General features: G+C 42.8%; 56 protein-coding genes and 1 pseudogene (2 of these 57 cut by a window edge). 48 read left to right on the top strand and 9 right to left on the bottom strand.

Annotated elements, in window-relative coordinates:
- The 9 genes from MOF34_RS05835 to MOF34_RS05795 form a co-directional block, all read left to right on the top strand.
- A protein-coding gene (locus MOF34_RS05835; protein ID WP_019715899.1) for a sugar transferase crosses the window boundary here: on the top strand, window positions 1–81 show its 3' end. The gene continues 579 nt to the left of window position 1, outside the view; the window shows 81 of its 660 coding nt (coding positions 580–660); its start codon lies beyond the left edge, outside the window; the stop codon is at window positions 79–81.
- A gap of 55 nt (window positions 82–136) precedes the next feature.
- Window positions 137–1,588 carry a teichuronic acid biosynthesis protein TuaB gene (gene tuaB / locus MOF34_RS05830; protein ID WP_268399181.1) on the top strand — a complete coding sequence of 484 codons (1,452 nt, stop codon included), beginning with the start codon at window positions 137–139 and terminating at the stop codon, window positions 1,586–1,588.
- On the top strand, window positions 1,585–2,754 hold the full coding sequence (gene tuaC, locus MOF34_RS05825) for a teichuronic acid biosynthesis protein TuaC (RefSeq protein ID WP_268399085.1): 1,170 nt from the start codon (window positions 1,585–1,587) through the stop codon (window positions 2,752–2,754). The genes tuaB and tuaC overlap by 4 nt, the downstream gene beginning before the upstream one ends.
- Window positions 2,755–2,815: 61 nt before the next feature.
- Window positions 2,816–4,201, top strand: coding sequence for a UDP-glucose 6-dehydrogenase TuaD (gene tuaD / locus MOF34_RS05820; protein ID WP_268399083.1), 1,386 nt, complete (start codon window positions 2,816–2,818; stop codon window positions 4,199–4,201).
- Window positions 4,202–4,285: 84 nt separating this feature from the next.
- On the top strand, window positions 4,286–5,752 hold the full coding sequence (gene tuaE, locus MOF34_RS05815; RefSeq protein ID WP_268399081.1) for a teichuronic acid biosynthesis protein TuaE: 1,467 nt from the start codon (window positions 4,286–4,288) through the stop codon (window positions 5,750–5,752).
- A 28-nt stretch (window positions 5,753–5,780) separates the two neighbouring features.
- On the top strand, window positions 5,781–6,461 hold the full coding sequence (tuaF, locus tag MOF34_RS05810; RefSeq protein WP_268399080.1) for a teichuronic acid biosynthesis protein TuaF: 681 nt from the start codon (window positions 5,781–5,783) through the stop codon (window positions 6,459–6,461).
- Window positions 6,462–6,484: 23 nt separating this feature from the next.
- Entirely contained in the window at window positions 6,485–7,243 is a 759-nt protein-coding gene (gene tuaG, locus MOF34_RS05805) for a teichuronic acid biosynthesis protein TuaG (RefSeq protein ID WP_268399079.1), read from the top strand.
- A 28-nt stretch (window positions 7,244–7,271) separates the two neighbouring features.
- A complete protein-coding gene (gene tuaH, locus MOF34_RS05800; protein WP_268399179.1) occupies window positions 7,272–8,465 on the top strand; it encodes a teichuronic acid biosynthesis protein TuaH in 1,194 nt (397 codons plus the stop codon).
- Between the two features lie 144 nt (window positions 8,466–8,609).
- Window positions 8,610–9,686 (top strand): MraY family glycosyltransferase, encoded by a 1,077-nt coding sequence (locus MOF34_RS05795; protein ID WP_019715891.1) that lies wholly within the window; start codon window positions 8,610–8,612, stop codon window positions 9,684–9,686.
- A 76-nt stretch (window positions 9,687–9,762) separates the two neighbouring features.
- On the opposite strand, the gene MOF34_RS05790 is transcribed toward MOF34_RS05795, so the two are convergent.
- The gene (locus MOF34_RS05790; protein ID WP_019715890.1) at window positions 9,763–10,887 is read right to left on the bottom strand and encodes an LCP family protein; all 1,125 of its coding nucleotides are present in this window, start codon (window positions 10,885–10,887) and stop codon (window positions 9,763–9,765) included.
- Window positions 10,887–11,540: a YigZ family protein gene (locus MOF34_RS05785; protein WP_268399077.1), complete on the bottom strand. Its 654-nt coding sequence runs from the start codon at window positions 11,538–11,540 to the stop codon at window positions 10,887–10,889. Before MOF34_RS05785 ends, MOF34_RS05790 begins: the two co-directional genes overlap by 1 nt.
- A gap of 215 nt (window positions 11,541–11,755) precedes the next feature.
- Between MOF34_RS05785 and degS the strand changes: the two genes are divergently transcribed.
- The 30 genes from degS (at window position 11,756) to minJ (ending at window position 38,013) form a co-directional block, all read left to right on the top strand.
- Window positions 11,756–12,913, top strand: coding sequence for a two-component sensor histidine kinase DegS (gene degS / locus MOF34_RS05780; protein WP_019715888.1), 1,158 nt, complete (start codon window positions 11,756–11,758; stop codon window positions 12,911–12,913).
- Window positions 12,914–12,995: 82 nt separating this feature from the next.
- Complete coding sequence (gene degU, locus MOF34_RS05775) at window positions 12,996–13,685, top strand: two-component system response regulator DegU (protein ID WP_003219701.1); 690 nt, start codon at window positions 12,996–12,998, stop codon at window positions 13,683–13,685.
- Window positions 13,686–13,782: 97 nt separating this feature from the next.
- A complete protein-coding gene (locus MOF34_RS05770; protein WP_268399074.1) occupies window positions 13,783–14,628 on the top strand; it encodes a DegV family protein in 846 nt (281 codons plus the stop codon).
- Between the two features lie 106 nt (window positions 14,629–14,734).
- A complete protein-coding gene (gene comFA, locus MOF34_RS05765; protein ID WP_268399177.1) occupies window positions 14,735–16,126 on the top strand; it encodes an ATP-dependent helicase ComFA in 1,392 nt (463 codons plus the stop codon).
- 59 nt (window positions 16,127–16,185) lie between these two features.
- Window positions 16,186–16,482 (top strand): late competence development ComFB family protein, encoded by a 297-nt coding sequence (locus tag MOF34_RS05760; protein WP_019715886.1) that lies wholly within the window; start codon window positions 16,186–16,188, stop codon window positions 16,480–16,482.
- Entirely contained in the window at window positions 16,446–17,168 is a 723-nt protein-coding gene (locus tag MOF34_RS05755) for a ComF family protein (RefSeq protein ID WP_268399072.1), read from the top strand. The genes MOF34_RS05760 and MOF34_RS05755 overlap by 37 nt, the downstream gene beginning before the upstream one ends.
- 72 nt (window positions 17,169–17,240) lie before the next feature.
- The gene (locus MOF34_RS05750) at window positions 17,241–17,660 is read left to right on the top strand and encodes a TIGR03826 family flagellar region protein (protein WP_019715884.1); all 420 of its coding nucleotides are present in this window, start codon (window positions 17,241–17,243) and stop codon (window positions 17,658–17,660) included.
- Between the two features lie 80 nt (window positions 17,661–17,740).
- A complete protein-coding gene (gene flgM / locus MOF34_RS05745) occupies window positions 17,741–18,007 on the top strand; it encodes a flagellar biosynthesis anti-sigma factor FlgM (RefSeq protein ID WP_019715883.1) in 267 nt (88 codons plus the stop codon).
- Between the two features lie 14 nt (window positions 18,008–18,021).
- Window positions 18,022–18,504, top strand: coding sequence for a flagellar protein FlgN (gene flgN / locus MOF34_RS05740; protein ID WP_268399070.1), 483 nt, complete (start codon window positions 18,022–18,024; stop codon window positions 18,502–18,504).
- Window positions 18,505–18,523: 19 nt separating this feature from the next.
- Window positions 18,524–20,047 carry a flagellar hook-associated protein FlgK gene (gene flgK, locus MOF34_RS05735; protein WP_019715881.1) on the top strand — a complete coding sequence of 508 codons (1,524 nt, stop codon included), beginning with the start codon at window positions 18,524–18,526 and terminating at the stop codon, window positions 20,045–20,047.
- Window positions 20,048–20,057: 10 nt separating this feature from the next.
- Entirely contained in the window at window positions 20,058–20,954 is an 897-nt protein-coding gene (gene flgL / locus MOF34_RS05730; protein WP_268399067.1) for a flagellar hook-associated protein FlgL, read from the top strand.
- A 46-nt stretch (window positions 20,955–21,000) separates the two neighbouring features.
- Window positions 21,001–21,576 (top strand): DUF6470 family protein, encoded by a 576-nt coding sequence (locus MOF34_RS05725; protein ID WP_268399065.1) that lies wholly within the window; start codon window positions 21,001–21,003, stop codon window positions 21,574–21,576.
- Between the two features lie 20 nt (window positions 21,577–21,596).
- Window positions 21,597–22,028, top strand: a complete 432-nt coding sequence (gene fliW / locus MOF34_RS05720; RefSeq protein WP_019715878.1) for a flagellar assembly protein FliW — start codon at window positions 21,597–21,599, stop codon at window positions 22,026–22,028.
- Entirely contained in the window at window positions 22,022–22,246 is a 225-nt protein-coding gene (csrA, locus tag MOF34_RS05715; protein WP_019715877.1) for a carbon storage regulator CsrA, read from the top strand. Before fliW ends, csrA begins: the two co-directional genes overlap by 7 nt.
- 144 nt (window positions 22,247–22,390) lie before the next feature.
- Window positions 22,391–23,218 (top strand): flagellin Hag, encoded by an 828-nt coding sequence (gene hag / locus MOF34_RS05710; protein ID WP_019715876.1) that lies wholly within the window; start codon window positions 22,391–22,393, stop codon window positions 23,216–23,218.
- Window positions 23,219–23,444: 226 nt separating this feature from the next.
- Complete coding sequence (flaG, locus tag MOF34_RS05705) at window positions 23,445–23,774, top strand: flagellar protein FlaG (protein WP_019715875.1); 330 nt, start codon at window positions 23,445–23,447, stop codon at window positions 23,772–23,774.
- 17 nt (window positions 23,775–23,791) lie between these two features.
- Entirely contained in the window at window positions 23,792–25,288 is a 1,497-nt protein-coding gene (locus tag MOF34_RS05700) for a flagellar hook-associated protein 2 (RefSeq protein ID WP_268399063.1), read from the top strand.
- Window positions 25,289–25,309: 21 nt separating this feature from the next.
- Window positions 25,310–25,711, top strand: coding sequence for a flagellar export chaperone FliS (gene fliS, locus MOF34_RS05695; RefSeq protein ID WP_268399061.1), 402 nt, complete (start codon window positions 25,310–25,312; stop codon window positions 25,709–25,711).
- The gene (locus MOF34_RS05690; protein ID WP_268399059.1) at window positions 25,708–26,049 is read left to right on the top strand and encodes a flagellar protein FliT; all 342 of its coding nucleotides are present in this window, start codon (window positions 25,708–25,710) and stop codon (window positions 26,047–26,049) included. Before fliS ends, MOF34_RS05690 begins: the two co-directional genes overlap by 4 nt.
- A 9-nt stretch (window positions 26,050–26,058) precedes the next feature.
- A complete protein-coding gene (locus MOF34_RS05685) occupies window positions 26,059–26,436 on the top strand; it encodes a hypothetical protein (RefSeq protein WP_268399058.1) in 378 nt (125 codons plus the stop codon).
- Window positions 26,437–26,626: 190 nt separating this feature from the next.
- Window positions 26,627–27,196, top strand: a complete 570-nt coding sequence (hpf, locus tag MOF34_RS05680) for a ribosome hibernation promotion factor (protein ID WP_019715870.1) — start codon at window positions 26,627–26,629, stop codon at window positions 27,194–27,196.
- A gap of 168 nt (window positions 27,197–27,364) precedes the next feature.
- Window positions 27,365–29,890, top strand: a complete 2,526-nt coding sequence (secA, locus tag MOF34_RS05675) for a preprotein translocase subunit SecA (protein WP_019715869.1) — start codon at window positions 27,365–27,367, stop codon at window positions 29,888–29,890.
- Window positions 29,891–29,959: 69 nt separating this feature from the next.
- Window positions 29,960–31,061 (top strand): peptide chain release factor 2 gene (gene prfB / locus MOF34_RS05670; protein ID WP_268399055.1). Its coding sequence is split into 2 segments (ribosomal slippage): window positions 29,960–30,031 and window positions 30,033–31,061, totalling 1,101 coding nucleotides; the frame shifts between segments, so codons are not numbered across the junction.
- Between the two features lie 161 nt (window positions 31,062–31,222).
- Window positions 31,223–32,068: a YitT family protein gene (locus MOF34_RS05665; protein WP_019715868.1), complete on the top strand. Its 846-nt coding sequence runs from the start codon at window positions 31,223–31,225 to the stop codon at window positions 32,066–32,068.
- Between the two features lie 48 nt (window positions 32,069–32,116).
- Window positions 32,117–32,455, top strand: a complete 339-nt coding sequence (gene cccB / locus MOF34_RS05660; RefSeq protein ID WP_268399053.1) for a cytochrome c551 — start codon at window positions 32,117–32,119, stop codon at window positions 32,453–32,455.
- A gap of 234 nt (window positions 32,456–32,689) precedes the next feature.
- A complete protein-coding gene (gene ftsE / locus MOF34_RS05655) occupies window positions 32,690–33,376 on the top strand; it encodes a cell division ATP-binding protein FtsE (protein ID WP_019715866.1) in 687 nt (228 codons plus the stop codon).
- Window positions 33,369–34,259: a permease-like cell division protein FtsX gene (gene ftsX / locus MOF34_RS05650; protein ID WP_268399051.1), complete on the top strand. Its 891-nt coding sequence runs from the start codon at window positions 33,369–33,371 to the stop codon at window positions 34,257–34,259. The genes ftsE and ftsX overlap by 8 nt, the downstream gene beginning before the upstream one ends.
- 300 nt (window positions 34,260–34,559) lie before the next feature.
- Window positions 34,560–36,002, top strand: a complete 1,443-nt coding sequence (gene ctpB, locus MOF34_RS05645) for a carboxy-terminal processing protease CtpB (RefSeq protein WP_268399049.1) — start codon at window positions 34,560–34,562, stop codon at window positions 36,000–36,002.
- Between the two features lie 382 nt (window positions 36,003–36,384).
- Window positions 36,385–36,738: a swarming motility protein SwrAA gene (swrA, locus tag MOF34_RS05640; protein WP_015251121.1), complete on the top strand. Its 354-nt coding sequence runs from the start codon at window positions 36,385–36,387 to the stop codon at window positions 36,736–36,738.
- A gap of 78 nt (window positions 36,739–36,816) precedes the next feature.
- Entirely contained in the window at window positions 36,817–38,013 is a 1,197-nt protein-coding gene (gene minJ, locus MOF34_RS05635; RefSeq protein ID WP_268399047.1) for a cell division topological determinant MinJ, read from the top strand.
- A gap of 47 nt (window positions 38,014–38,060) precedes the next feature.
- Here minJ and MOF34_RS05630 read toward each other — a convergent pair whose 3' ends face one another.
- From MOF34_RS05630 to MOF34_RS05620, 3 genes are all read right to left on the bottom strand, one after another.
- Window positions 38,061–39,395 carry an MFS transporter gene (locus MOF34_RS05630; RefSeq protein WP_268399045.1) on the bottom strand — a complete coding sequence of 445 codons (1,335 nt, stop codon included), beginning with the start codon at window positions 39,393–39,395 and terminating at the stop codon, window positions 38,061–38,063.
- Window positions 39,396–39,429: 34 nt separating this feature from the next.
- Window positions 39,430–39,993 carry a TetR/AcrR family transcriptional regulator gene (locus tag MOF34_RS05625; RefSeq protein WP_268399043.1) on the bottom strand — a complete coding sequence of 188 codons (564 nt, stop codon included), beginning with the start codon at window positions 39,991–39,993 and terminating at the stop codon, window positions 39,430–39,432.
- Between the two features lie 76 nt (window positions 39,994–40,069).
- The gene (locus tag MOF34_RS05620) at window positions 40,070–42,565 is read right to left on the bottom strand and encodes a PEP/pyruvate-binding domain-containing protein (protein ID WP_268399040.1); all 2,496 of its coding nucleotides are present in this window, start codon (window positions 42,563–42,565) and stop codon (window positions 40,070–40,072) included.
- Between the two features lie 472 nt (window positions 42,566–43,037).
- Here MOF34_RS05620 and MOF34_RS05615 point away from each other — a divergent pair, with 472 nt between their 5' ends.
- From MOF34_RS05615 to hag (MOF34_RS05600), 4 genes are all read left to right on the top strand, one after another.
- Window positions 43,038–43,268: a DUF2198 family protein gene (locus tag MOF34_RS05615; protein WP_019715860.1), complete on the top strand. Its 231-nt coding sequence runs from the start codon at window positions 43,038–43,040 to the stop codon at window positions 43,266–43,268.
- A 184-nt stretch (window positions 43,269–43,452) separates the two neighbouring features.
- Window positions 43,453–45,438 (top strand): excinuclease ABC subunit UvrB, encoded by a 1,986-nt coding sequence (uvrB, locus tag MOF34_RS05610; protein WP_019715859.1) that lies wholly within the window; start codon window positions 43,453–43,455, stop codon window positions 45,436–45,438.
- Window positions 45,439–45,445: 7 nt separating this feature from the next.
- Window positions 45,446–48,319 carry an excinuclease ABC subunit UvrA gene (uvrA, locus tag MOF34_RS05605; RefSeq protein ID WP_268399035.1) on the top strand — a complete coding sequence of 958 codons (2,874 nt, stop codon included), beginning with the start codon at window positions 45,446–45,448 and terminating at the stop codon, window positions 48,317–48,319.
- Between the two features lie 336 nt (window positions 48,320–48,655).
- Entirely contained in the window at window positions 48,656–49,525 is an 870-nt protein-coding gene (gene hag / locus MOF34_RS05600; RefSeq protein ID WP_268399034.1) for a flagellin Hag, read from the top strand.
- Between the two features lie 200 nt (window positions 49,526–49,725).
- Here the strand turns inward: hag (MOF34_RS05600) and MOF34_RS05595 are convergent, their stop codons facing one another.
- Complete coding sequence (locus MOF34_RS05595; protein ID WP_019715856.1) at window positions 49,726–49,959, bottom strand: hypothetical protein; 234 nt, start codon at window positions 49,957–49,959, stop codon at window positions 49,726–49,728.
- Between the two features lie 218 nt (window positions 49,960–50,177).
- Here MOF34_RS05595 and MOF34_RS05590 point away from each other — a divergent pair, with 218 nt between their 5' ends.
- From MOF34_RS05590 to MOF34_RS05575, 4 genes are read left to right on the top strand one after another with little or no spacing between them, the layout of a single operon-like run.
- Complete coding sequence (locus MOF34_RS05590; RefSeq protein WP_268399032.1) at window positions 50,178–50,504, top strand: hypothetical protein; 327 nt, start codon at window positions 50,178–50,180, stop codon at window positions 50,502–50,504.
- 24 nt (window positions 50,505–50,528) lie between these two features.
- The gene (locus MOF34_RS05585) at window positions 50,529–51,626 is read left to right on the top strand and encodes a DUF4097 family beta strand repeat-containing protein (RefSeq protein WP_268399029.1); all 1,098 of its coding nucleotides are present in this window, start codon (window positions 50,529–50,531) and stop codon (window positions 51,624–51,626) included.
- Window positions 51,627–51,630: 4 nt separating this feature from the next.
- Window positions 51,631–51,828 (top strand): PspC domain-containing protein, encoded by a 198-nt coding sequence (locus tag MOF34_RS05580; protein WP_003219770.1) that lies wholly within the window; start codon window positions 51,631–51,633, stop codon window positions 51,826–51,828.
- A gap of 1 nt (window position 51,829) precedes the next feature.
- Window positions 51,830–52,189: a phage holin family protein gene (locus MOF34_RS05575; RefSeq protein ID WP_019715853.1), complete on the top strand. Its 360-nt coding sequence runs from the start codon at window positions 51,830–51,832 to the stop codon at window positions 52,187–52,189.
- 29 nt (window positions 52,190–52,218) lie between these two features.
- On the opposite strand, the gene MOF34_RS05570 is transcribed toward MOF34_RS05575, so the two are convergent.
- The 3 genes and pseudogenes from MOF34_RS05570 to MOF34_RS05560 form a co-directional block, all read right to left on the bottom strand.
- Window positions 52,219–53,430: an MFS transporter gene (locus MOF34_RS05570; protein WP_268399026.1), complete on the bottom strand. Its 1,212-nt coding sequence runs from the start codon at window positions 53,428–53,430 to the stop codon at window positions 52,219–52,221.
- A gap of 20 nt (window positions 53,431–53,450) precedes the next feature.
- Window positions 53,451–53,960, bottom strand: coding sequence for a MarR family transcriptional regulator (locus MOF34_RS05565; RefSeq protein WP_268399023.1), 510 nt, complete (start codon window positions 53,958–53,960; stop codon window positions 53,451–53,453).
- A 330-nt stretch (window positions 53,961–54,290) separates the two neighbouring features.
- Window positions 54,291–54,486: pseudogene (locus MOF34_RS05560) on the bottom strand (MarR family transcriptional regulator); the annotation flags it as partial.
- 164 nt (window positions 54,487–54,650) lie between these two features.
- Here MOF34_RS05560 and MOF34_RS05555 point away from each other — a divergent pair.
- A protein-coding gene (locus tag MOF34_RS05555; protein WP_268399022.1) for a metallophosphoesterase crosses the window boundary here: on the top strand, window positions 54,651–57,671 show its 5' portion. It continues 849 nt past the right edge of the window; 3,021 of the gene's 3,870 nt are visible here — the first part of the coding sequence; the start codon lies at window positions 54,651–54,653; the stop codon falls past the right edge of the window.

Raw genomic sequence — 57,671 nt, 5'->3', positions numbered from 1 at the left:
CGCAATCTAACTTTCACTTTGGAATTAAAAATTATGTTAAAAACTTGTAAAGTAGTCTGGACAGGTGATGGTGCAAGATAAAATAGATTGCCTGCATACACCATCAATCTGAGCTTAAAAAGAAGTAGGGAATATGATGCCAAGTATTACGAAACAAATCTTGAGCGGCGCAAAGTGGACAAGTATTTCAACCATGTGTATTACAATCATACAAATCGTTCAGTTTGCCCTGCTAGGAAATATGATGACCTTAACGGAATTTGGACTCGTCGGCATGATCACAACGGTTACAGTTTTTGCCCAGATTGTGCTTGATATGGGTTTTGGCGCAGCATTAATCCAGAGGGATGATACGACGGAGCGCCAGCTGTCAACATTGTATTGGCTTAATATTATAACCGGCGTGTTGCTGTTTGTTCTTTTATATGTGAGCAGTCCCGTCATTGCGGGATTTTATCAAAGGGAAGAGCTGGTGTTTCTGATTCGGATTTTAGCGATTATGTTTTTGATCGCGCCAATCGGACAGCAGTATCAGTATATGCTGCAAAAGCAGCTGCATTTTAATACGTTAAGCAAAATTGAGATTTTTTCCAATGTATTGTCATTCGGATATTTAGCTGTAGCGGTTTTTATGATGGATGCGATTTTGGCGTACGTCATTTCTCAAGTGCTGCTGCAGTCCAGTAAAGGGATTTTATATTGGGCCGTATACCGGAAAAAATGGCACCCGGCTTTTGTTTTTGATTTGAGGGGAATGAAGGAGTTCTTTTCCTTCGGAGCCTTTCAGCTTTCATCCCGCCTTGTGAACAGGCTGGGAGCGAATATTGATATGATCTTGATTGGCCGTTTCATTGGAGCTGAAGCATTGGGGATTTATAACCTTGCTTACCAGATTGTCACCATTCCGGTTTTGAAGATCAATCCGATTGTGACACGCGTGGCATTCCCTGTATTCGCAAAAAACAAATATGAAAACAGTGTGATCAGAGAAGGCTTTCTGAATATGACAAAAATGCTGGCGCTTGTCTCGTTTCCGCTGTTAATCGGGCTCGTGTCTGTGTCAGACGCCTTTGTTGCAGCGGTTTTCGGAGAAAAATGGCTTGCTGCTGTTCCGGTCCTGAATGTTCTGGCCATTGTCGGGATACTAAGAGTGCTCATGAATCCAAATGGATCTGTGCTGCTTGCTAAAGGAAGAGCAGACCTAGCATTTTATTGGGACTCCGGTGTACTGCTGCTGTACGGATTGTCATTGTTTGCAGCCGTTCAAACGGGAAGTCTGCTGACAGTCGCATGGGTATACGCCATCATTAGTGTTTTCAATTTCCTGATTGGGCGCTGGCTTCTGGCATATGTTATCAAGCTTAACCTTTCGGCTTATTTTCAGTCGATTATCAAGCCGTTTCTGCTCACAGCCGTGATGGCCATTATCGCGTTTGGTGTGAGCCTAAGTACGGAACACTTCAGTCTGCAGGCAGAAATACGGCTGGCCATTTCAGTGGCGGCCGGGGCGCTGTGCTATCTCTTTCTTTTAGTAAAAGCGTACCCTCAAACGAAAAGCAAACTACTAAGAAAAGGACGTTTGTCATGAAGATTTTGTGGATCACAAGCGTATATCCGAGCAGCCTGAAACCTGGTGAGGGTGTGTTTCATGAGACACAGGTGCAAGAGCTGCAAAAGCTCGGGCTTGATATCACCGTCATATGCCCAAGGCCTTTTCACTCTGCGCCTGTCCGCATGCTGAAAAAAGCATATCGAAAAAAGGATGCCAGACCGGAGTATGAGATTAGGAAGGGGGTACCGGTTTACCGGCCTTTCTATCGAGCAGTTCCCGGCCAGCTGAAGTGGGCGCAGCCTCACCGGAGAATTGCATCATCTGTTTTAAAAACGATGAAACAGCATGACTTACATCCGGATCTGATCCATGCGCATTTTGCCATGCCATCGGGCGGGGCTGCGGCAGTCGTGTCGGATTCAGAGCGAATTCCTTATGTCCTGACCTTGCACGGCAGTGATGTTAATGTCTATCCGCATTACAGCAAAGGGGCGTTTAAAGCCTTCAATCGTGCGGTAGGTTCCGCGTCATCTGTTTTAGCAGTTAGTCACAAGCTCCAGGAAGAAACCAAAAGGCTATCTGGCTTTGACAGCTTGGTTTTGCCGATTGGCATACAGCTTAGCCGCTTTCAGGAGAATGAGCAGACAAAAGAAGAAATCAGAAAAAAACTCGGGCTCCCGCTTGGTCAGCGTCTGGCCGTCTATGTGGGCCGGCTCGTCAGGGAAAAAGGCATTTTTGAACTGTCTGAAGCCATCGAATCGTTGAAGGAACCTCCTAAGGCAGTCTTTGTCGGGGATGGACCTGCAAAATCAATGCTGACCCAGAAAGGACATATCGTCACTGGCCAAGTACCGAATCATAAGGTAAGAGACTATTTGCTTGCGGCAGACATGTTCGTGCTTCCTTCCTACAGTGAGGGGATGCCGACTGTCGTGATTGAGGCGTTAGCGCTAAAGGTTCCTGTCATCTGTACGGATGTTGGCGGTGTGGCATCGTTATTCGGAAAGCATCGGCATCTGCTGATTAAACCGAAATCTGCTCAAGACTTGGCGGAGGCAATCACTTTGTACGAACATGAGCAAATTTGGAAACCGGAAGTGGCAGATGATTTGTATGAAATCGTGCAGGCTCAATTTGACGCCGGAAAAAATGCCAAGGCCTTGCATCAACAGTATCAGACGGTCATGAAAACGTCCGTTTAATCGGAAGGAACTGCGACCAATATAAATAGGAAGGTCATTTTACAGGAGAGGGATGAGCACTGTGAAAAAAATAGCTGTCATTGGAACAGGTTATGTAGGACTCGTGTCAGGCACTTGCTTTGCGGAGATCGGCAATAAAGTGGTTTGCTGTGATATCGATGAATCAAAAATCAGAAGTCTAAAAAATGGGGTAATCCCGATCTATGAGCCAGGGCTTGCTGACTTAGTTGAAAAAAATGTGCTGGATCAGCGTCTGTCCTTTACTGATGATATCCCGACCGCCATTCGGGCGTCAGACATTATTTATATTGCAGTCGGTACGCCGATGTCCAAAACAGGTGAAGCTGATTTAACGTACGTAAAAGCGGCAGCGAAAACAATTGGTGAGCACCTCAACGGCTATAAAGTGATCGTAAATAAAAGCACCGTTCCAGTCGGAACAGGAAAACTGGTTCTATCTATCGTTCAAAAAGCTTCAAAAGGAAGATACTCATTCGATGTTGTATCTAATCCTGAATTCCTTCGGGAGGGCTCAGCGATTCATGACACGATGAATATGGAGCGCGCCGTGATTGGCTCAACCAGTCATAAAGCCGCTGCCATCATTGAGGATCTGCACCAGCCTTTCCATGCCCCTGTCATCAAAACAAACTTAGAAAGTGCAGAAATGATTAAATACGCCGCGAATGCATTTCTGGCGACAAAGATTTCCTTTATCAACGATATCGCAAACATTTGTGAGCGAGTCGGTGCAGATGTTTCAAAAGTTGCTGATGGCGTGGGGCTTGACAGCCGTATTGGCAGAAAATTTCTAAAAGCGGGTATTGGGTTTGGCGGTTCCTGTTTTCCTAAAGATACAACCGCACTGCTTCAAATCGCAAAATCGGCCGGCTATCCATTTAAGCTCATCGAAGCTGTCATTGAAACGAACGAAAAACAGCGCGTTCATATTGTAGATAAACTCTTAACTGTAATGGGAAGTATCAAAGGAAGAACCATTTCTGTACTCGGATTGGCCTTCAAGCCGAATACAAACGATGTGAGATCCGCTCCCGCTCTAGATATTATCCCAATGCTGCAACAGCTGGGCGCACATGTAAAAGCATACGATCCGATCGCTATTCCTGAAGCTTCAGCGATCCTTGGCGAACAGGTAGAGTATTACACAGATATGTATGATGCGATTGAGGACACGGATGCATGCCTGATCTTAACGGATTGGCCGGAAGTCAAAGAGATGGAGCTTGTAAAGGTGAAAACCCTCTTAAGACAGCCAATCATTATCGACGGCAGAAACTTATTTTCACTTGAAGAGATGCAGGCAGCCGGATACATTTACCACTCTATCGGCCGTCCTGCTGTTCGGGGAACGGAACCTACTGACAAGTATATTCCGGGCTTGCCGCTCGAGGAATTGGCTAAAGACTTGGGGAGCGTCAATTTATAAAAAGAAAAAGTGTTACTTGGTTGAAGCTGCTGGCTGCTAGGCTCGGCCGCCGGCTCCTGAAACATCAGGAAAGGGGTTAAACATGTGAGTATCAAACGTTCAGCGGTCCATACGCTTGCGTTACTGGCCGCTGTCATATTTGGAGTCGTCCTATTGCTGGGAGCCATCCATAAAGATATAGGCTTCATACAGATGGCTGCCCTACTTGCGGTGTTGGCGATCGGTTTGTTTGCGCTGACGCTTGCAACCGCATTTACAACAAAAGAACGGCTCTTTATGGCTGTAATCTATATTTTGATCGCCTGCACTTTTTTAAATAATGCATTTTTCGCGATACATCTTGGGTTTTTCAGTTTGTTCCTTTACAGGCTTCTGCTCATTGCAGCGGGGTGCCTCCATGTGATCGGGATAATTCGGAATCGATCACATATTGAAAGATGGAACGGACTGCAAGTGAAAGGGATATTGCTCTTTTTCGCCTTATGGTTTATATACGGCCTTGTTTCTCTGCTATGGGCTAAGTCGGTGACATACGGCATCAAGTATTTGGCCTTATTGGCAATGGGAATTTTCTTCATTTACCTCATTGTCATGTATGTTCAAAAAATGGAGCGGCTGATGATTGTTTATACCATTTGGCTGGTGATGACATTATTCCTGATGATCATTGGTTTTTACAATCATATCACCCATCATCATCTCCCGAGTTCCACGCTGTACAGCGGACCGGAATATAAGCAGCATTATCCGACATCGGTATTTTTTAATCAAAATGACTTTGCGACCTTTTTATCAATCAGCTTCTTTTTTTACATCGCTTTGATGAAAAACATAAAGAATGGATACATCAAGGCGATTGGCCTTGTGCTTTCGCTCTGTGCGTTGTATTTAATTTTTGCTACCGGTTCAAGAGCCAGCCTTCTGGGGATTTTTGCAGGCGTTGCTGTTTATATCTTCATTGTATTGCCGCCTGTTCTAAAAAAAATGGCCATATGGCTGTCAGCGGCGGGAATTGCCATTTTTGCAGTTCTTTTCGCCAGCAAAATTTATTCGAAGTTTTGGGAGTTGTTTCTGGCACCCCAGACGCTGCATTCATTCCATGACAGGCTTCCATCAAATGTGGGCCGGGCCAATCTGCTGAAAAACGCATGGCATTTTTTCCTTGATTCGTACGGATTCGGAGTCGGAGCAGGGAATGTATCCTATTATCTTGAGCATAATGCTTTATATGATACTGACAATGTGGCAGAGGTGCACAACTGGCTCGTTGAAATCCTTACTAACTTTGGCTTGTTCATCATGTTGGGATATCTGGCCGTTTACGCCTACCTCATATGGGTGCTTTACAAATTTTATGAAAGAAAATTAGAAAATCAGTCAAAACTGATCACAGAAGGACTTATTACTGCTCTGGTCAGTTTCCTGGTATCTAGTATCAGCCCAAGCTCTGTTTCAAATTTATTTTTTCATTGGGTGTTTCTGGCACTCGTCATCGCCGCCGTCAATGTGTTAAGGCGATCCAGACAGATGCCTGAACCGATGTACAGATAAACAGACTACAAAAAGCAGGGAGACTTATATGAACGATATATTGATAAGAATAGCCCGTCGCATTAAAAAAAATATCATTTGGATAATAGCAGTGCCCATTATATTAGGGGCGGTGGGGTATATCCTGCCGTCACAGATTGCTGACCAAAATAGTTTTGTAGCTGAGGACACTTTGGCTGTGGGGAGCTATGGTCATCCGGTTTATAACAGTACAGAGGAAATTCCGCTTCTGCTAAATAGCGACTCTTTTTTGAAGGAGGCACTTCCTGACGAAAAAGATGAAGATTTGGCAGAAATCAAAGAGAAGCTTACCATCAAAACGGAATCCAAATCTTTGCTGACATTGAGCTATAGCGACAAGGATAAGGATAAAACGGAATCCGTCTTAAACGCCATTTCCTCTACTTTTCTCAAAAACGATCAAAAACTGTATGCAGAAAGAGAAGCTGTCATCCGCCGCAGCATAGACGCGCTCGAAGGTGAGTCGGTGAGCGAGGATTCCAAAGTGGATAAAGAGAGATTTTTGTATGAGCTGAAAAACACGCAGCTTAATTTGAAAGCGGCCAGTGTCACTGATTCTGTAACCGTAAGTGAGACAGCAGGCGATGGAATGTCTCCGAAAAAGAAAGCGGTTCTCGGAGTTATGATCGGCCTCACGATTGCCTTTATGTTCGTTGTCATTCCTGAATTTTTTAGGGAATCCCTTTAAAATCATACGATGGAGATGTGATCATGACCAATTGGAAACCTCTCGTATCTGTCATTACGCCTTCGTTTAATGCGCGTGACTATATTGAAGACACAATTCATTCAGTGTTAGATCAGAGCCACTCTCAATGGGAAATGATTATCGTGGATGATTGCTCAACGGATGGCACACGTGACATTTTACAGCAGTATGAAAAGATAGATGAAAGAATTCATGTGGTGTATCTGGAGGAGAACAGCGGAGCTGCGGTTGCTCGGAATAAAGCATTGGAGCGTGCTCAAGGACGTTACGTAGCATTTCTGGATAGTGATGACAAATGGAAAAAAGACAAATTGGAAAAGCAGCTTGAGTTTATGATGGAACGTTCCTGTGCGTTTTCTTTCACAGGCTACAGCTTAATGGCGCAGGACGGAACCCCGCTCGATAAATTTATTCATACCCCGGAAAGCCTGACGTACGATGACGCTCTTAAAAATACGATTATCGGCTGCTTGACGGTGATGATTGACAGGGAGCAAACGGGACAGATCCAAATGCCAAATATCAGAACGAGACAGGACTTGGCCACATGGCTGTCTCTTTTGAAAAAGGGATTTAACGCATATGGTTTGAATGAATGTCTCGCTGAATATAGGCTTGTCAACAACTCGATATCCAGCAACAAATGGAAGGCTGCTAAAAAAACGTGGTTTGTCTACAGGGAGATCGAACGGTTACATTTAATGAAAGCAACATGGTGCTTTGTTCAATATGCAAAAAACGCGGTGAAAAAAAGATTATAACCGCAAACAGAGAGAAAAGGTGATGAAGGTGGAAACAAAAGAAGCAATCATTCATGTCATCGTTGCCACTGCTGAATGGGGGAAAGACCAATTGAGATACAGAAGGCACCGGCTGGCGGAATTTTTAGCTGCTCAGGAGGAAACGAAGGAGGTCATTTGGGTGTGTCCGGCTCCGCGCACCCAAGGGAATGAATTTCAGCAAGTTCATTCAGGCATCAGGCAATTCGCTATCAAAGACTTGCTGCAGAAAAAAATGTTTCGTTTCGGACGATATACAGATGTCTTTTACAGACATAAGCTAGCACCATTACTTGATGAACTGGCATCTGCTTCTGCAAACGGTGAACGCTGCTGTTTATGGTATACGTTCCCCGGATTCCCGCTGCTGTCATCGCTGTATCACTGGGATCAGGTCATTTATGATTGCAGTGATTTATGGGCGGCGCCGATCAGCGGCCGTTCAAATCTGCTGTCTGAATTCCGGAGAAAAGTTATTAAATCGGCAGAGCTGAGAATTATACACCGTGCAGATTCCATTACCTGTTCTTCGGATTATCTTCACAAAGAAGTAGACAAAAAACTAACTGCAGGACGAGAAAAGGTGCATACTGTCGAAAACGGTGTTGAATATGAGCTGTTTTCTGCAAATAAAGCGGCTCCCGATCGCAGCATATTGCAGGGGAGAGAAGGAACAGTATTAGGCTTTATCGGCGGGATTAAACCGAAGCTCGATTTTAAAATGATTGAAGAGGCTGCGCTGCAAAAGCCTGATTGGACATTTTTATGGGTCGGTCCGGATGCTACCAATGGTGATGTTTCGTTTCAAGAGCTTCTGAGGCTTCCCAATGTCATATGGTCCGGTCCGGCTGATCCGAAAGAAGTTCCTCATTACATGGAGCTTATCGATATCGGCATCATGCCATATAAAAAATCATCGTATAATCAAGCCGTGTTTCCGCTGAAGCTTTTTGAATTTTTAGCGGCTGGAAAGCCTGTCGTCGGCTCTAATCTTCCGTCTACCTCAAAAATAAAAAAGCCGTATGTATACGAATATGTAGAAGGTGATCATCCGCTTGATTTTATAGCTGCGTGCGAAAAAGTAATCGGTCAAAACGGGGATGAAACGTATAAAGAAATGCGCCAAAACATCGCCCGCGCACAGGATTGGAACTGCTTATTTAAACAAATTATGAAATATACAGGGATTCAAAAACATGCGTAGTCCTATAATTTGGGATGCGCATTTTTTGATTATACGTGTTTCTTTTTGATGAAGCTTGTTATAATAACTAAGGAGAAGGTATAATGGAAGGAACGGTTCTCTATATAAATAAAGACTTCATTTAATTCCAAAGGAGACTTCTTTATGCTTGACGAACGCATGATTCGCATTGTTGTTGCGTTTATTGTCTCGCTGCTGACAGTTTTAATCATAACCCCAATCGTAAAAAGGATTGCGATTAAAATAGGCGCAGTTGACCAGCCCAGCAATCGAAAAGTACATGATAAAGTTATGCCCCGGATGGGCGGGCTGGCCATATTTATCGGGGTGGTTGCAGGCGTGCTTGCATCCGGTATTTACACAGAAACAAGAATGACGGCTATTACAGTCGGAGCGTTCATCATTATTGTGTTAGGTATTCTTGACGATAAATATCAATTAAGTGCAAAAGTTAAGTTTTTGATTCAATTAGGTGTTGCCATTATGATTGTAAGCACCGGTTTAAAAATGGACTTTTTCTCAGTGCCTTTTTTAGAGGAGCGGTTTGAGCTAGGATGGCTGGCTTATCCGCTGACAGTTTTATGGATTGTCGGCATCACAAATGCGATCAACCTGATTGACGGTCTGGATGGCCTTGCTGCCGGTCTTTCTGTTATCGGCCTGTCAACGATCGCCGTTATGGCTCTATCCGGCGGAAAAGTACTTATTCTGTCACTCTCATTGGTGGTTATCGCCAGTACGCTTGGATTTTTGTTCCACAACTTTCATCCGGCAAAAATCTTTATGGGTGATACAGGATCACTTTTTCTAGGGTATTGTATTTCGATTCTTTCATTATTAGGCCTGTACAAAAGTGTAACATTGTTCAGTATCGTTATCCCGATTATTATATTAGGCGTGCCGATTTTTGACACAACATTTGCTATCATCAGAAGAATTTTAAACAAACAGCCGATTTCGGCACCCGACAAGTCGCATATCCACCATAGACTGATGGCCTTTGGCCTTTCACATCGGATGTCAGTTCTTGTCATTTATTTGATTGGATTTATTTTCAGCATAAGTGCAATTGTACTAAAAAGTGCCACAATTTGGCTCTCTTTGTTTATTATCTTCATTTTAATTATTTTTATGCAGATCATAGCTGAAGTGACAGGACTCGTGAATGAAAAATTTAAGCCGTTTACGAAATTTTATAAACGGCTGGTGAAAAGAAATTAAATAAAATACTCCGGCTTTTGTGCCGGAGTTTCTTCTGTGAAAAAATGCCCGATCCTCTAAGGACCGGGCATTTTTTTTAATAAGATGAATTAGTTGTTGAATTCGTTGTACTGTTTGTGTTTGTGCTGCTGTCATTCGAATAGCTGCTTCCGCTTGTCGTACCGTCAGTTGTTGTACTTTCATCTGTGCCAGTGCTGCTTGTATCTGGAGTGTAATCTAAATGCTCTTGGAGCGTTTTTCTGACTTTCTCCAGATTTGTGGCATCAGGTTCAAAGTAATATGTGTTGTTAGGCCCTAAATACAAATCAGAACCTGTGATGCTCAACGTGTCGATTTTCTTGCTGGTAAAGCCGCTGTAAATCTGCTGCAGTGCTAAACCTTCCGTAATGCGAATATTGGTTTCAACGTTTTCACTGGCTTTTTCTGCGATTTTATCGATCTTTGCAATGTTGCTTACACTTGACATTCGGTCAATTATTGCATTTAAAATTTGTTTCTGCCTGTCATTACGGCCAAAGTCTCCACGTTTATCCTGTTTTCTCATACGGGCATATGCCAAGGCTTCTTCGCCGTTTAAGTGCATCTCGCCTTTTTTGAAGTAGATCCGTTTGCTTTCGTCTACATCACTTTTTTCATCGAAATCGAAAGGCACATCTACATCAATGCCGCCAACTTCATTAATCACATCTTTAAATCCGTCAAAATCAACTGTGACATATTTATCGATCGGAATTTGCAAGAAGTTTTCAACAGTTTCAACTGTCTCATCTTTTCCGCCTTTGCTGTAAGCGGCATTAATCTTTGTTTTGCTTCCGGTTGTGTCACTGGCCAATTGCACACGTGTATCACGCGGAATGCTCAACATTTTCATGGTTTTATTTTTTGGATCAAGGGTAACCACTATAAGAGAGTCTGATCTCCCTTTTTGTCCATTAGTTGCGTAATCCTCTATTCCCATAAATAAAATAGAAAATGGTTTTTTCTTCATGTCTACGACTTCACTGCGAAGATTTGACTTATTTCCGCGGGAAAGGGCATCGTATGAATCATCCGCAGCGTTAATGGTTTTATAAAGCTTATATCCACCTAGCCCTACGACTACCAATAATGCAAGGGCAAACAATAACATAAATCGTTTTAAAATTTTCCTGCGCTTGCTCTTTTTCTTTTTTCGCACACGCACTCTAACGCGTTCAGCCATTATTCAGTCTCCTTTATGTGATTGACGGCTTTTTCAAGATACGTCAACTCTCCCTCTTTAATATCACTCTTTCCATTTGTCAGTTCTGTCATCCACTCAGAAAATGTGTTTGTTTCTTTTTCTTCCACGTATGTTTCGAATTCTACATTTTCGGCATAATGGATTTCCTTTAACAGAAATTGTGATTCCCTTAATTCATTTTCAATCTTGCCAAGCCAAGTGTAATCTGCGGAAGTATGCATGACCCGCATAAGCTTCCGTTCTACAATCCCTATATGATTTAATCCTTCAGACACTGACTTCCCATAAGCGCGAATTAATCCGCCGGCTCCAAGTTTAATGCCTCCGAAGTATCGTGTAACAACGGCGCAAGTATCCTTAAGTCCGCGTTTTTTTAATACTTCAAGCATCGGCACTCCCGCTGTTCCGCTTGGTTCTCCGTCATCATTGGCTTTTTGGATATGATCGTTCTCGCCAATTACGTAAGCCGAGCAATTATGAGTCGCATTCCAGTGCTGTTTCTTTATTTTTTGTATAAATTCCTGTGCTTCTTGTTCGGTAGAAACACGGCTTAAATGACAGATAAAACGCGATTTTTCTATAACAATCTCGTGTTCTCCTGCTTCTTTCACAGTAAAATAGCTGTGCAGCATGCTTGCTGACCCCCTGCTAAGCATAAAAGACTGCCTATACAAATTCGTACAGTCTTTAGAATTTTTGTGCGTATTTTGGTATCATAAAGAATGGAAGGTATATAAAATTGTTTTTTTCTAGAATATACGCATTCTTTCATTATAATTCGACATAATTTGCATATCAATTACATTTATAATAAAAATATATGACAACGCCGTGACGGAGGGAAATTATGAATAAAACAAAGATGGATTCCAAAGTTCTGGATTCTATTTTGATGAAGATGCTGAAAACCGTTGACGGGAGCAAGGACGAGGTTTTTCAAATCGGGGAGCAGTCACGCCAGCAGTATGAACAGCTGGTTGAAGAACTGAAACAAATTAAACAGCAGGTATATGAAGTGATTGAGCTTGGTGATAAACTTGAAGTGCAAACCCGCCATGCGAGAAACCGGTTATCCGAGGTCAGCCGCAATTTTCATAGGTTTAGTGAAGAAGAAATTCGCAATGCTTACGAAAAAGCCCATAAGCTGCAGGTAGAGTTGACGATGATTCAGCAGCGTGAGAAGCAACTGCGGGAGCGCCGGGATGATTTAGAGCGAAGATTGTTAGGGCTTCAAGAGATCATTGAGCGGTCTGAATCATTAGTAAGCCAAATAACAGTTGTGCTCAACTACTTGAATCAGGATTTGCGCGAGGTCGGACTGCTTCTTGCTGATGCCCAGGCAAAACAGGATTTCGGCTTAAGAATTATTGAGGCACAGGAAGAAGAGCGAAAAAGAGTCTCTAGAGAAATTCATGATGGACCTGCTCAAATGCTGGCAAATGTGATGATGAGATCGGAATTAATCGAGCGAATTTTCCGTGACCGGGGCGCTGAGGACGGATTCCAAGAAATTAAAAATCTCCGTCAAAATGTGCGGAATGCCCTTTACGAAGTGAGAAGGATTATATATGATTTAAGACCGATGGCCCTTGATGACCTAGGCCTAATTCCAACTTTAAGAAAATATCTATATACAACCGAAGAATATAACGGGAAGGTCAAAATACATTTTCAGTGCATTGGTGAAACAGAGGATAAGCGGCTTGCGCCTCAGTTTGAAGTTGCGCTCTTCAGGCTCGCACAGGAAGCTGTGTCTAATGCGCTAAAGCATTCTGAATCTGAAGAAATTACAGTCAAAGTTGAAATTACAAAGGATTTTGTGATTTTAATGATAAAAGATAACGGAAAAGGGTTCGATCTGAAGGAAGCGAAAGAGAAGAAAAACAAATCATTCGGCTTGCTGGGCATGAAAGAAAGAGTAGATTTATTGGAAGGAACCATAACAATAGATTCAAAAATAGGTCTTGGGACATTTATTATGATTAAGGTTCCGTTATCTCTTTGACTATGATTTGTAAAATAGAGCCAAAAGGCATATTGACCGAATACTAGAGTATATAGAACAATAATACAAGGAGGCGTGGCTTGTGACTAAAGTAAACATTGTTATTATCGACGACCATCAGTTATTTCGTGAAGGTGTTAAACGGATATTGGATTTTGAACCTACCTTTGAAGTGGTAGCCGAAGGTGACGACGGAGACGAAGCGGCTCGTATTGTTGAGCACTATCATCCTGATGTTGTGATCATGGATATCAATATGCCAAACGTAAATGGTGTGGAAGCTACAAAACAGCTTGTAGAGCTGTATCCTGAATCTAAAGTAATTATTCTATCAATTCATGATGACGAAAATTATGTAACACATGCCCTGAAAACAGGCGCAAGAGGTTATCTGCTGAAAGAGATGGATGCTGATACATTAATCGAAGCGGTTAAAGTAGTTGCCGAGGGCGGTTCTTACCTTCATCCGAAGGTTACTCACAATCTCGTTAACGAATTCCGCCGCCTTGCTACAAGCGGAGTTTCTGCACACCCTCAGCATGAGGTCTATCCTGAAATCCGCAGACCATTACATATTTTAACTCGGCGGGAATGTGAAGTGCTGCAGATGCTTGCAGACGGAAAAAGCAACCGCGGTATTGGTGAATCATTGTTTATCAGTGAGAAAACCGTGAAAAACCATGTGAGCAATATTTTGCAAAAAATGAATGTAAACGACCGGACGCAAGCCGTTGTGGTCGCCATTAAAAATGGCTGGGTAGAAATGAGATAGTATAATACGAGACTTGCCTTTTACTGGGCAGGTCTTTTTTTAGGCTGCCCTTTCCCTTACAATAGAGTAATAAAGCAATAAGGCAGGTATCGAATCTATGAATATTGCAGTCGTAACAGACAGCACAGCGTATATTCCGAAAGAAATGCGTGAACAACATCAAATACATATGATCCCTCTCCAGGTTGTTTTAGGGGAAGAAACTTGTCGTGAAGAAATTGAACTGGACTGGAAAAGCTTTTACGATGAAGTAAAAAAACATACCGAGCTTCCAACGACTTCTCAGCCGTCAATCGGCGAGCTGGTTGATTTGTATGAAGAGCTTGGAAAGTCTTATGATGCGGTCATCAGTATCCATCTTTCCAGCGAGATCAGCGGAACGTTCAGCAGTGCAGCAACAGCTGACACAATGGTCGACAATATTAAAGTGTATCCATTTGACTCAGAGATCAGCTGTTTGGCTCAAGGCTTTTATGCTCTAAAAGCTGCTGAATTAATCAGAAATGGAGCATCATCGCCGGAAGATATCATAAAAGAACTGGAAGAAATGAAAAAAACAGTTCGGGCGTATTTTATGGTAGATGATTTAGCCCATCTTCAGCGGGGCGGACGATTAAGCAGCGCCCAAGCCTTTATTGGGAGTCTACTAAAGGTAAAGCCTATTCTTCATTTTGACAATAAGGTAATTGTGCCTTTTGAGAAGATTCGAACACGAAAAAAAGCTATTTCGCGAATTTATGAGCTTTTAGACGAAGATGCGAGTAAAGGATTGCCTATGCGTGCTGCTGTTATCCACGCTAATCGAGAAGAAGAAGCAGCGAAAATCATTGAAGAGCTTTCTGTAAAATATCCCCACGTTGAATTTTATAACAGTTATTTTGGCGCGGTAATCGGCACTCATTTGGGTGAGGGTGCGCTAGGAATTTGCTGGTGTTTTAAATAACGTAAAATCTCCGTTTTAGCACGGAGATTTTTTTATATTTATATTTTGATTGCTGGACAGAAAATATTCACTAAGGCATACTGTCTCGAAAGGAGGCGGTGCTATGCTGATCGTGCCAGCTGAAAAGAACATTTCTTTTTCAAAAGAATTGCAGCAGACGCTTCAAAGCCGTCATTTGCTCAGAACCGAACTCCCATTTTCCGATGAGTTGATTGAATGGCATATCAAGAATGGATATATTGCAGCTCAAAACTCTATATCTATAAACAAACGGGGGTATAAGTGTAATAGGTGCGGCCAAAATGATCAGCGGTATTTTTCTTTTTATCTCTCATCTGGAAAGAATCAGCTGTATTGCCGTTCCTGTGTCATGATGGGCAGAGTGAGTGAGGATGTTCTTTTATATTCGTGGATAGGGAAGGATGAACCAAGCTGGCAACAAGTAAAGCTGACATGGGATGGCAAGCTCTCAAGCGGTCAGCAAAAAGCTGCCAATGTCTTAATTGATGCAATAGCTAAAAAAGAAGAGCTCCTCATTTGGGCAGTTTGCGGCGCTGGCAAAACAGAGATGTTATTCCCCGGTATAGAATCTGCATTAAATCAAGGGTTGCGTGTATGTATTGCGACACCCCGCACCGATGTGGTATTAGAGCTTGCTCCTAGACTTAAGGCTGCCTTTCAGTGTGCTGACATTTCAGCACTTTACGGAGGAAGTGATGACAAAGGGTGCTTATCTCCGCTTATGATTTCCACCACACATCAGCTTTTGAGGTATAAAGAAGCATTCGATGTTATGATCATTGACGAAGTTGATGCTTTTCCGTATTCTGCTGATCAAACTCTTCAATTCGCTGTTCAAAAAGCTAGAAAGAAAAGCAGCACCCTTGTTTATGTAAGTGCAACACCTCCTAAAGAATTAAAAAGAAAAACACTGAACGGACAGTTACATTCAGTACGCATTCCAACTCGACACCACAGGAAACCTTTGCCTGAACCGCGCTTTCTATGGTGCGGAAACTGGAAAAAGAAATTATACCGAAATAAAATCCCGCTAGCGGTAAAAAGATGGATAGAGTTTCATGTGAAAGAAGGGAGGCCTGTTTTTTTGTTTGTTCCCTCCGTTTCTGTTCTGGAAAAGGCAGGTGCATGCTTTAAAGATGTTAATTGCCGAGCAGCGGCAGTGCATGCGGAAGATAAACAAAGAAAAGAGAAAGTACAGCAATTTAGAGACGGTCAGCTTGATCTCTTAATCACCACAACAATATTAGAAAGAGGCGTCACGATTCCCAAAGTGCAAACAGGTGTATTAGGGGCGGAATCGCCTATCTTTACGGAAAGTGCACTTGTTCAAATCGCAGGAAGAACCGGACGGCATAAAGAGCATGCAGACGGTGATGTCATTTTCTTTCACTACGGAAAAACAAAGAGTATGCTGGATGCAAAAAAGCATATAAAAGAAATGAATGCCTTGGCAGCAAAAAATGAATGTACAGACTAGCCATTACTTGAAAACGTGGTACAGTATACTCATATAACTGACGATGAGGAGCTGTAAAAATGCTTGTCAATTCAAAAGAAATCGTAATGAAAGAACTGCTCGACCGATATATGGATCAGCTTCATATGACCTGCACTTGCCAAGTATGCAAAAACGATGTATTGGCACTTTCTTTAAATAAAGTAAGACCATCTTACGTCACTGATCTTAAAAAGATCGCATATACAAAAGCTGAGCTGGTAGATAAACAAAAAAACACGGCTATGCTTGTCATTTTGGCTGAATCTGCTGCTGTGGTATCAGAGAGTCCAAGCGATTTATGCCAAATGAAGCAGGAGGGGGCATTTATAAACTGATTTGTCTATTATGTGATTCGCCATTTTATCAAGCTATTACATGGAGAGCTCTTTTTTTATTAAAGCCTGAAGAAAAGGTCTGCCATACCTGCAGAAGCAAATTAAAGAAAATCACAGGACATATCTGCACCCTATGCGGAAGACCTCAATCCGTTCATGCGGTATGCAGAGATTGTGAGGCGTGGAAATCAAGAGTCCGTGACAGCTTGCTGCTGCGCCAAAACCGTTCAGTTTACACATATAATGATGTGATGAAAGAAACGCTCTCCCGTTTTAAATTTAGAGGAGATGCAGAAATCATAAATGCTTTTAAAAGTGATTTTTCTTCAACCTTTTCAGAGGTTTACCCCGATAAGCATTTTGTTCTTGTTCCTATTCCGCTGAGTAAGGAACGGGAAGAAGAGCGAGGATTTAACCAGGCACAGCTCCTGGCGGAATGTTTAGACCGGCCTATCCACCATCCCCTCATCCGCCTGAATAATGAGAAACAGTCTAAGAAAAAGAAAACAGAACGCCTGCTTTCAGCGCGTATTTTTGATACAGAAAACAACTCAGCCGAAGGTATGAATATCATTTTAATAGACGATCTTTATACAACAGGCGCCACTTTGCATTTTGCAGCCCGCTGTTTATTAGAGAAAGGAAAAGCCGCTTCAGTGGCATCTTTTACCTTAATCAGAAGCTAAATGATTCTGTTTTTATGCCGATATAATCACTAGAAATTAACACAGGCATATTATTGAATAAGGAGAAAAAAGATGGGAGAACTGGCGAATTGCCCGAAATGCAATGCTTTATTCTTAAAAACAAAGCTGCAAACCGTATGTCAGACATGTATTAAGGAAGAAGAAAAATCATTTGAGATTGTATATAAGTTTTTAAGGAAACAGGAAAACCGGCTATCGACATTAAGCCGGATAACCGAGGAAACAGGTGTAGAAGAAGAGCTGATATTGAAATTCATTAGGCAAAAACGCATTCAAATCACTCATCTCCCTAATTTGGCATACCCTTGTGAAAGGTGTGGGACATTGATTCGGGAAGGCAAATTCTGCAAGGCTTGCCAGTCCGATATAAAGGCTCAAATGGATCATTTGAACCACGAGGATGCCCTGAAAATCGAGAAGGAAAATAGTAAAAAAGACACATACTATGCCTATAATACCAAAAACAGCTGATTCCCTAAACTAACGGAAAACGCAGTCGATAAAAGGGTTAAGATTGTTTAAAGACTGCAACGGAAAGCGAGAGGAATCCTATGAAAATCAATCAATTTGGAACACAATCCGTTAATCCATACCAAAAAAGTTATGAAAAGCAAACGGTGCAAAAAACAGCTGCACAGCCTCAAGATAAAATTGAAATTTCGACACAGGCTAAGGAATTGCAAAATACATCCGACGCAGTCACTGGTTCACGCCAGGAAAAAATTGAGCAGCTTAAAGCGCAAATTGAAAATGGGTCATACAAAGTAGACGCAAATCATATAGCAAAAAATATGATTAATTTTTATAAAAAGCAATAAAAAGGAGAAAGCCCATGTCAGCAAAGCCAATTATTGAACTAATGAAGCGACTTTGCGTTCTGCATGAGCACCTGCTCACGCTTTCTGAGGAAAAGACGGAAGCGCTCAAAGCCGGCAAAACAAAAGAGCTTTCTAACATTTTGACAAAAGAGCAAAAATATATTCAGGCAATCGGCCAAACAGAAGATGACCGGATCAAAGCAACCTCCGTCTTTCTGGGATACAGCGAAAATAACACCATTTCCGCATGTATTGCCAAAACCTCAGGCGGTGAAAAGGAAGAGCTGGAACAACTATATGATTCTCTTTCAAACGTTCTCGGACGATTGAAAGAAGTGAATGAGATGAATAGGCAGCTCACGAGAGACGCACTGCAATTCATCTCTATTTCATACGATATGCTGGTTCCTAAGGACAACAACTTCAATTACAGCAAATCAATTAAAGCTGAGCTTCCGAAGAGCAGCCGAATGAAATTATTTGATTCAAAAGCTTAGCAGAAAGGAATTCACGAATATGACATCTACCTTTATGGGGCTTGAAACTGCAAGGCGGGCGTTAAGCGCTCAGCAAGCAGCGTTAAGCACTACAGCAAATAACGTGGCAAATGCCAATACTGATGGTTATACAAGACAGCGAGTCTCATTAGAGGCAACTGACTATTTCCCTGCTGTATCAAAAAACGCAGAAAAAACAGCGGGACAAATGGGAACAGGTGTTCAAGGGAAGTCAGTTGAGAGAATAAGAGATATCTTTCTTGACTACCAATACCGTCTTCAAAACAACAGTGCCGGATACTATGACACGAAAGCCAAAGCACTGTCCCAAATGGAAGGTGTTTTAAATGAGACGGTTGACAGCGGCTTGAACAGTGTGCTCAATTCGTTTTGGAATTCCCTGCAGGAATTATCGAATAATACAAATGAAGACAGTGCGCGTTCTGTTGTTGCTCGAAAAGGACAAGCTGTAGCTGAAACGTTTAATTATATTTCTGAATCACTTGCAAATGTTCAATCGAACTTAAAAGCAGAGCTGAATACAACTGTGTTAGATGTTAATTCTCTGCTTTCTCAATTAAACAGTTTAAATAAGCAAATTGCACAAGTAGAACCGGTCGGGCTTCTTCCGAATGGTTTATATGACCAGCGAGATTTGCTGATAGATAAATTATCCTCAATGGTTGATATCAAAGTCAGCTACAACAAATCAGGCGGGAACGCACTTGCTTCTGCTGAAGGAACTGTATCAATTGAAATCCTTGATAACAATAAACAGTCGCTGGGAACTGTTTTGGACGGTAAAAATTACGAGGTTTCAGAACTTGCAGCCAACTATGATAATGATACTGGGTTAGTATCAAGTATTTCAATCGGAGATACAGCTGTACAGGTGGAGTCATTCAGCAGTAAGGGATCCCTTTTAGGATTTGTAGAGTCTTACGGGTATGTAACAGCAGACGGCGAAGAAAAGGGCATATACCCGGAAATGCTTTCTGATCTTGACAATATGGCACTTGAATTCGCAAAAGCTTTCAATGAAGTGCACAGAAATGGTTTGACGAAGAGCGGTGAACAAGGCGGGGACTTTTTTGATTTTACTGGCGGTGACACTGAGCCTGCAAAGGGAGCGGCGGGCAAAATTAAAGTTGCTGACAGCATAATAGATTCAAAAGGGGCAAACATTGCTTTCTCGCTGACTGGTGCAGCCAACGATAATGCAAATGCTACAAATTTAGCGAATGTTGTAACCGGTAAAATAACCATTAATGGTAAAGAAACTAGTGTGTTAGATTATTATGCGGGTCTGATTGGCGAGCTGGGGATCAAAGCTCAAGAGGCGAATCGTTTGGCGTCTAATACAGAAACACAGCTAAATGATGCTGACATAAACCGTCAGCAAATGAGCGCAGTTTCTTTAGACGAAGAAATGACGAATATGATTCAATTTCAACACGCATACAATGCTGCTGCGAGAATGGTGACGTTACAAGACGAAATACTTGATAAAGTGATCAATGGCATGGGTGTTGGAGGAAGGTAGGTAGAGTCAAATGAGAGTAACACAAGGGATGATTCAGCAAAACTCACTGAGATATATCGGTTCAAGCTACTCGAAGCTGGATAAACTTCAATCGCAGATTTCGTCAGGGAAAAAAATCACAAAGGCTTCCGACGATCCTGTAGTAGCGATGAAAAGCTTAAAGTATAATACTCAACTGTCTCAAGTCCAGCAATATCAAAGTAATGCTTCTCAGGCCTTTAACTGGCTCGAAAACACAGAAACGAACATAACTGAAGGAATTGATATCCTATCAAAGGTTAGAGAATTAGCTGTCCAAGCTCAAAATGACACAAACGGCGAAGCGGAGCGGCAAGCAATTGGCGTAGAAGTGAAGCAGTTAAAGGAGCAGCTTTTAAATATTGCGAATACACAAGTGAACGGCAGATATATCTTTAATGGCACAAACTCAGACAAGCCTCCGGTTACAGATAACGGAGACGGAACTTATACAATCTCTGATACTGCTGATGTCATAGTCAATGTATCTAATAATATGACATTAAAAGTGAACTCAGATCCAAAGTCAGCTTTTGGGGGCACTTCTGAAAGCGGACAGAATGTATTTGAAATGCTTGATTCATTTGAAAAAGCACTTAGTTCAGGTTCAATCGATGACATGGACAGCGTTTTAAATGATATTGATCAATTCTCTGAAGGCATGAGTGCTGAACGCTCAGATCTTGGGGCAAGATATAATCGTCTTGAACTGGTTAATACAAGACTTTCAGCTCAAGAAGAAACAGCTACAAAAGTGTTGTCAGACAATGAAGATGTAGAACTGGAAAAAGTAATAACAGAGTTTATTGCGCAGCAGAGCGTGCATAGAGCTGCTTTGGCTGTAAATGCGCAAATTGTCCAGCCTACATTAATTGACTTTTTAAAGTAAGCGGCTCTCAGGAGTTCGCTTTTTTTATAGTTCAGGAGGGATAATGATGCAAATTCCCAGATTGATTATGCACAGTGTTCAAGGGAAAATTGGTTTAATAACGACGCCAGCCAGTTTAAAAATGGAGCAGCCGCAAGCCGATCTTGAGATCGAACAGCCAAGTGCAGACATGGAAATATCGGTGACACCTGGAAAACTCACGATTGACCAAACGCAAGCATGGGAAGAATTAGACAGAAAACATATATTTAAACGGATTGAAGAAGCCGCTCAACAAGGACATGAGGATGTAATGGAGGGAATAGCACGCACTGCAGAAGAGGGTGACGAGCTTATGAGAATAGAAAATAAGGGGAATCCAATCGCTTCACAGGCAAAGAGGAACTCTGAGATGCATCAAATTCAATTAGGCGAAAATTATGCCCCTTCTCTTTCAAGGGTGAAAATACAATATACCCCATCACAGCTTGATATCCAGATTACGCCGCAGAAGCCTGTTATTCACGCTGAACCGAATAAGCCAATAGTTGAATATACGCCGGGAAATGTTAAGGTTGACATGCTCCAATACCCTGATTTAAATATAGATGTAGAATACCCGAAAGAATCACCTGAAAAGTAAAAAGAAAAGGATCGTGAACAATGATCATTCAAACTAAGTACCATGGCCAAATGAATATAAAAGAAGAACAAATCATTCTTTTTGAAAACGGGATTCCAGGCTTTTTAGATGAAAAACAGTTCGTCATTCTTCCGCTTTCGGAAGACTCTCCCTTTGTGGCGCTGCAGTCCGTCACTTCAGAAAATCTAGCGTTCATCGTTGTAAGTCCGTTTATCTTTTTTAAGAATTATGAATTTGACCTTGATGAATCGACTGCTGAACTATTGGATATCGATAATATTGAAGACGTAGAAGTCATGACAATATTGACCATGGCAGAGCCATTCGAAAAATCGACTGCCAATTTATTGGCTCCCATTATTGTGAATCGCAAAAACATGATGGCTAAGCAAGTCGTTTTACACGACTCCTCATATACGACAAAGCATCCGATTGGAGGAGAATCATGCTAGTTTTATCGCGGAAAATGAACGAAGCGATTCAAATAGGTGCTGACATTGAAGTGAAAGTCATTGCGGTTGAGGGTGACCAAGTGAAAATTGGAATCGACGCCCCAAAGCATATTGATATTCACAGGAAAGAAATCTACTTGACTATTCAAGAAGAAAATAACCGTGCGGCAGCGTTATCCGGCGATGTGATCTCCGCATTATCCTCACAAAAAAAGTGAGGATTTTTTTATTTTTGTATAAACAAAATCACAGACAATCCGATATTAATGATGTAGCCGGGAGGAGACGCGAATGCTCCGCCAGTTACAAAAAAATGAGGCACAAGGACGTGCCTGAAAACATATTCAGGGAGGAACAAAACAATGAGAATTAACCACAATATTGCAGCGCTTAACACACTGAACCGTTTGTCTTCAAACAACGGTGCGAGCCAAAAGAACATGGAGAAACTTTCTTCAGGTCTTCGTATTAACCGTGCGGGAGATGACGCAGCGGGTCTTGCGATCTCTGAAAAAATGAGAGGACAAATCAGAGGTCTTGAAATGGCTTCTAAAAACTCTCAAGACGGAATCTCTCTTATCCAAACCGCTGAGGGTGCATTGACTGAAACTCATGCGATCCTTCAACGTATGCGTGAACTTACTGTTCAAGCTGGTAACACTGGGACACAGCAACAAGAAGATCTTGGTGCAATTAAAGATGAAATGGATGCGCTTATCGAGGAAATTGATGGAATTTCAAACCGTACTGAATTTAACGGTAAAAAGTTGCTAGACGGATCTAATTCTACGGATGGTTTTACATTCCAAATTGGTGCGAATGCTGGACAACAACTAAATGTTAAAATTGACAGCATGTCAGCAACTGCCCTAGGAGTAAACACTCTTGATGTAACAGATTTCGCTACTACTTCTTTTGATGATCAACTTAAAAGTATTGATACTGCCATCAATACTGTATCAACTCAACGCGCTAAATTAGGTGCGGTACAAAACCGTCTTGAGCATACAATTAACAACTTAGGCGCTTCTGGTGAAAACCTGACAGCTGCTGAGTCTCGTATCCGTGACGTTGACATGGCTAAAGAGATGAGCGAGTTCACTAAGAACAACATTCTTTCTCAAGCTTCTCAAGCGATGCTTGCACAAGCGAACCAACAGCCGCAAAACGTACTTCAATTGTTACGTTAATTTTGAAAAAGACCTTGGCGTTTGCCGGGGTCTTTTATTTTATATTGATAACTCCGAATCATTCCCCTTGCTGTCTCTAACTCATGATATAATAACCGAATTCTCCACTACCTATTTATAAATGTATTATCATACAAAAACGAGTGAGTTTTTTTCCAAAAATATGTGTAATCTTATCTCGATTCAGTCGATATAAACGATAGATTGGGACATAGGGGATGATCAATTGAATATTGAAAGGCTCACTACGTTACAACCTGTTTGGGATCGTTATGATACTCAAATACATAATCAGAAAGATCATGAGAGTGAGGTTCCTGTGCACCAAGTTTCATATACCAATCTTGCTGAAATGGTAGGGGAAATGAACAAGCTTTTGGAACCTTCGCAAGTTCACCTGAAGTTTGAGCTTCATGAAAAGTTAAATGAATACTATGTAAAGGTAATAGAGGACTCTACAAATGAAGTGATCCGCGAAATTCCGCCGAAACGGTGGCTTGATTTTTATGCGGCAATGACTGAATTTCTTGGGTTATTTGTTGATGAAAAAAAGTAGATTAGGAGTGGTTTGAAATGGTCACGAGAATAACGGGGCTGGCGTCAGGAATGGATATAGATGATATCGTATCAAAGCTAATGCAGACAGAAAGAGCGCCGCTTGACAGGCTGACGCAAAAAAAACAGACTCTTGAATGGCAGCGTGACAGCTATCGTGAAGTAAATTCAAAAATAAAAGAACTTCAAGATTATATGTCTAAAAATACATTGACATATCCGAGTACGTATCAGAGCAAAACTGTGACAAGCTCAAATGAGTCTGTGTTAACTGCTACAGGAAGCGCAAGTGCGCCAAACTCTTCTTCTACTGTTGAAGTAGCGAGCTTGGCAACCGCAGCAACGTATAAGTCAAATAATTATACGGGATACACACAAGGCGATTATAATTTGGCATTCAACGTCGTTGCGCCTGGCGAGACAACAGCAAAAACAGTAAACATCAGTGTCACCAGCGCCGATACAATTGATAATGTGATTTCTAAAATTAATAGCTCAGATCTGGGCGTATCAGCATTTAAAGATAAAATTTGGAACGGTTCAGAGTATGTAGAAACGATTGCGTTTTCTTCTAAGGCAACAGGTGCAGGAGGCAGCATACAGGCAGCAAACTCTGCTACAGCCGACTTTATGTCCGGCCAGCTCGGTTTTTCTTTAGACGCTGATAATAAGCTCACGGCTTACAAAGAAGGAACAAATGCAATAGTCACAATTAATGGCTTTGAAATGGAAAAGCTGACAAACAACTTTACGGTTAATGGCGTTACCTACTCGATCAAAAATACAACTGCAGCAACAGGCCCTGTTACGACAACTGTTTCAACTGATGTTGACGGGATTTATAACCAAATTAAAGAGTTTGTAGATAAATACAATGAATTGGTAGACAGCCTGAATGAAAAGCTTAAGGAAGAAAAATACCGAGACTATACTCCGTTGACGAGTGAGCAAAAAGAAGCAATGTCCGATAAAGAGGTAGAACTCTGGGAAGAGAAGGCAAAAAGCGGATTGCTGAGAAATGATACCAGCATAAGCACAGGTATAAACCAAATGAGGACTGATTTTTATTCTCAAGTAAATGCGGATGGCAAAACCTATCAATTAACTGAATTCGGCATTACAACATCAAGTGCTTACCAGTTGCGGGGACATTTAGAGATTAATGAAGATAAACTGAAAGCAAAAATACAAGAAGATCCGCAAAGTGTTGCCGCTTTATTTACAAGCGGAACGAACAGCAGCGATTATAGTGATAAAGGGATTATGAAACGCATCGGTGACACACTGAAAAGTACAGTGAAAAGCATTGAAGCAAAAGCCGGCAACTCGACAATGGGAACCAATGACTACTCAATCGGCAAAAATCTAAATACGATCAGCACGGATATCACCAAAATGCAGGACCGATTGAATACCATAGAAAACCGCTATTATACAAAATTCAGTGCAATGGATTCTGCGATTCAAAAAATGAACGAACAAGCGTCCTATTTATCACAGCTACTTGTACAATAAATGTAATTTGGAGGATGACACATGGCGATCCAAAATCCTTATACAGCCTATCAGCAAAATTCAGTGAATACCGCTACACCCGGTGAACTGACGCTTATGCTGTATAATGGCTGTTTGAAATTTATAAGACTTGCCTCTCAGGCCATCGAGAATGATGAGATGGAACGTAAAAATGAAAATCTGATTAAGGCGCAAAATATCATTCAGGAATTAAATTTTACGCTTAACCGTAATATAGAGCTTTCCGCTTCCATGGGTGCGATGTACGATTATATGTATCGAAGATTGGTACAGGCAAATATTAAAAATGATACGAGTATGCTGGCTGAGGTTGAAGGCTATGTAATAGATTTTCGCGATGCTTGGAAACAGGCCATTCAAAGTGAACGGAAGGACCGGCACGGATCAGGCGGGATCGTATGACAAACATAGATCAACTATACACTGAGACGGAGAGTATGCTGTCACACATACAAAATACACCGGAAAGCGATGAACTTTTAAGGCAAATTGAAGACTTTGTGGCCAAACGGTCTGACCTTATTCAGGAGATATCTCTGCCGCTTTCTGAAGAAGAGCGAAAGCAGATAAAGCTTTTGCTGACAAGGGATCAGCTGATTGTGAAGGAAATGGAAAGACTGAAGCAGTCAATCGCAGCAGAACTTCAGCAGGTAAAAAAGAAACGAGTGATGCACACGACGTATCTAAATCCTTATAACAACCTTACGATTGACGGCACATATTATGACAAGCGTAAATAGGTGAGTGCCTTGAAGAGCATTGGAGATTATACGCTTTTATCAGCTTATTATCATCTTCTTTTTACCATTGAGGAAGGGCTGTGTTATTTGATAGAAGCTGAACAGAATTTATCAAAAACAGAAGGGGATCGGATCTACCAGGATCTGATCCAAGCCTTTTTTTATTTGGATTCCACTCATTCAACACTCCTGTTTGTGATGAACACGCGGTGTGCTGAAATATGTATTAAAGCATTTGACGAAATTTTTGCGGAGTTTGATCAATTGGTATCTTTCTCTTTTCCCTCTCATGAGTTCTGTGAGTTTTTAAAAGAACATTTTCTGATTCATTATAGAAAATGGATGCTGTCCATTCATCAATGTATGGCGCCCTTTGTAATCAATTAGGCCAGGGCGAGGTATTTTTTTCTTACATCCAGCATATACATATACCTCCGAACCGCCAATACACCAGGAAAGACAAACATAATTCGACAAAGTTCACTGAGCTTTCACAAAAGATTTACGTTTCAGCAGGTATTGTAAAGGGTAAAAGAGAAATAGATACATATCCTTAATAAAAGGGAGGCGTTCTTTGATGAACTATAACATCAGAGGAGAAAATATTGAAGTGACATCCGCGTTAAAGGATCATGTCGAGAAGAAGATCGGCAAGCTGGAGCGGTATTTTGACCATAGCGTGAATGCCGATGTGAACGTCAACTTGAAGTTTTACAATGACAAGGAGTCTAAAGTTGAGGTTACAATTCCGATGACAGATCTTGCGCTTCGGTCCGAGGTGCATAACGAGGATATGTACAACGCAATTGATCTCGCCACAAACAAGCTGGAACGTCAAATCCGTAAGCATAAAACAAAAGTAAACCGCAAATTCCGTGAACAGGGTCTTCCGAAATCTTCATTGGCAAACGGTCTCGGATCGGATACAGATATTGCGGTTCAAGACGACATAGAAGAAGATGAAAGCTTAGAAATCGTCCGTCAGAAGCGCTTTAATTTAAAGCCGATGGATAATGAAGAAGCGATCTTGCAAATGAATATGCTTGGCCATAACTTCTTTGTTTTCACAAATGCGGAAACTAACCTTACAAACGTCGTATACCGCAGAAATGACGGGAAATATGGCCTGATAGAACCGACTGAATAATGAAGAGCAACCTTCCGTGATTTTCGCGGAAGGTTTTTGTTTTTTCTTATTTACAAATTCTTTGGAAATAAGAGAAGGTATGATATGATAATGAGAGGTATACATGGACTAGTAAATTATTTATACATGCATGTCACACAGGCATGTGATGATAGAGGAGCGTTATAAATGCTTGGAATATTAAATAAAATGTTTGATCCAACAAAACGTACGCTGAATAGATACGAAAAAATAGCTAACGATATTGATGCGGTTCGCGGAGACTATGAAAAACTCTCTGACGACGCGCTGAAACATAAAACGATTGAATTTAAAGAGCGCCTTGAAAAAGGGGCGACAACTGATGACCTTCTTGTTGAAGCTTTCGCTGTTGTTCGGGAAGCTTCACGCCGCGTAACCGGCATGTTTCCGTTCAAAGTCCAGCTCATGGGGGGCGTAGCGCTCCATGACGGAAATATCGCTGAAATGAAAACAGGGGAAGGGAAAACGTTAACGTCTACTCTGCCTGTTTATTTAAATGCGTTAACAGGTAAAGGCGTACATATCGTGACTGTCAACGAATACTTGGCAAGCCGTGATGCTGAGCAGATGGGGAAAATTTTCGAGTTTCTCGGTATGACTGTCGGTCTAAATTTAAACTCAATGTCAAAAGACGAAAAACGAGAAGCTTATGCCGCTGACATTACTTACTCTACAAACAACGAGCTTGGTTTCGACTATTTGCGTGACAATATGGTTCTTTATAAAGAGCAGATGGTTCAGCGCCCGCTTCATTTTGCGGTAATAGATGAAGTTGACTCTATTTTAATTGATGAAGCGAGAACACCGCTTATCATTTCTGGACAAGCTGCGAAATCCACTAAGCTGTACGTACAGGCAAATGCTTTTGTCCGTACGTTAAAAGCAGAGAAGGATTATACGTATGATATTAAAACAAAAGGTGTACAGCTGACTGAGGAAGGAATGACGAAGGCGGAAAAAGCGTTCGGCATTGATAACCTGTTTGATGTGAAACATGTCGCGCTCAACCATCATATTAACCAGTCCTTAAAAGCGCATGCTGCGATGCAGAAGGACGTTGACTACGTAGTGGAGGACGGCCAGGTAGTCATCGTTGATTCCTTCACGGGACGTCTGATGAAAGGGCGTCGCTACAGCGAAGGGCTTCACCAAGCGATTGAAGCGAAGGAAGGGCTTGAAATACAAAACGAAAGCATGACCTTGGCGACCATTACTTTCCAGAACTACTTCCGGATGTACGAAAAACTTGCCGGTATGACTGGTACGGCTAAGACAGAGGAAGAAGAATTCCGCAACATCTACAACATGCAGGTTGTCACGATTCCTACTAACAAGCCTGTGGTCCGTGACGACCGTCCGGATTTAATTTACCGCACGATGGAAGGAAAGTTTAAGGCGGTTGCAGAGGATGTCGCACAGCGTTACATGACCGGACAGCCTGTTCTTGTCGGTACGGTTGCGGTTGAAACATCTGAATTGATTTCTAAGCTGCTTAAAAATAAAGGGATCCCGCATCAAGTGTTAAACGCCAAAAACCATGAACGTGAAGCGCAAATCATTGAAGAGGCCGGCCAAAAAGGCGCAGTTACGATTGCGACAAACATGGCGGGGCGCGGAACGGACATTAAGCTTGGCGAAGGTGTAAAAGAGCTTGGCGGACTCGCTGTTGTCGGAACGGAACGCCATGAATCACGCCGGATTGACAATCAGCTCCGAGGACGTTCAGGACGTCAGGGAGACCCGGGGATCACCCAATTTTATCTTTCTATGGAAGATGAATTGATGCGCAGATTCGGGGCAGAGCGGACAATGGCGATGCTTGACCGTTTCGGAATGGACGACTCTACTCCAATTCAAAGCAAAATGGTATCCCGCGCGGTTGAATCGTCCCAAAAACGCGTTGAAGGCAATAACTTCGATTCACGTAAACAACTTCTCCAATATGATGACGTTCTCCGCCAGCAGCGTGAGGTCATTTATAAGCAGCGCTTTGAAGTCATTGATTCTGAAAACCTGCGTGAAATCGTTGAAAATATGATCAAGTCTTCTCTCGAAAGGGCAATTGCAGCCTATACGCCAAGAGAAGAGCTTCCTGAGGAGTGGAAGCTTGATGGTCTTGTTGAGCTTGTCAACACGACTTATCTTGATGAAGGTGCGCTTGAGAAGAGCGATATCTTCGGTAAAGAGCCGGATGAAATGCATGAACTCATTATGGATCGCATCATGACGAAATATAATGAAAAAGAAGTGAAATTCGGCGAAGAGCAAATGCGCGAATTTGAAAAAGTCATCGTCCTTCGAGCCGTTGATTCAAAATGGATGGATCACATCGATGCAATGGATCAGCTCCGCCAAGGGATTCACCTTCGAGCTTACGCACAGACGAATCCGCTTCGAGAGTATCAAATGGAAGGCTTTGCGATGTTTGAGAATATGATTGAATCAATTGAAGACGAGGTTGCAAAATTTGTGATGAAAGCTGAGATTGAAAACAATCTGGAGCGTGAAGAGGTAGTACAGGGCCAGACAACGGCTCTTCAGCAGCAAGAAGGCGATGATAACAAAAAAGCAAAGAAAGCACCGGTTCGCAAAGTGGTTGATATTGGCCGAAATGCCCCATGCCATTGCGGAAGCGGGAAAAAATATAAAAATTGCTGCGGCCGGACTGAATAGTTCGCTCGGGCAAGTTTACTGACCGCGGCGCCTGTAGGCGCCCGCGGATCTTTTAATGAGGTGACTGGAATGGAATTATCAGAAATCAGAGTAGAGCTCGAAAATATGGCTTCTCGTTTAGCGGACTTTAGGGGGTCTCTTTGACCTCGAATCAAAGGAGGCCCGCATTGCTGAGCTAGATGAACAAATGTCTGATCCGGAATTCTGGAATGATCAGCAAAAAGCTCAAACGGTTATAAATGAAGCAAACGGTATAAAGGATTATGTCAATTCGTATAAAAAATTGAATGACTCCCACGAAGAACTGCAAATGACTCATGATCTTTTGAAGGAAGACCCGGACTCTGACCTCCAGCTTGAACTTGAAAAAGAACTAAAATCATTAACAAAAGAATTCAATGAGTTTGAGCTTCAGCTTCTTCTCAGTGAGCCGTATGATAAAAATAATGCGATTTTAGAACTGCACCCTGGTGCTGGCGGTACAGAGTCACAGGACTGGGGCTCTATGCTTCTTAGAATGTATACCAGATGGGGAGAACGCCGCGGCTTTAAGGTGGAAACGCTCGATTACCTTCCAGGTGATGAGGCGGGAATTAAGTCAGTCACATTGCTGATCAAAGGGCACAACGCCTACGGTTATCTTAAAGCAGAAAAAGGTGTCCATCGTCTCGTGAGGATTTCACCGTTTGATTCGTCAGGCCGCCGCCACACGTCTTTCGTTTCATGTGAAGTCATGCCTGAATTTAACGATGAGATCGATATCGATATCCGTACGGAAGATATTAAGGTTGATACGTATCGTGCAAGCGGAGCGGGCGGACAGCACGTCAATACGACGGATTCAGCCGTTCGGATTACTCACTTGCCAACGAATGTGGTTGTGACGTGCCAAACGGAACGCTCACAAATTAAAAACCGTGAAAGAGCCATGAAAATGCTAAAGGCTAAGCTGTATCAGCGCAGAATTGAAGAACAGCAGGCTGAGCTGGATGAAATTCGCGGTGAACAAAAAGAAATCGGCTGGGGCAGCCAAATCCGGTCTTACGTATTCCATCCGTATTCCATGGTGAAAGACCATCGGACCAATACAGAAATGGGGAACGTTCAAGCGGTAATGGATGGAGACATTGATACATTTATTGATGCCTACCTGCGTTCTAAGCTATCATAAGCAGAAGAACACACCTGAGATACAGGTGTGTTTTTTTTCTGCATATCCTTGATTCCACTGCTGCTTTAGCATATTACCACTGTATTTGGGTGTTATTTACATCTAATCAGGGAAGGATTAAAATGCTATCGGAGAGCTTTGGAAGAAACGGAGGATATATGATGGATGTACGAAATAAAACATATCAAATGATAAGGGATTATGCATACATACTGATAGGAGCAGCGATTACAGGTGTGTCCTTTAATGTATTTTTGCTTCCAAACAAGATTGCTGCCGGTGGTGTAAGCGGAATTAGCACAATTTTGCAGTCATATGGTTTTGAAGCAGCGTATGTACAGTGGATTATTAATATTCCTTTATTTATTGCCGGTGTCATTTTACTCGGTGGAAAATTTGGACTTAAGACGCTTGCAGGGTCTGTTTTTTTGCCGCTTGTTGTCTATTTAACAAGAGATATTCAGCCAGCCACCCATCATGAGCTCCTGGCGGCGATTTTTGGCGGCGTAGGCATCGGTGTCGGAATTGGCATTGTGTACTTAGGGAAAGGCTCAACGGGAGGAACGGCCTTGGCTGCACAGATCATTCATAAGTACTCCGGTCTGTCATTGGGGACGTGTCTCGCCCTCATTGATGGATTGATTGTCGTTTCGGCTATGATTGTATTTAATATTGAGCAAGGCTTATATGCCATGCTAGGAGTCTTTGTCTCCAGCAAAACCATTGACGTCGTTCAAGTCGGCTTCAATCGTTCAAAAATGGCACTCATTATTACAAAGCAGGAGCAGGCTGTCAAGGAAGCCGTTCTACAGAAGATTGACAGAGGCGTGACGAAAATTTCTGCGGTCGGCGGATATACTGACGATGATCGCCCGATTTTAATGTGCGTGGTTGGGCAAGCGGAATTCACCAAATTGAAACAAATTGTTAAACAGATTGATGAGTCTGCGTTTGTGATTGTAGCAGACGCGAGCGAGGTGCTGGGCGAGGGTTTCAAACGTGCTTAAACGAGGTTATAATATGGAAGAGATCGTAAAGGAGTTGTGCTTCTCAACATGAAATCAAAGTTATCGATACTAATGCTTGTATTTGCGCTTTCTGCTCTATTGGCTGCCTGCGGTTCAAACGATGCAAAAGAGGAAAAGACAGACACCGGCAACAAGACTGAAGCATCGGCATCTGAAGGAGAAGAATTATATCAGCAAAGCTGCGTAGGCTGTCATGGCAAGGATTTAGAAGGTATGTCAGGGCCTAATCTCCAAGAGGTTGGGGGCAAATACGACGAAGACAAAATTGAAAGTATTATTAAAAATGGCCGCGGCAATATGCCGAAGGGGCTTGTAGATGATAAGGAAGCCGCCGTTATTGCCAAATGGCTGTCAGAAAAAAAGTAAGGTGAGAAAATCTTTGCCGCAGTGCAGGCAAGGATTTTTTTATGCCATGAGAATATGAATGAAAAGAAACTGTAATAGTATTATGTCTAAATTTGACGTATAATGAAGTGTGTTGAAAAATAAAACTTTCAGATTTTTCATCTTTTTACAAATGAATGGGTCATAAATTGTCGAATACATTCGAAGAGTATGACCGTGTGATAGATAAAATGATATAAAAGATTAGGTGATTTCATGATAGAGATAAAGGAAGTATATAAAGCCTATCCGAACGGCGTAAAAGCGCTCAATGGGATTTCTGTTACCATTCATCCCGGTGAGTTTGTTTATGTTGTCGGTCCGAGCGGAGCGGGTAAATCTACTTTTATTAAAATGATATACAGAGAAGAAAAACCGACAAAAGGACAAATTTTAATTAATCATAAAGATCTCGCCACAATTAAAGAAAAAGAGATTCCTTTCGTGCGCCGTAAAATAGGGGTTGTCTTCCAAGATTTTAAGCTTCTGCCTAAACTTACTGTTTTTGAAAATGTGGCTTTTGCCCTTGAAGTGATTGGAGAACAGCCATCTGTCATTAAGAAACGGGTACTTGAAGTGCTTGATCTCGTGCAGCTGAAGCATAAAGCAAGACAATTTCCTGATACGCTTTCAGGCGGGGAACAGCAGCGGGTATCTATTGCCAGATCAATTGTGAACAACCCTGATGTTGTCATTGCTGATGAGCCTACAGGAAACCTTGACCCGGATACGTCCTGGGAAGTGATGAAGACGCTGGAAGAAATCAATAACCGCGGGACAACAGTCGTGATGGCGACACATAACAAAGAAATCGTAAACACCATTAAGAAACGTGTCATTGCAATCGAAGATGGTATCATTGTGCGTGATGAGTCAAGAGGGGAGTATGGTTCTTATGATTAAAATTCTCGGGCGCCACTTGCGTGAGAGTTTTAAATCTCTCGGGAGAAACACATGGATGACGTTTGCATCCATTAGTGCTGTAACCGTTACGCTGATTTTAGTCGGCGTGTTTTTAGTGATTATGCTGAATTTGAATAACATGGCTTCGAATGCTGAAAAACAAGTCGAAATCAAAGTGTTGATTGATCTGACTGCAGATCAGAAGGCACAGGATAAGCTGCAGAACGATATTAAGGAACTGAAAGGCATTCAGAGTGTCACTTTTTCATCAAAAGAAAAAGAGCTTAACCAGCTGGTTGACAGTTTTGGTGACAGCGGAAAATCCCTGACGATGCAGGATCAGGAAAACCCGCTTAATGATGCGTTTGTCGTCAAAACGACAGATCCGCATGATACGCCGAATGTGGCCAAAAAGATTGAAAAAATGGATCATGTGTATAAAGTCACTTACGGAAAAGAAGAGGTCAGCCGTTTGTTTAAAGTGGTCGGCGTTTCCCGCAACATCGGAATTGCGTTAATTATCGGCTTGGTATTTACGGCGATGTTCTTAATTTCCAACACCATTAAAATTACGATTTTCGCAAGAAGAAAAGAAATTGAAATCATGAAGCTTGTCGGCGCGACGAACTGGTTTATCCGCTGGCCGTTTTTCCTTGAAGGATTACTGCTTGGCGTATTCGGTTCTGTGATTCCGATTGCACTGGTGCTGAGCACTTATCAATACGTCATCGGGTGGGTCGTTCCGAAGGTTCAAGGATCATTTGTTTCTCTTCTTCCTTATAATCCATTTGTATTCCAAATTTCGTTAGTGCTTGTTGCAATCGGCGCCGTAATTGGAGTATGGGGAAGTCTGACTTCCATTCGGAAGTTTTTGCGAGTATAAAGAGGAAAGAACGTCCCGTTTTCGGGGCGGTTCCAAGATGTTGACAGAATCCTAAAACGATTTAACGTTTTAGGATTTTGTCATTTTTTAGCATGATTAAAACCCCGAAGTCTAGGAGCAAACAAGCATTGGAGCCAGGGAATGCTGCGCAGATTTGTCGACACGTTGAAGCCGTCCTGCTCCCGGGACGGCTTTTCTTTTGCCTTCTTTTTCTTCTATGATTACATGAAATCTCCATCCTTTACATATACTATCTCTAGGTTTTGATAAAGACAGTCTGGCATACAGGAGGAGTAAAGGATGAAGCAAAAAATGATGGCTGTGATCGCAGCGGGTAGCATGCTGTTCGGAGGCGCCGGAGTATATGCGGGAATGAGCCTGCTTGAGATGACTAAGCCCCAGACTGCAGCAGTCCCTGCGACGGCACAAGCTGACTCTGAACGGGATAAGGCTATGGACAAAATCGAAAAAGCGTATGAGTTAATTTCCAATGAGTACGTAGAAAAAGTTGATAGAGAAAAGCTGCTCGAGGGAGCCATCCAGGGAATGCTGTCTACACTAAATGATCCTTATTCTGTCTACATGGACAAGCAGACGGCTAAGCAATTTTCTGATTCTCTTGATTCCTCATTTGAAGGCATCGGGGCCGAGGTTGGAATGGAAGACGGAAAAATTATTATTGTTTCCCCATTTAAGAAATCGCCAGCGGAGAAAGCCGGACTCAAGCCTAATGATGAAATCATCAGCATCAATGGAGAATCGATGGCCGGCAAGGATTTAAACCACGCTGTGTTAAAAATAAGAGGAAAGAAAGGATCCAGCGTTTCCATGAAGATTCAGCGGCCTGGGACGAAAAAGCAGCTGTCATTCCGGATCAAAAGAGCTGAGATTCCGCTCGAAACGGTTTTTGCTTCAGAGAAAAAAGTGCAGGGGCATTCTGTCGGATATATCGCCATCTCTACTTTTTCTGAGCATACCGCGGAGGATTTTGCAAAAGCGCTGGGGAATCTTGAGAAAAAGGGAATAGAAGGCCTCGTTATTGATGTACGCGGCAACCCGGGCGGATATCTTCAAAGTGTGGAAGAAATTCTTAAGCACTTCGTCACAAAGGACCAGCCTTATATTCAAATTGCTGAACGCAATGGAGATAAAAAGCGTTATTTTTCAACATTGGCCCATAAAAAAGCGTATCCTGTCAATGTGATCACGGATAAAGGGAGTGCCTCCGCATCAGAAATTCTTGCCGGCGCATTAAAAGAGGCAGGGCATTATGATGTTGTGGGTGATACGTCTTTTGGTAAGGGAACGGTTCAACAGGCTGTTCCGATGGGAGACGGCAGCAACATCAAATTGACGCTTTACAAGTGGCTCACGCCAAATGGGAATTGGATTCATAAGAAAGGAATTGAGCCGACCATTGCGATTAAGCAGCCTGATTATTTTTCCGCCGGGCCATTGCAGCTGAAAGAGCCGCTTAAAGTGGATATGAACAATGAAGACGTCAAGCATGCACAGGTATTATTAAAAGGTCTCAGCTTTGACCCGGGACGTGACGATGGCTATTTTAGCAAAGACATGAAAAAAGCAGTTATGGCTTTTCAGAATCAAAACAAGCTGGATAAAACGGGTGTAATTGACACTCGCACTGCAGAGGCATTAAATCAGCTGATAGAAAAGAAAAAATCCGATGAGAAAAATGACTTGCAGCTCCAAACAGCGATTAAATCATTACTTGTCAATTAAAGGAGATGGTGTTCCATCTCCTATTTCTTTTTGCTTAATGAAAAAATGAACCATAAGTCACATAAAAAATGAGTTTTTGACAAGAAATTTAAAAAACTTTCACAAATAAACATTTATAAAGGACTGTGCTTACCCGATATCAATATATGAGAGAGACTTTCTAACGAGATAATATGTATTTAAAATGAAACTTTTGCAAGTTGCCTAGTCTTTGTTTACTTCATACAATATAGGAAGGTTCTAAAAAGAACAGTAATCAGGTTTATGGCAGCTGAACGACAGGAATTAAAGAGTAACGTTAGCGAGAATGCTTGTTAGCACTCCAGTACTGCTGCTTATACTGGCCCGTGCTTATCTGTATAAAGAAAATGGGGGTTCACAATTGAAGAGGGCAAGTATTGTGCGTGAAAAAAAATATTATGAATTAGTTGAACAATTAAAAGACCGAACACAAGACGTAACATTTTCGGCTACAAAAGCACTAAGTCTTCTTATGCTGTTCAGCAGGTATTTGGTCAATTACACAAATGTTGAATCAGTAAATGATATCAATGAAGAATGTGCCAAACATTATTTTAATTACTTAATGAAAAACCATAAGCGATTAGGAATCAATCTGACGGATATAAAAAGGTCGATGCATCTGATCAGCGGGTTATTGGACGTGGATGTAAACCATTATTTAAAGGATTTTTCACTATCGAATGTCACGCTGTGGATGACCCAAGAGAGATAAACCCTCCCGAGGATATCCAAGCCACTTAATATTTGATAGAATATGAGTAACATGTTTGGCTTGAGGCGGTGAAAGATAGTGTCTGTTCAATGGGGAATTGAACTGTTAAAAAGTGCGGGCCTGTTCTTCTTGCACCCGCTTTTCTGGTTCTTTATCATCATAAGCCTGGCTTTCGGCTATGTAAGAATCAAACGGGAACGGAAAACCTTTCATACAAGAATAGCAGATATTTATGATGATCTTAAATTTACGTATACTAAGGGACTGATCCCTGGTCTCCTTTTGTCAGTTGTTTTAGGCGTACTCGGAATCTCAATTCCTCTCGGTTTACTTGCGATTATGGCCGTTATCACTGCAGCGGTAGCACTCACTCTTCGCGCAAACTGGATGTCTGCTGCATATATCGTCAGTGTAAGTATGCTGATAGGTTTTGGACTGCAAGTGTATCAGGCGGAGCCTTTTCTGGAGAGATTCCCGCAAGGATTTGCAGTCGTTTGGCCGGCTATGGGTGTGTTTTTAGGCTTGCTGATTATTATTGAAGGAGCGGTTGCTTATCGCTCAGCACATGTGAGAACATCACCGGCACTTGTCGTAAGCAGCCGCGGTTTGCCGATCGGACAGCAGCTGGCAAACCGGATATGGCTTTTGCCGCTGTTCCTTCTCGTACCCGGTAACGGATTAGAATCGAACCTCAGCTGGTGGCCTGTGTTTACTGTACCCGGTGGGTCATTCCATTTTCTATGGATTCCTTACTTTGTCGGATTCGGGCAAAGGGTGCAGGGGTCGCTGCCTGAAACGAGCATAAGGATCACAGCGAAACGCGTTTGTATTCTCGGCCTTGCCGTCACAGTTCTCGGTGCAGCGAGCTTACTGTGGACGCCGCTTGCGGGTGCAGCCGTTTGTGTGGCTGTTTTCGGACGTATTTTTCTGTCCATTAAGCAAAGGGTGAATGATAACGCGGCTCCTTTTTATTTCTCGAAACGTGATCAGGGCTTAATGGTGCTTGGGATTATACCAAACACACCGGCTGAGGATCTGGAATTGAAAATCGGGGAAATCATTACGAAAGTTAATGGCATCTCCGTTAAGAATGTTTCTGATTTTTATGAAGCGCTCCAGCATAACCGTGCCTATGTGAAGCTTGAAATTATCGGTTTAAACGGAGAAATTCGGTTTGATCAGCGAGCTTCTTATGAGGGAGAACATCATGAATTGGGTATCCTGTTCGTAAAGGATGACCGTGAAGACGAAGCAGCCGCTTTGTCCGGATCATAAAAGACAGCCCGGCACCGCGAGAAGATGTGGTGCCGGGCTGTTTTGTGTTATGCTGAGTTTTTTTTCATCTGTGCCGATTCATCAGATTTGATTCCTAATGAAACAAAAACGCCAATAATGGATACAGCAAAGAGAATCATAAATAGGGTGTGATAACCCGAAATCAGGCCGATTAAGGCTGATGAAATGATGCTTCCGAAATAACGGAAGGTCGAGAAAATCCCGGACGCCACTCCTGACATCCCAGGGTCTACTGTGGCGAGGGAAGACACCTGCATGCTGGTCAGGCCGACTCCGGACGCAAGCCCGCCCAGGATAAGAGAGAGCATGAGGAATAAGACAGAATGTGAGCTGCTCAACAGCAAAAATAATAGATTCGCTCCAGCCATCATGGCAAACGAAAGAAAAATAATTTTTTTTGCTCCCCATTTGTGATGGAGCTGGGCACCGACCCAGTTGCTGGCCGACATGAATATCGAAAATACAGAGAGCGCCATGCCGCTGTTAGACGTATTAAGCCCAAATTGGCTCGTCATGAATAACGGCATGATCAATAAGACGGCATACATCATCAGATTGCTTAATAAGACTGATAGATTGGCATTTGTAAAGGTTGAGTTTTTAAACAGTGTAAAATCAATGATTGGATGCTGTGTACGTTTTTCTCTTCTGAAAAAAAGCGGGACAAAAAGAAGGATCAATACACTGTATAGCGCATAGCCCCATGAAGCCACATTTTTCGTCAGCAGGATAATCGAAACGATGCTGCCTGCAAGCAAAAGAGAGCCGATAATATCCAGCGGCGCATCCAATTTATTTTCTTTATATTGAGGGAACATGGTTAATGCCGTAAATAAAGCAATGGCGAGAAATGGGATGTTGACCCAAAAAATCGAATGCCAGCTGAAGCTGTCAATCAGTATAGAGCCAATAAAAGGCCCGAGTGCTGCCCCAAGACCTGCCCCAAGTCCAAAAAATCCAAACACCTTCGGAAGGCGTTTTTCAGAAACAACGTGACGGATAATGGCAATGCTGTTTGGCGTAAGCAGTGCGCCGCCGACAGCCTGCAATGCCCGAAAGACAATCAACAGCAGCAGGCTCGGTGAGAGCGCGCAGCCTAAGGAAGCGACTAGAAAAAGGCCGACGCCCCATAAGTACATTGTTTTATTGCCGTACATGTCACCGAGTTTTCCGGCAATCGGCTGTGTGACTGCCATCACGATTAAATAAACGGTAACCACCCAAGTGATGCTGGCGATAGACTCGTTATACGTATGGGATATAGATGAGAGCGCGACCGCGATCATCGTGGAGTTAATGGGAACCAGGATGGCCCCTAATAATAGCGAGACGATCAGCGCCCATTCTTTTCTTGTACTCATTGTGATCCTCCTTTTTGTTATGCCAAGGAGTTCATCACGAAATTCCTTTGACAAATAGAGCTGTGCTATGCTCCAGCATTTTTTCCTGGGGCATTGAAATTACCCGGTCTCCTAAATGGAGACGGTGAATAAAATAACCGAAAATGATCGACATAAACACGTCGGCATGCTCCTCTTCATCTCCTGTCTGAACAATCCCTTTTTCGCCCATTGTTTTAAGATAATCAACCAATAGCTGTTTCATAGATTCTGGATATTCTGTTACGTGGTTGATGACATGTTGAAACATGGCCGGCTCACGAAAGCTGATTTTAATGATATCTTTTCTATGTTCCAGCTCCTCCAAGAGACAGGTTCCGATATGAAGCAGGTCTTTGTACAAATCGCCATTAGTTTGTTCCAGAATGCTGCTTCTGTTTGGAGAATGCTGAGAAAGCAAAGCCTCGACTAGTCCCTGTTTGTTTTTAAAATTCCTGAAAATCGTCGCTTCACTTACATTTGCTTTTTCTGCAATTTCTTTTGTAGTCGTAGCGCGATATCCTTTTTTGACGAGCAGCTGCATGGCAGCATCAAGAATTCTCTTATTTGTAGGTCTCAATACGTTTCACCTCACGAATATACTGGCAGGACAAGTATACACCTGCTCCGCTTGTATAAGAAAGAGGGAGGACGCATCAGGCCCGGCTGACAACCGTAATTTTGCCATTGCTTCCATCAACAGTGATGATGTCTCCGTCCCGAAGTCTTTCCGTTGCTGTACGTGTGCCGAGAACGGCGGGAATGCCGTACTCGCGGGCAATAATCGCAGCGTGTGACAAAATGCCGCCTGTGTCTGTAATAATTGCTTTTGCGTCTTGAAACAGGCTGGTCCATAGCGGTGTTGTCATTTTGCAAACGAGGACATCCCCAGGCTCGAATTGAGAAAATTCACTGGCGTCCCGAATGATTTTTACCGGACCTGTTGCAATGCCGCTTGATGCCGCAATACCAAAAATATGATGCTCCGTGTTTTTTTCATCCTCTATCACAGTGCCGACAATTTCCTCTGCAGCTTTGAGCTGTTCTTTTGTTGGAGTGCCGAGATAGGCAGGGGCTTGAGCAAGCTCATACTCGTGAAAGGTCTGTCTGCGTTTTTCAGCCTTTTCTTGCAGGGATACAGGGTGAAGAAGCGCGTTTTCCACTTCATCATCATATAAGAACCAAAGGTCTTCACGATTTTGTATGACACCGTTTTCCGCCAGCCATTCACCTATCTTTAGCAAAAAGACTCTCGCCTTGGCATCCAGCATGGCGTCAATATAAAAGTGGTGATCATCCTTTATATTTGCAGAATTCAGCGTCCATTGATAATAACGGTCAAATTCTTTACGCAAATCGGGGTCTTCTATGTTTTCCAAGAAGTCATTGTATAATTTCTCGCGTTTTTCTTTCGTTTTCTGAAATTCATTGTCAAAATGATAGCCATTGCGGACATAGTTTTGAATATTGGCAAGGGCATAATATGGGTTTTCTGCCCAGGTCTCTTGAATCAGATCATGGCTCTTTACAGATCGCCATCCGTATTCCTGTAAAAATTCATGGAGGTTCTTCAGGAAGTGTCTGCCCTCATCTGTTTGTTCCATTTTTTCCTGCAGGTGTTCCGGCTTGGTGTTTTCAAAAATGGACAGCAGATTCGGCTTCTCCTGAACTTCAACAGAAAATAGCCATAAGCGGCGGTCTGTTTCAAGTGATTTGTTCATTTTGCCTGTCAGCATTTCGTAAAAATGAGCGTTTTCGGATTCTCCTTGAATAAGCTGGTACATCGCTTGCAATTTGTTTGTTAGAAGAACTTGCGGAAAAACGATATTGAAGTGCTCCTCATAAGCCGTAAGATAAAAGGCCTTCAGTTTTTGAAAAGCATCCAGTGCACTTTCTGCGGTATGCTCAGTTTGTGAGAGCTGGTCAAGCGTTTTATAAAATGGGAGATATGTCTGATTGATGATGTCATACATACGCTCCGATAATATTGGGAAAAGCTCTTTGCCGCAGTTTTCAGAAGGCAGCTGCTGTCCGCCCTGGCTTTTGGAATAAATATGTCCGCGATAAAGTTTTACTTCTTCAACAACTACACCAATCGGGAACTTTTGCATGCTCCTCTTCAAGCCATACTCCAACGCAGGTACGATCAAGGATGAAAATAACGGGCTCACCGGGCCTTCAATATGTGACTCCATGTTGAGCCAGAAGTCATTCATATCATTGTCTGTTATCATGAAGCTGCGTTCTTCTTCTGCTGCTTTTTTGTCCTGATCAATGGTTGTAATCGGGCGGGCCTGCAGAAGGTATAATTGATGATCAGCGATTCCGAATTCTATATCGACTGGATATCCGTACAGGTCTTCGGTTTTTTTCGTGATTTCAGCCAGTTCAATTACTTGTTCATCTGCAAGGCAAAAACGGCTGCGCATATCTTCGCTCGTTTCTTTTTCGGTGATTCCTGCTGCTGCAGCCTCCATATAGATTTCCTTTGCACCTATTTCTTTCTGAATCTCAAACGAAGATTTATTGACTATAAATGTGTCTGGGGTGACACTTCCTGACACGACAGCCTCCCCCAAACCATAGCTGGCGCTGATTAACAGCTCCCTATCATCATGGGTAACAGGATTACGGCTAAAAATAACACCTGATACCTCTGAATGGATCAGGCCCTGAACGACAACTCCCATTAACGGCTCTGCGATGTGGTTATTCATTTTTTTCTTATAGCTGCTGACTCGGCCGGAGAAAAATGAGGCCCAGCACTCTTTCACTTTAGTTAGAAACTCTTCCTCTGTTTTAATATTTAAATAGGTTTCATATTGACCCGCGAATGAAGCGCCTTCTAAATCTTCCGAGGCAGATGAAGAACGCACGGCAACGGATCGGTATGATTCTCTCAGCTTGTAAAAGGAACTTGTCAGTTCATGTTTCAGTTCTTCAGAAAATGTTCCGGCGATGATCCCGCTTTCGATGTTTTCGCTAGTTTCATGGAGCTGGTTATCCTCCATAAAACGGGCAAGTGCATTCGTCTGAATAATAAACCCGTTCGGAACAGGAAGACCGTGTTTGGCCAATTTAATCAAGTTCATGCCTTTTGCTCCTGCAAGCTGGCTGGACTCTTCTGCTTGGCGAAATAATACAGAATACATATTTGAAACCCCTCTTTCCTTCATATTGTTTTTCTCTCTAGTCTTTTATGACGGAGCCTGTGTTCAAAAAAAATGATAGTAAACACTATCGTTCAATTGTAGGTATTTAGGAAAACGCTGTCAAACGCAGAAAGTCCTAAATAAAATGAATAGTTAAGTTAGTTAGATTATCATGAAAAATACGGCCGTACTGGTGCAGTGTGCCTATTTTTCTTTTATTCTCGGAATTTGGCAGCGGGCATGAATATGCAGCTGAGGTTTATGACTTCATAAAAAAATGCCGCTGATTGGAACAGTGGCAAAATGAAAGAGGTGCTTGTTGTGCTGTTATCGGCACCAAAATGCAAATACGGTGATTGATTTTGGCTGAAAAAGGGTATGTTGTAGAAAGAGGGAACGATTGCACGATTGTCCGATTCTTCATTTTTTACTATAATCAGATCAGATGAAGAATCCCTGAGGAGGGTTTTTGTTGATTACAAAAGCCGTTTTTGCAATGTTTTTCCCTTTTATGCTTGTTGTTCTTTTTACAAGAGTCACCTTTAATCATTATGTAGCGATTGCTCTAACTGCTGCATTGCTGTTTGCTTCTTATTTAAAAGGCTATACAGAAACGTATTTTATTGTAGGATTGGATGTTGTGTCTCTTGTGGCTGGCGGACTGTATATGGCCAAAAAAGCTGCTGAGAAAAAAGAAGAATAAATCGGACATAATGAATATAAAGACTGAATTCCTGCTTTTACGTTTTAAAAGCAGGTTTTTTATACACGAAAACAGCTGGAAATAAAAAACCACCGAACTTTAGTTCGTGTTTTTAGTGATTTTGCATTCCATTGTGTTACTATATCTATAGGAAGATTTCGTTAAAGAAACGGAGGCTTATTTTGTGAAAGATCGCTTTGAGTTAGTCTCGAAATATCAGCCCCAGGGAGATCAGCCGAAAGCCATTGAAAAACTTGTAAAAGGAATTCAGGAGGGCAAGAAGCACCAGACTCTGCTGGGAGCGACAGGAACGGGTAAAACATTTACGGTGTCCAATTTGATTAAAGAAGTCAATAAGCCGACGCTCGTAATTGCCCATAACAAAACCCTCGCCGGACAGCTTTACAGTGAGTTCAAGGAATTTTTCCCGAACAACGCTGTCGAGTATTTTGTCAGCTACTACGATTATTATCAGCCGGAGGCGTATGTGCCTCAAACGGATACGTTTATAGAGAAAGACGCAAGTATTAATGATGAAATAGATAAATTAAGACACTCCGCAACATCGTCTCTGTTTGAGCGGAGAGATGTCATTATTATTGCGAGTGTGTCTTGTATATATGGCCTCGGTTCGCCTGAAGAATACCGGGAAATGGTCGTGTCACTGCGACCTGAAATGGAAATTGAGCGCAACGAGCTGCTCAGAAAACTAGTAGACATCCAATATGCCCGCAACGATATCGACTTTCAGCGCGGTACATTTCGTGTGCGCGGAGATGTAGTGGAAATCTTCCCGGCATCCCGTGATGAACACTGTATCAGAGTTGAGTTTTTCGGTGATGAAATCGAACGGATTCGGGAAGTGGACGCCCTGACAGGAGAAATCCTCGGCGACCGTGATCATGTCGCGATTTTCCCTGCATCCCACTTCGTAACGCGGGCAGAGAAAATGGAGAAAGCGATTCAAAATATCGAGGAAGAGCTTGAGGAGCAGCTGAAGGTCATGCATGAAAACGGCAAGCTGCTTGAAGCGCAGCGTTTAGAACAGCGGACTAGATATGATCTTGAAATGATGCGGGAAATGGGTTTCTGCTCCGGCATTGAAAACTACTCAAGACATTTGACACTTCGGCCTCCGGGTTCAACACCGTATACGCTTCTTGATTATTTCCCTGACGATTTTATGATCGTGGTAGATGAGTCGCATGTGACGATTCCTCAGGTGCGCGGCATGTTTAATGGAGATCAGGCGCGGAAACAGGTGCTGGTGGATCACGGTTTCCGGCTTCCGTCAGCGCTTGATAACCGTCCGCTCCGTTTTGAAGAGTTTGAAAAGCATATGCACAATATCGTGTATGTATCAGCAACACCAGGCCAGTATGAGATTGAGCATACGGATGAAATGATCGAGCAGATCATCCGTCCGACAGGCCTTCTTGACCCGCTTATTGACGTGCGCCCGATCGAAGGCCAGATTGACGATTTGATCGGTGAAATTCAAGCAAGAATCGAGCGGGATGAACGGGTCCTCGTGACAACCTTGACGAAGAAAATGTCAGAGGATCTGACCGATTATTTAAAAGAAATCGGCATTAAAGTAAACTATCTGCATTCAGAGATTAAGACGCTTGAACGGATTGAAATCATCCGCGATCTGCGCCTTGGCAAGCATGATGTACTTGTCGGCATCAACCTGCTGAGGGAAGGGCTCGACATTCCCGAAGTATCTCTCGTTGCGATTTTGGATGCGGATAAGGAAGGCTTCCTACGGTCTGAGCGTTCTCTGATTCAGACCATCGGACGGGCAGCAAGGAACTCTGAAGGACGCGTCATTATGTACGCAGATAAAATGACGAAATCTATGGAAATTGCGATTAATGAGACAAAACGCCGCCGCGAGCAGCAGGAGCGGTTTAACGAAGAGCACGGCATTACGCCGAAAACGATCAATAAAGAAATTCGCGATGTCATTCGTGCCACAGTAGCAGCTGAAGATAAAGCGGAATACAAAACAAAAGCCGCGCCGAAGCTGTCGAAAATGACGAAGAAAGAACGCCAGAAAGTCGTTGAACAGATGGAACACGAAATGAAGGAAGCCGCCAAGGCGCTTGACTTTGAAAGAGCCGCGGAGCTTCGCGATTTACTTTTAGAGCTAAAAGCGGAAGGATGATGAACAAATGGCTATGGATCGGATAGAGGTGAAGGGAGCCAGGGCACATAACCTGAAAAATATCGATGTAACAATTCCAAGAGATCAGCTTGTCGTTATTACGGGTTTGTCCGGATCAGGCAAATCCTCCCTTGCCTTTGACACCATATATGCAGAAGGGCAGAGACGGTATGTCGAGTCGCTGTCTGCATATGCCCGCCAGTTTTTAGGGCAAATGGATAAGCCGGATGTCGATGCGATTGAGGGGCTTTCTCCTGCCATCAGCATCGATCAGAAAACAACGAGCCGCAATCCGAGGTCAACTGTCGGTACGGTTACTGAGATTTATGATTACCTGCGTCTTTTGTATGCGAGAGTAGGGAAGCCTCATTGTCCAGAGCACGGGATTGAGATTACATCGCAGACCATCGAACAAATGGTGGACAGAATTCTGGAATACCCGGAACGGACGAAGCTTCAGGTTCTGGCCCCGATTGTCTCAGGCCGAAAAGGCGCTCATGTCAAAGTGCTCGAACAGATCAGAAAACAAGGTTATGTCAGAGTCAGAATTGACGGCGAAATGGCTGAGCTTTCTGATGATATTGAATTAGAAAAGAATAAAAAACATTCGATTGAGGTTGTCATTGACCGAATTGTGGTGAAAGAAGGCGTAGCGGCCCGTCTGTCAGATTCATTGGAAACGGCGCTCCGTTTAGGTGAAGGACGGGTTATGATTGATGTCATCGGTGAGGAAGAGCTGATGTTTAGTGAGCATCATGCCTGCCCGCACTGCGGATTTTCAATCGGCGAGCTTGAGCCGCGGCTGTTTTCGTTCAACAGCCCGTTCGGAGCGTGTCCAACGTGTGACGGTCTCGGAATGAAGCTTGAAGTGGATGCCGATCTCGTCATCCCCAACCAAGAATTATCATTGAAAGAGAATGCAGTCGCCCCTTGGACACCGATCAGCTCACAATATTATCCTCAGCTACTTAATGCGGTCTGCACCCACTACGGAATTGATATGGAAGTGCCGGTAAAAGATCTGCCGAAGCATCAGCTGGATAAAGTGCTGTACGGCAGTGGAGACGACCTGATTTATTTCCGTTATGAAAATGATTTTGGGCAAATACGTGAAGGTGAAATTCAATTTGAAGGCGTATTGCGGAACATTGAAAGACGCTATAAGGAGACAAGCTCTGATTTCATCCGTGAGCAAATGGAGCAGTATATGTCTCAGAAGGCTTGTCCGACATGCAAAGGCTATCGATTAAAGAAAGAGGCGCTTGCCGTATTAATTGACGGCCGCCACATCGGCAAAATTACCGAGCTGTCTGTAGCTGACGCACTTGCTTTCTTCAAAAGCCTTACCCTTTCTGAGAAGGATATGCAGATTGCCAATTTGATCTTGCGTGAAATTGTGGAGCGTTTAAGCTTTCTGGACAAAGTCGGCCTTGATTACCTGACATTGAGCAGGGCAGCGGGAACATTGTCTGGGGGAGAGGCGCAGCGCATCAGACTGGCAACGCAAATCGGCTCGCGCTTATCCGGTGTCCTTTATATTTTAGATGAACCGTCTATCGGCCTGCATCAGCGTGATAACGACCGCTTAATCAGCGCACTGAAAAATATGAGAGACCTCGGGAACACGCTGATTGTTGTCGAACACGACGAGGATACGATGATGGCAGCCGATTATTTAATAGATATTGGACCAGGGGCCGGCATTCACGGCGGACAGGTGACGTCTGCGGGTACGCCGGAAGAAGTGATGGAAGATCCAAACTCATTAACGGGCAACTATTTATCAGGGAAAAAGTTCATCCCATTGCCTCCTGAAAGAAGAAAGCCGGACGGCCGATACATTGAAATTAAAGGCGCTTCAGAAAACAATCTGAAAAACGCGAATGCCAAGTTCCCGCTTGGAACGTTCACAGCGGTTACAGGAGTTTCAGGCTCTGGAAAGAGTACCCTCGTCAATGAAATTTTGCATAAGGCGCTGGCGCAAAAGCTTCATAAAGCGAAAGCGAAGCCCGGCAGCCATAAAGAGATTAAAGGCTTGGACCACCTAGACAAAGTCATTGATATTGATCAGGCGCCAATCGGAAGAACGCCGAGATCCAATCCAGCGACATACACCGGTGTGTTTGATGACATTCGTGACGTATTCGCGCAGACCAATGAAGCGAAGGTCCGAGGCTATAAAAAAGGCCGTTTCAGCTTTAACGTGAAGGGCGGGCGATGTGAAGCCTGTCGTGGAGACGGGATTATTAAAATTGAAATGCACTTCCTTCCTGATGTATATGTTCCGTGCGAGGTGTGTCACGGCAAACGTTACAACCGTGAAACGCTTGAAGTGACGTACAAAGGAAAAAATATCTCTGATGTGCTTGATATGACGGTTGAAGATGCTCTTTCTTTCTTTGAAAATATCCCGAAAATCAAGCGTAAGCTCCAAACCCTTTTTGACGTTGGCTTAGGTTATATTACGCTTGGCCAGCCGGCGACAACCTTGTCGGGCGGAGAAGCACAGCGTGTGAAGCTTGCATCAGAGCTGCACAAACGCTCAACTGGACGTACGCTCTACATTTTAGACGAACCAACGACAGGTTTGCACGTCGACGACATCGCCAGACTCCTTGTCGTGCTTCAGCGTTTGGTTGACAATGGAGATACAGTACTCGTCATTGAGCACAATCTTGATATCATTAAGACGGCGGATTACATTGTGGATCTGGGTCCAGAAGGCGGAGCCGGAGGCGGAACCATTGTCGCGTCAGGAACGCCTGAGGAAATTACTGAAGTGGAAGAATCGTATACAGGCCGTTATTTGAAGCCTGTTATGGAGCGTGACAAAAAACGAATGACATCGCTCTTGGAAGCGAAAGAAACGGCAACATCTTAATAATAAAGTTTTTCAGTCGAAGCTTGTCAGCGAGTCCGTGGTTGGGCTTAGCAGGCAAGCTTTCTTTATAGGTTAACGAGAAAAAAATAAATTTGCGATCATTTAGAAGCATTTTTTCATATGGGGCAATTTCTTTGGGGAAACGCCTAAATGTTTACAAAGTACTGCCGATATATGGGATGAAGGGTGCACAATGTATTCCATATTAAGCAAAAAAAACCTTTATATTAAGAATCTACATAACAGCTAGAAGCTTTACTGGAATTACGGTGCGCCAGAAATCGAAGAAAAGGAAGACTTTGATTTCAAACATATACACATGGAGGTATTTTACACATGAGAATTAACCACAATATCGCAGCACTTAACACACTGAACCGTTTGTCTTCAAACAACAATGCAGGCTCAAAAAACATGGAGAAGCTTTCTTCAGGTCTTCGTATTAACCGTGCGGGAGATGACGCAGCGGGTCTTGCGATCTCTGAAAAAATGAGAGGACAAATCAGAGGTCTTGAAATGGCTTCTAAAAACTCTCAAGATGGAATCTCTCTTATCCAAACAGCTGAGGGTGCATTAACTGAAACTCATGCCATCCTTCAACGTATGCGTGAACTTACTGTTCAAGCAGGAAACACAGGTACACAAGATGCTACTGACCTTCAAGCCATCCAAGACGAAATGGACTCTTTAATTGAAGAGATCGGTGGGCAAGACGGAAGTAAAGGTATTGCGGACCGTACGCAATTTAACGGTAAAAACCTGTTAGACGGTTCTTTTTCAGAAGCAAGCGGTAAAAAACTTACATTCCAAATTGGAGCGAATGGCGGACAGCAGTTAAGTGTAAACATTGAGAGCATGAAAGCTGAAGACTTAGGTTCAGACGCTATTAAAATCAAAGATATTAAAGTAACAGATTTCACAACTAATTCATTTGACGATCAACTTGCAGCTATCGATGCAGCAACGAATCAAGTATCTGCTCAACGTGCTAAACTTGGTGCGGTACAAAACCGCCTAGAGCACACAATCAATAACTTAAGCGCTTCTGGTGAAAACCTTACAGCAGCTGAGTCTCGCATCCGTGACGTTGACATGGCGAAAGAGATGAGCGAGTTCACAAAGAACAACATTCTTTCTCAAGCTTCTCAAGCGATGCTAGCACAAGCGAACCAACAGCCACAAAACGTACTTCAATTGTTACGTTAATTTCTGAATGGCTATCTTTCTTTCTGGTAGTCACAGCTTGCCGACAGAGTCCATTAGTTGGATATGCCGGCAGGCTTTTTTTGTTACAATCATTATGTGACAGCGGAAAATCATTTGTTTCTTTAAAATGAAAAAGGCAGGATATTGTCATCTAACCTTTAGCTTAGTTTCAGTTATAATGAATGCAACTTTTTCCGCAGTTACAAAGTCTTCTTGTACAGCTGCTTGCTTACGCTCATTAAATCTTGAACGATATGCGTGTTGCTGCTGTCGAGCAGTACTTTTATATATTGAATATCGTGAGAGATTGGAAAAGGTCCGTGGTGGATTTGTTCAAGCTCAGCGATCATTTCACGGTTCATTCTTTTTTGTTCACGAATCAGCTTTAAAACCGACTCTTGTGTTACTGTATAGTCACTGGGATCTTTCTCCATTGCTTGTCCAGCCTCCTTGATTGCCGTAAGCTTTTTACATATTGTAATCGGTACAGTCGGAAGATTCTACTTCTAAAACTTTTTAAAATCCAATTTCCGTAAATCGAAGCATGTCTAAAGAATGAATTTGAAACCCTGAAGAGGTTTTAAACGTATGAATAAGTAAAACGTCCCTGATCTTTTGTCATGGACAATTCACAATAGGAGTGTGGAATGAATTGAACCGTAATCAAGTTATTATTGCATCACTTTGTTATTTTAGTGTGTTCATTGCGCCAATCATTGTGCCGATTGTCGCTTATTTTGTTGTAGATGAGAAAGAAACAAAACGCCATGCGATACGTTCTCTTATTTCTCACATTGTTCCTTTTGCCGGCTGGCTGGTCCTTTTTATTGCTATTCTGGGTGGAGCCATTGCCATTGATGGAGACAGCCTGCTGCCTGTATTTGTGATCATTGGGGGAGCGGTTATTTATTTCTTAGTTGTTATTGGCATAATGATTTGGAATGTGATTCAGGGCATTAAGGTGCTTCGTGCAGCATAAGTAGACAATGGGGAGGAGATCGTAATGAAACAAGAAAAGGAACGTATCCTTAAGCTTGTTGAGGAAGGAAAGCTTACAGCACAAGAGGCGTTGACACTGATTGAAAAGCTTGACAGCGACTACAAGGAAAAAGAAGATAAAATCTCAGCGCTCTCAGTTCATGTACATGACGAGGAAGAGCCGTTTACAGCAGAAAAAAAAGAAAGCAGCAAGCCGTCTTTAGGAGCCAAGCTGTTTGACTGGATTGATTCGGCTGTGAAAAAGGTCAAGGAAGTTGACCTTGATTTGAACTTTGGCCATGCGTATGATGTTCAGCACATTTTTCAATTTAAAGATACTGACTTCTCCAGTGTTGAAATTCAAATTGCCAACGGCAGCGTGAATATCGTCCCTTGGGAAGACGAGGATATCAGAGCGGAATACCAGGCGAAGGTATATCGCGCTGACAGCCAGGATGCGGCAAGACATGCATTTCTTCAGCATATTGAATGTGAAATCAAAGGAAATAAGTTTTTTATCCGGACTGAGAAGAAAACAATGAAAACCAATGTGACTTTATATATTCCTCAAAAGGAGTATGATAAGATTCGGGTGAAGCTGTTTAATGGTCCGGTCAGAGGGGAACATTTACATGTAAAAGAGTTCTCTGCGAAAACGACAAACGGCGTGCTGTCGTTCTCGCATTTAACAGCCGAAAAAGCCACAGCTGAAACGGCCAACGGGCAAATTAAGCTTGCCAGCCACAGTTGCGGCACGCTAGAGGCGGAAACCATTAACGGATTGATCGATCTCCGTGGAAGAAGCGAATCCATTGACGTTCAAAGCTTTAACGGAAATATAGCGATTCACGTAACAGAATCGGACTGCCGCTCCATTTATACCAAAACAACGACTGGAAATGTGGAGCTTGCAATTCCGGACGATCTTGCAGTGAAGGCAGAGCTAAAAAGCAATCTTGGTTCACTGTCCCATGAATTAATGGATGTTGAGATGCTGAAAGAAAAAAATGATACCATTCAAAAAGAAATGTTGTTCACTTCAAATCAGGTACATGATCAAAGCATCACCGTCTTCTCAGAATCATTAACAGGCGCCATCAAACTAAAGTACTCACAGAGGTGATCAAATGAATAGGCTTTATCGTTCAGAGAAAAACAAGAAAATGGCCGGTGTTATCGGAGGTCTCGCGGAATATTTCAATTGGGATGCATCACTCCTTAGAGTTATCACTGTCATCTTAGCTGTTATGACAAGTGTTTTCCCTGTTTTGCTCATTTATATTATTTGGATTTTTATCGTCCCGTCAGAAAGGGATATGAAATGACATGGTAAAATGGGCAGTCAGCATTTTGGTAAATGCATTGTTATTAATCGTCATTGATGGATACATTGACTCCATCCATGTCAGCAGCATCGGGGCAGCGATTATCGCCAGCCTCATTTTATCGATCTTAAACGTGCTGATTAAACCGCTTTTGATTATTTTTACACTGCCGGTCACGATGGTGACGTTTGGCCTCTTCTTGTTTGTGATTAACGCCATCACCCTGATGATGACCGCGTCCATTATGGGTGACAGTTTTCAAATTGACGGATTCGGCACAGCGATATGGGCATCTGTTGTCCTGTCAGTGTTCCATTTGCTGATTCAAAAAGGCATTTTAGAGCCGCTGCGAAGGAAATAAAAAAAGCTGCCGTACAGAAGGCAGCTTTTTTACATGTGGTGTTTTTTTTGTTTCATGCGCTTCTGTGGCGGATACATTTGCGTCAGAAGGCAAGAGCTCAATGCGGCAAATACAAGGCCTAAGAGACCAAAGGACATCGCAGACGGCATCAGTGTGAGCAGATAGGCGGATATCATCGGGCCTGCCGCCATGCCTGTATATCTGATAAAGTTAAAAACTCCGATTGCGCTCCCTCTATTGTGTTCAAATTCATTGGTGATCATTGTGGAGTACAAGGGAGGGATGGCCCCCATCGAGATGCCAAACAGTGCCAGTGTGAGAGCCATGAGAATGAGAGAAACGGAATGTGTAATGGCGAACAACATGATACTGATTGCCGCAAACACATTGCTGCCGATAAACAAGGTGTTCAGCGAGACGTTTGCTTGTATTTTTTTAAATAGAAACGTACCGGCAATCGTGCTTAGCGCCAGTGGCAAATATAACAATCCTGCTATGCTCACATCAATATGATAGTGCTCCGTCAGCAATATCGGAAGGTAGACGATCACCGCAAAATAAATGAAAAAGAGGACAAAGCTTAAGGTCAAAATGACGTTTCCTGTTCGATTTGTAAATATTGATTTGTAATGAGCGAACACATAGCCTTTGGCTTGGTGCTTAGATCCAGCGGGAGAGTCCTTAGGAAAGATGATACTGTTTGTCACCAGCATAACGACAGAGATGGCTGTAAGCATCCAAAAGATCCCTTCGTATCCGGCTGCTCCGCCTACGAATCCCCCGAGAACGGGGGCGATAGCCGGCGCGGCGGACAGAAGCATTTGATACGTTCCCATTGCACTCCCGCGGTCACTGCCTGTAAACAGCTGTCCGATCGTTGTGGCAGCTATAAGAGGCAGTGCTGCAGATCCGGCAGCCTGTATCATTCTGAATACTAGAAACAAAGTAAAGTCAGTGGTCACCGCACAGCCGATGCTGGCAGCTGCCGTTGCCATAATTCCGGCAATCAAGACAAAACGCGCGCCTTTAAAATCGATGATGGTCCCTAATATAATTTGCATAATCGCTGTCACAATCATAAAAACTGAGACTGACAGGTTTACCATTGCTGTGGAAACATGGAACGATTCTTTAATAATCGGTATAATAGGTGAATAAATGTTTTGGCTTAAAGACGCAAAAAATGCGCTGAAGCAAACAATATATAAGATCAATACTGCCTTTGACTTCGTTTGAGCCATTGTGTACACCGCCTTTTTGTTTACTTTACAGGTTTGTCCGGAGTCTCGTTGGTTTGTTCTGCTTCAAGTGAAGACGTCAGCTTCTCTAAAAATTTCAATACAGCATGTTGCTCATCTTGTGAGAATGAGTCGAGGAATTGGTAAAAAGCCAGCTCCTTTTTTTTATGCAGTTTCTCATGCAAGTCAAAAATCCGTCTGCCTTTACGGGTTAATTTGAAATACACTTCTTTTTTGTTATCTGTCAGCTGATAGCTGTTAATGAATTCTTCCTTGATCAGTTTTGTGCTGATTTTCGTTACATTCGCCTTCGATAAGGTCATTTTTCTGGCAATTCCCGCATTGTTAATGGGTTCATGCTGGCCGATACAGTCAATGACATGAATGCTTGTCATGTTTTTAGGAACATCCATCACATCCTTTTCTGCGGCTTCCTTAAAAAACTGCTGAAGTGAAGTGTTCGCTTTTTGTTCATTAAGGTGCAGCAGTCTCACGTATATGTCGTATATCATCTGCTTTGTCAAATCAGACATAGGCTACCTTCTTTCTTAGGAAAAATAGTTTACTTGTGAACAATTTCATTTTATCTTTTCTTGTTTTCGTTGTCAATTACTGGTGTTTAAGCTTTGTTTTGTATTGTGTCATGCTGAATATGGTGGAAAGTGTGTAATATTTACATTTATTTTCAAAAAAATGGTGCGGGTTATAATAATTAATGTTTACTAGTAAACATTAATTATATTGTGCATTTTAAAAAATGAAAATAGAAGTTTGACTCTTAACATAATTCGCTTAGAAACTTTAAGTGCTGCCTGCCATTCGCCTTGTTCAGTTGTGCCAGTTGTTCCAACTCATTTTAGAGGCACATTTTGGCTGGTATGTATACCGGAAACAAAGTGAAGCTGGGTCAATGCCCATTCTTTTCTAAGGTGTTAGAGATGCTCTGAGGACATGTCGCGGGACGGTATCTGCCTGCACCTTTTGCATGAAATGTTTATCCCTTTTTAATGCGAATTGTTGTATAGCTTGAATTAATTCATCATGAATGCTGGTATCCATCAATTTGCCTCTCTGATTTAGTTGTTAACTGGTTAACTACCCTTGTTTTACTGGGTAATAGTGGAAGTTCAAGAGGCAGACGCTTTTTTTGTCCTTTATGCACAAAAATCAACTCATAAGCTCCACTATTCAGACACAAAATACATGAAAAGGGAGGTGTTTTGATGAGGAAATACACTGTTATCGCTTCTATATTCTTGTCTTTTCTTTCCGTTTTGTCTGGCGGCCATCATGAACCGAAAGCTATTCCTGTTATAAAACAGGAACCATTCCAAACGCCTCATTACATACCCTTGCTTGAAAATCCTCCTCAAATCGATGTGAAAGCTGAAATGAAAAACAATCTGATGATTGAGGCTCAAGTGCGTGACAATGAGTATCAAGCATTTTCTGCCTTTTTGTTCTATAAACAAAGTAATGAGCTGGGCTACAAAATGGTGCCGATGGATCCGACACCCGGAGCGGTCCGCAAGTTTTTCGCACAAATTCCGAAACGATTGATTTGGAACAGCGAGCTTGAGTATTACATTGTGGTTTCCAATGGGAAACAGCGGGTCGAGTCAGAGATGAAGAAACTAAAGCTCGAAGGATATCAGGCTGATCTTGCCCATATTCCGGAGCTTCTGATCACAGAGCTAGCGGTTGATACAAAGAACATTGGACGTGCAGACGGTTATGAATTTATTGAGATGTATAATACGACTGACAGAACGATTGATTTTAAAGATTATCACATCCGTTACCGCTACCCGAAAGAAGGGCCTGACTCCGATCTGATTTGGAGACCAGAAAAAAAGATCACGATTCCATCCGGTGAAACGTGTGTGGTTTGGCTGAAGCCTGCCGGACATCCAGAGTTGACGACGGAGGATTTCAATCGGTATTATCAGACACAATTAACGGAAGGGAAAAATCTTGCGGTGATTGAAGAGACAGAGGGCATGGCCAATACCAGACCGCGGGCAGTCGTGATATCGACGAATACAGGAAAAGATATTTCGGTTGCGCATTATCGCAAACATGCGCTGCGCCAGCTGTCGTCTGTGCTTTACAAGTATCCGCTGGACGGTACCGCAGAACTTCTCAATATTTCAATCGGAGAAAAGAATCCGTCCCCCGGAACCGTATTACAGGCGCAGGTGCCTAAGCAGAAACGAAAAATCAAGCTTGATAAAGAAAAACCAGTCATTGAGGATTTGACTGACCGCAAGCCTGTCCGTCCTGCTGAAAGCATTGAGCTGTGTGCTGACATACGAGATCACAGTCTTGTGAAAACGGCGGCTTTCTACTATCGGACAGATGAAAATAAACCGTTTAAGCGCATTCTCGCTGAAAAAGACCGCAACGACAATCTCTATCATTATATTGTGTATTCGCCTGAACTGATCGGGAAGGATCAGCTTGAGTATTACGTGACTGCAGGAGACGGGATCAATGAAGCAAGAACCCCGGTCAAAATGATTGATATTAAACAAACAAGCAAGTCGCACGGTTTGCGGATGAATATTGAAAACAGAGACACGCTGTCGGGAACTCAGTTTCTAAAAGCGACAACAGACGGGCGCATTGGCAGCATGAAGCTGTGGATTGACGGAAAAAAACAAGTGACAGAGCCCGCTATGGAAAAAGAAGTGTATTTTGCGTTCGATACGAGAAAAACAAATCTTTACTTTAAAAATGCGGTAACGATGGAAGGCAAAGTGTTAAAGGTGTTCGATGATACGACAAATAAATACCGCACCTATTCCGTTCCATTGCCGGAGACGCTGCTTCGTAAAGGGAAGCAGCTGCAGCATATTACGATACGGTCAGGCTCAAAGGTATCGCCGTTTGATACGGCTGAAAACCGTGATGATTTCTTAGTCAAAAACGCCCGCTTGGTATTATCAGATGGTACGGTAATCAGGGATCAGAGGGTTTCTCCTGAGAAGGAACTCTTTATTGGAGATAATCAGCGATCGAATAAAAGCTGGCAATTTCAATTCAATCTGCCTGACGGACTGTTTACGTCACAGCTGCTGGTATGGGATACATCAAAAATTTCTGAAGGCGTTCACCATATTCAGGCAAGCGACGGCAAGGAAAATGTAAGCTTGGTTGTGCGGGTGGATAATTCAGGGCCTCACATTGAGCCGAATATCACTGAGGGACAAACGTACAAAGGAAACCTCATCCTGCAGGCGGATATGTATGATAAATGGAGCAAAATTGAGGAAGCGGAGGCCTCTTTAGATGGTGAAAGCATTACACTCCCATACCATACGTCATCTTCTGAACTTTCGCCGGGAAAACATTCGCTAAAAGTGACAGCAACGGATCTAGCGGGCAATAAAACAGTTGTTGAGCGGACGTTTAAAACAGAACGAGAGCATCCAGATCAGCCGGAGGTCATAGACAGCGAAGCCGGCACGCATAGCGCTAAGCTCTCTGTGCGGGTGAAGGATCCGACGAATGATGCCATGGATGTCGCTTTTTATAGAGGGTTTCAATATACAGCGCGAAACAATGTGAAAATATTTAAGCATGCGTCACTGACTGAACCGCCGAAAAGCTTGGTGCCGGAAAGTGAGACCCCGTTTACGAATAGCGAATTAGAAAGGGTATCTGCTGCTGACGGAAAAACAGTTTCAACAGAAAAGAAGGAGCTTTTCCCTTACCATCGCTTTGAAGTGACGGTTGATCCGTCAATTGATGAGAATGACTTGGCGGAAGCAGTCTGGAAGGGAAGTTCTTTGCCGGGGAGAAAGGTGACAATGTATGTTTGGAATTATCGGACAAACGAGTGGCAGCCGGTTGACAGCTTTGTTGCAAAGAGTGACAAACCGTTTGCGCTGAAGGGGTCTGTGATCGCCTCCGATTTTTTGCGGAAGTCGAAGATGAATGTGATCGTACAGGATGAAATTCCTCCTGCGAAGGATATGTACACATTTATCTGGATGTCCGATACACAATATTACGCCAAAAGCTATCCGCATATTTTTGATAGACAAACTGAATGGATAAAGGATCGTCAAAAACAACTCAATATCAAATATGTGTTTCACACGGGTGATATTGTAGATGATTCTGCTGATATCAGACAGTGGAAAAACGCGAACCGGTCAATGTCCGTTTTGGATAAAAGAGGGATTCCTTACGGGGTGCTGGCCGGTAACCACGATGTCGGGCATAAGGACGGATCCTAC

The organism is Bacillus sp. T17B1, from assembly GCF_026796395.1.
GTDB classification, from domain to species: Bacteria; Bacillota; Bacilli; order Bacillales; family Bacillaceae; genus Bacillus; species Bacillus spizizenii_A.
Note: the sequence above shows the minus strand (reverse complement) of the source record. Positions and strands in the feature narration are given on the sequence as shown.

Coding starts and splice junctions, on each gene's coding strand:
- tuaB (WP_268399181.1), top strand. CDS start 137: ATGCCAAGTATTACGAAACAAATCTTGAGCGGCGCAAAGTGGACAAGT.
- tuaC (WP_268399085.1), top strand. CDS start 1,585: ATGAAGATTTTGTGGATCACAAGCGTATATCCGAGCAGCCTGAAACCT.
- tuaF (WP_268399080.1), top strand. CDS start 5,781: ATGAACGATATATTGATAAGAATAGCCCGTCGCATTAAAAAAAATATC.
- tuaG (WP_268399079.1), top strand. CDS start 6,485: ATGACCAATTGGAAACCTCTCGTATCTGTCATTACGCCTTCGTTTAAT.
- MOF34_RS05795 (WP_019715891.1), top strand. CDS start 8,610: ATGCTTGACGAACGCATGATTCGCATTGTTGTTGCGTTTATTGTCTCG.
- MOF34_RS05790 (WP_019715890.1), bottom strand. CDS start 10,887: ATGGCTGAACGCGTTAGAGTGCGTGTGCGAAAAAAGAAAAAGAGCAAG.
- MOF34_RS05785 (WP_268399077.1), bottom strand. CDS start 11,540: ATGCTGCACAGCTATTTTACTGTGAAAGAAGCAGGAGAACACGAGATT.
- degS (WP_019715888.1), top strand. CDS start 11,756: ATGAATAAAACAAAGATGGATTCCAAAGTTCTGGATTCTATTTTGATG.
- MOF34_RS05770 (WP_268399074.1), top strand. CDS start 13,783: ATGAATATTGCAGTCGTAACAGACAGCACAGCGTATATTCCGAAAGAA.
- MOF34_RS05760 (WP_019715886.1), top strand. CDS start 16,186: ATGCTTGTCAATTCAAAAGAAATCGTAATGAAAGAACTGCTCGACCGA.
- MOF34_RS05755 (WP_268399072.1), top strand. CDS start 16,446: ATGCCAAATGAAGCAGGAGGGGGCATTTATAAACTGATTTGTCTATTA.
- MOF34_RS05750 (WP_019715884.1), top strand. CDS start 17,241: ATGGGAGAACTGGCGAATTGCCCGAAATGCAATGCTTTATTCTTAAAA.
- flgM (WP_019715883.1), top strand. CDS start 17,741: ATGAAAATCAATCAATTTGGAACACAATCCGTTAATCCATACCAAAAA.
- flgN (WP_268399070.1), top strand. CDS start 18,022: ATGTCAGCAAAGCCAATTATTGAACTAATGAAGCGACTTTGCGTTCTG.
- flgK (WP_019715881.1), top strand. CDS start 18,524: ATGACATCTACCTTTATGGGGCTTGAAACTGCAAGGCGGGCGTTAAGC.
- flgL (WP_268399067.1), top strand. CDS start 20,058: ATGAGAGTAACACAAGGGATGATTCAGCAAAACTCACTGAGATATATC.
- MOF34_RS05725 (WP_268399065.1), top strand. CDS start 21,001: ATGCAAATTCCCAGATTGATTATGCACAGTGTTCAAGGGAAAATTGGT.
- fliW (WP_019715878.1), top strand. CDS start 21,597: ATGATCATTCAAACTAAGTACCATGGCCAAATGAATATAAAAGAAGAA.
- csrA (WP_019715877.1), top strand. CDS start 22,022: ATGCTAGTTTTATCGCGGAAAATGAACGAAGCGATTCAAATAGGTGCT.
- hag (WP_019715876.1), top strand. CDS start 22,391: ATGAGAATTAACCACAATATTGCAGCGCTTAACACACTGAACCGTTTG.
- MOF34_RS05700 (WP_268399063.1), top strand. CDS start 23,792: ATGGTCACGAGAATAACGGGGCTGGCGTCAGGAATGGATATAGATGAT.
- fliS (WP_268399061.1), top strand. CDS start 25,310: ATGGCGATCCAAAATCCTTATACAGCCTATCAGCAAAATTCAGTGAAT.
- MOF34_RS05690 (WP_268399059.1), top strand. CDS start 25,708: ATGACAAACATAGATCAACTATACACTGAGACGGAGAGTATGCTGTCA.
- hpf (WP_019715870.1), top strand. CDS start 26,627: ATGAACTATAACATCAGAGGAGAAAATATTGAAGTGACATCCGCGTTA.
- secA (WP_019715869.1), top strand. CDS start 27,365: ATGCTTGGAATATTAAATAAAATGTTTGATCCAACAAAACGTACGCTG.
- MOF34_RS05665 (WP_019715868.1), top strand. CDS start 31,223: ATGGATGTACGAAATAAAACATATCAAATGATAAGGGATTATGCATAC.
- cccB (WP_268399053.1), top strand. CDS start 32,117: ATGAAATCAAAGTTATCGATACTAATGCTTGTATTTGCGCTTTCTGCT.
- ftsE (WP_019715866.1), top strand. CDS start 32,690: ATGATAGAGATAAAGGAAGTATATAAAGCCTATCCGAACGGCGTAAAA.
- ftsX (WP_268399051.1), top strand. CDS start 33,369: ATGATTAAAATTCTCGGGCGCCACTTGCGTGAGAGTTTTAAATCTCTC.
- ctpB (WP_268399049.1), top strand. CDS start 34,560: ATGAAGCAAAAAATGATGGCTGTGATCGCAGCGGGTAGCATGCTGTTC.
- MOF34_RS05630 (WP_268399045.1), bottom strand. CDS start 39,395: ATGAGTACAAGAAAAGAATGGGCGCTGATCGTCTCGCTATTATTAGGG.
- MOF34_RS05620 (WP_268399040.1), bottom strand. CDS start 42,565: ATGTATTCTGTATTATTTCGCCAAGCAGAAGAGTCCAGCCAGCTTGCA.
- uvrA (WP_268399035.1), top strand. CDS start 45,446: ATGGCTATGGATCGGATAGAGGTGAAGGGAGCCAGGGCACATAACCTG.
- hag (WP_268399034.1), top strand. CDS start 48,656: ATGAGAATTAACCACAATATCGCAGCACTTAACACACTGAACCGTTTG.
- MOF34_RS05595 (WP_019715856.1), bottom strand. CDS start 49,959: ATGGAGAAAGATCCCAGTGACTATACAGTAACACAAGAGTCGGTTTTA.
- MOF34_RS05585 (WP_268399029.1), top strand. CDS start 50,529: ATGAAACAAGAAAAGGAACGTATCCTTAAGCTTGTTGAGGAAGGAAAG.
- MOF34_RS05580 (WP_003219770.1), top strand. CDS start 51,631: ATGAATAGGCTTTATCGTTCAGAGAAAAACAAGAAAATGGCCGGTGTT.
- MOF34_RS05575 (WP_019715853.1), top strand. CDS start 51,830: ATGGTAAAATGGGCAGTCAGCATTTTGGTAAATGCATTGTTATTAATC.
- MOF34_RS05570 (WP_268399026.1), bottom strand. CDS start 53,430: ATGGCTCAAACGAAGTCAAAGGCAGTATTGATCTTATATATTGTTTGC.
- MOF34_RS05565 (WP_268399023.1), bottom strand. CDS start 53,960: ATGTCTGATTTGACAAAGCAGATGATATACGACATATACGTGAGACTG.